Below are 55,403 nucleotides of genomic sequence, written 5' to 3'. Positions count from 1 at the left end.
ACACGTTTTTTAGCCGGACGCGAGACCCTCCGGTATGACGACGTTTCGTCGTGTTTCTGCGTCTGACCGCCGCCGGTATAACGAGATTCTCCGGTATGCCTTCGCTCCGGAGCAGGGCCCACTGCAGGATGACTCGGGCAACCAGACGTGGCCCCCAGAAGTTACCGACCCGTACGGACTCTACGAGAACGACGAACTCCGCAGTACCTGCAAACTCTACGATCTGACAGCATGGCTCCGAACTGGCTACGAACAAATTGGCGGCCTCGGCGCGGTGGCGACACCGCCCGAGGACAGAAATCAGGGATACGTCCGCGCACTCGCTCGGGAAGCGCTCGCAGCATTCGAGGAGCGTGGGGCGGCACTCGTCACCCTATGGCCGTTCAGCACCGAGTTTTACGCGCAGTTCGGCTGGACCGTGGCTGACTACCGCGCTCACTACGAGTGTTCGCCCGACCTGTTGCCCAGAGCCGACACAGCCGGGCAGATGCGGGGGGTTGAGGCTCCGGATTGGGCACAACTCCAGTCTGCAGAGCGCGCTCACAGTGAGGGACTGGCACTGTCACTCCAGCGCTCGCCAGCGTGGTGGCGTGAGCGAACGCTGACGAACTGGGACGGAGGGCCGGAGCCGTACATCTATGGCTACGAGCGCGACGGTGAGATTGACGGATATCTTGTCTACACCGTCGACGAGACGGAGACGCTGTCGGTGAATACCCTCGCGGCCGCTGACGAGCGCGCGTACTCGGCGCTGCTGGACTTCTTGGGCAGCCACGGCGCACAGATTGACACCATCGAGTTCAGCCGGCCGACCGAGGACCTGCTTGACCGCGTCGAGAGGCCCGAAGACGTCGAGTGTACAATCAAACCCGGTGCGATGGTCCGAGCGCCGAGCGTCTTCGCACTCGATGGACTCGGCTGGCCGGACGCAGCCCTCGATTGTACCATTGCAGTCTCGGACCCGCTGGAAGCCGGCGAGCACACAGTCGCCAACCTCAGCGTTGCAGACGGCCGCCTGCACGTCGAGGGGTCCGACCGCGAGCCAGCGGTCGAGACTGACATCGGCACGCTCTCAACGCTCGTTGTGGGCACACAGAACACTGCTCGGGCGCGACGACTGGGTACCCTGACTGTCCGCGACGACGCTGTTCTCGACGAGCTCTCGGCTGCCTTCGAGCCCCAGCGTGTGTCGCTAGGTGAGTTCTTCTAGAACAGCGCTTCGCTTTCGTCGAGAATCTGTGCTGGGCCGCCGACTCGCCAGACACGGGTCTCGACGCCGCAGTCTGCGATTGCCGCCTCGACTTCGTCGACGTGGTCTGCGGTCGTGTTGACGTAGACGCTCGCGCCAGTGTCGACAGAGAAGTAGACCGGAACGCCGTTGTCACGGAGTTCTCGGACCGTGTTGAAAATTTCGATAGTTCGCGGCTGCCAGTAGACCCAGGCCGACGGGCCGGTCATCGTCGTTGCCGCAAGCGACAGGGAATCCTCCTCAGCAATCCCGAACACGCTGTCGAAATCCTCAGCTCGGAGGGCGTCACGCATCGCCTGCATCTGTTTGTGGATGTGTGCCATTCGCGCCTGGAACATGTGGCTCTCGGCAGCCTCCTCGTGGGCTGCTTCGGTCTCCTTGTAGGAGGGAACCATCCCGGCGACGACGCGCAGGTCGTCGGCGAAGTCGTCGGCGACCGGAATGCGCTCGGAGCGACAGTCCTCGTCGTTCATTCCGGCGTAGAGATGCGAGAATCCGCCGGTTACGGCGCGCGCGGCTGACGCCGAGCCACGCCGGGCAATCGTCGAAATCTCTGGCTGGGTCAGGTCGAGTCCGGCTGCCTCGGCGAGTGCTGTCGCTGCGGCCGCGAACCCGGAGGCTGAGGACCCAAAGCCGATGTTCGTCCGGAAGGAGTTCTCCGAGACGAATCGGACAGAGTGGTCGATGCCCGCGAGGTCACGGACGTGGTCGACGACACTCTTGATTCGCTCTGCTCCGCGGCCGTCGACTTCCTTATTATCAATCTGGTAGTGGTCCTCGGCGCGGTCGGGGTCGAACTCGACGGTTGTTTTCGTGTGGCTCGGTGCGGTACAGACGCTGATCGAATCGTGGTACGGGAATCGGAGCTGTTCGTCGCGCATCCCGTGGTACTTCACCAGCCCCTGAATCGGATGAGCCTTGGCTGTCGCTTTCATACCAGCACCGAGCAAGCGCGGGGACTTGGCAGTTTTGAACCGTCGGCGAGCATAGCAGCTAATCATGAGCGGATCGTAGAAACTCTTTCATACCCACTCTCTGGACCAGGATGCAAATACTGGAGGCTGTTCTCTCTTGGACTGCCGTTCGATAACGGATGCTTTGATCGGTCGATACAGGCCGTGTTGTCACCCTGTCCACTGGCTGCCGTACTCGTTGGTGCTTCGCTGTCCTCGGTTATCTGATCAGTGTCGGATATAACAAATATATCACCACTGTGTACAGTACGGATTTCATACTCATTTACTCCCCCCATCATGCGGGTGGTATGCATGTGATGGTACCTGCATTCATCGGCGTCCCCGGCGGCATGGAACTAATGATTATCCTCGCCATCGTAATCCTGCTCTTCGGCGCGAACAAACTCCCGGAACTGGCTCGGTCCTCGGGGCAGGCGATAGGTGAGTTCAGGAAAGGGCAAGAGGAAATCGAGACGGAAATCCGTGGAGCCGAAACGAGCGAACAAGTGAGCGACGAACAGGAAGCAGCCTGAACGGGCTGTTTTCCGCGAGTAAAGACGGAGCATCGCCGGTCACACACTGCGCATCCGGAAATATGGAATCAGAACTGGAAGAACTGAACGTTGGAACAGCGGGAGTCAGTCTTCTGTTGAGAGGGAACTGCTGTCGTCGTTCTGTGACACCAGTGCATCCGGCGGAACGTCCGGTGAGCCGAGCAACAGTCGCCGGTCTCGTACCACGTGATATGCGGAGACAAGGGTAAAGAGACCTGCGACGGCAAGCGCGTAGCCGAAGCCACTGAGAGTGGTAAATGGAGCGATACCGAGTGCTGCGACGATAACGGTCGTCGTCAGCACAGCGCCGAGAGCGAGGTAGAACTGACTCCACGGCAGGTCGTTGTGTGGCACGATATCCAGATAGATGTCGAACTGGCCGATGTGGTCAGTCAGCGATACGATGCCACGATTGCGGTCGTACTCGACGATATCGAGTCGATCCATCTTTGGGAGGTGGGTCTGGTGGAGCGCTGTGTAGAGGCGCTTGCGTTCTTTCGGCGTCACCGTATCGAGTTCTTTGCCCAACTCCCAAGCCGAAAGCTGCTCCGAGAGCTCGCGGATTGGGACTGGACGGTCCTGCAGGCGCAGGTAATGGAGTGTATAGCGTCGACGACGGCTGCCGAGAGTTTGAAACACCGTATCTGTGGACAACTGCGAATCAGTATCCCTACCACTGGAGATCCGACTGCGTGTCCCTCTTCTGGAGTTCATGATTGTTCGACTCCTACTGCGTACCAAGTACGTATGTGTGATAAAGGTTTGCGTACTGACATTCTCTTCTGGAATAGTTGACGAGTAAGTGTGTAACAGAGGGCAGTATCAAAAATGCGAATTACGAGAGATAGAATGCCTATTCTGCAGACATCGAAAATACCGAGTGACTCGAATCTGATGACAGAGCTTACAAAACCGAGCGTAATTATCAAAACAGATACAATGAGTCGGTGTGACTCAGGGGAGAAATTGTCCAAGCAGTTCGGTGACCGAGTGTAGCGACCGGTTGATGCTCCCCGCCAACTGATATACCGTCGAAACTGCGAACAGCGCGAGGGCCGTAGTGGAAAAAACCAGCGGATCGATAGCGGCAAACAGCGGCAGGTTGGCCAGCGAGGCGACGACAGCAAACAGGGCCCCGATACCCAGCGCGCGGTAGTACTCACCCCACGAGACACCGACTGGCGTCACTGTGTCCATATATCGGGCGAGCAACCTGCTCTCGGGATTCGACCGGACGAGCTTTCGGTCGGGATCGTACTCGACGAGGTCGTATGACGCCAGTTTCGGGAGGTGTGTCTGGTGTAACGCGTTATAGACGCTTTCGCGGAGCGGTCGCGGTGCCGGTGTCGTCTCTGACTCGAGACTCGCAATCCGTTCAGAGAGGGCACGCAATGTCAGTTCGTCGTCGAACTCCCAAAGTACGGAGAGCGCTTGGCGGCGGCGTTCGTTGCTGAGCAGGTGGTAGACATCGGCCTCCGGAATAGTGACTCGCTGGAGCACTGGTGATCCTGTGAGACCACGCACACACGGGGCATACGTATAAAGAGTGTACAGGGACGGGGGAACAAGCCACTAGACGGTACGGTCTCCGGACTGAATCGGTAGTGCTGTGGTACACAATCGGTATTGGATCCGTTCATCGTCCCAAAAACCCGGTACGAGGACCGTACAGCCGGCAATTCTCGCGGTACGAAAACCGTACAAACACGGTATGGAAGCGCTACAACGGCTGAATCTGTGCATAAGTAATACCCCCCAAAGCCAGGAGGTGTATATCCCGAACGGCCCGACCCAATGGGTGGCCGAACGGGGGACACAAACCATGAAGAAAAACGACCCAACACTGTACAATCTCTCGCGCCGCAAAATGCTCGCTGGCCTCGGGGCGATCGGCCTCGCGTCCGCTGGCGCAGGACTCGGAACGAGCGCGTACTTCAGCGACCGTGAAGAATTCCAGAACAACAGCCTGACCGCCGGAACGCTCGACATGAGCGTCACCGCGGACGTGGTGGCCGCCAACCAGTACTGGGTGGACCAAGGTGGACTCGACATTTCAGCCGTTGCCGACGCGCAGGACGCGGTGATGGGCCTGCAAATCGACGACGTCAAGCCCGGCGACTGGGGGATCATCTGCTTCGAGATCGAAGTCGGCGACAACCCCGGCTACGTGCAGGTGTGCACGGAGAACTTCGCCGAAGCTGGCGGCGCCAACCCCGAACCTGAACAGGCAGCCGAAGGTGACGCCGACAACGACGCCGACCTGGGTGAGTTCCTCCTGACCACCGTCTGGCAGGAGTTCAACGGCGCCACCGACGGTACCGGCATGAAGTCCGACCTCAATATCCTGGACCCTGTCTTCAACAACAACAGCGACATCATCCCGCTTGCGTACGGCGAGCCCGACCTCGATGGCGTGGTCGACAGCGACCAACACCACACGACCGCACGCGAAGCCAACGACATCCTCGACGTGGCAAACAGCGGCTACATCGTCAAAGACGATGCTGGCGAGCCTATCGTTGTCGGTGGTGAGAATAATGACGACGATGTCTACGAGTTTTGCCTCCTCATCGAGTTGCCCTACGAAGTCGGCAACGTGGTGCAGGGAGACAGCCTCGCCTTCGACCTCGTGTTCAAGACCGAACAGGTCCGGAACAACGAGACGCCCTTCATGAACGACGCGAGCGGGAACGTGACTAACGGGAGCGGCCAGTAATCAACGCACATGGCACCCGACAAACCACGACTACACGACCTCAGCCGGCGGAAAGTGCTGGCTGGGCTCGGTGCTGTGGGCACCGCGTCCGTCGGCGCTGGACTCGGAACCTCAGCGTACTTCAGCGACACTGAGTTGTTCGGGAACAACTTCCTTACCGCTGGGACGCTTGACCTCAAACTCGACTACAAGGCGACGTACTCCGGCGGCGAGGGCCGTCTGAGCGCGATTCAGCAGAACTACCCCGACGCTGAAGACCTCGGCGACGGCGTCTACCTGCTCGACCAGGCACCCACTCCGGCCGATATGCAGGAGTGGGAACAGCTCGTCCAGAGCGAGACGTTCGACTTCTGTTCCCCGGAAGCCGACCAGTACCTCATCAACGGTGACGAGATACCAGTGTTCACGCTTGACGACGTCAAGCCGGGCGACTCCGGTGAGGTCACCATCAGCTTCCACATATGTGACAACCCTGCGTACCTGCAGCTGTCGGGAAGCGTCACGGAGAACGCGGAAAACGGTCAGACTGACCCCGAGATAGCCGCAGAGGGTGTCGACACCGACGAGATTGGCGAACTCGCGGACGAAATCGAAGTCTGTGTCTGGTACGACGAGGACTGTGACAACGTCTACGAACCGACCGGCACCGGACAACAGAACGAACTTGAAGTGGCACTCGTCAGTGACACCTCCGGTTCGATGAGCGACGAAATTGGTGACCTACAGTTCGCCGCGAAGAACTTCGTCGACAACCTCTCCTCGCCGGACGAGGTAGCTGCGATTTCCTTTGCCTCCTCCGCGTCGCTCGATCAAGAGCTGACGACCGACTACCAGGCCGTCAAAGACGCAATCGACAACTACTCCGCAGGCGGGGGGACGAACATGACTGCCGGCATCGGGACCGCCGAGAACGAACTCCTCAACGGCACCAACGCGACGGCCGGTGCCTCGAAGGTGATGATCGTCCTCTCGGACGGCGTCCCGAATAATTCGGGCCCGGCCACCGACGCGGCCACCGCCGCGAAGGACGCTGGAATCCGTATCTTCACCATCGCACTCGGATCCCTTGCAGCAAGCTCGTTCCTCGAGAACAACATCGCAACGTCGCCCGACGACGCCTTCGTCGCGCCCGACCCAGCCGACCTCGACACCGTCTATGCCGAAATCGCACAGATTGTCCTCGATGGCGAGCAGAAGATACTCGAGGGGACGATGACCGAAGTGTTCGACGCCCTCTCCGACGGTGTCCTCCTCGACGGGAACCGTCAAGAGGAGGGGGTCCAGCCCTACCCCGGTGTGACGACCCAGTGCATCGGCTTCGAGTGGGAACTCCCCTTCGAGGTTGGCAATCAAGTGCAGTCCGACTCAGTCGCGTTCGACATCGCCGTCGACGCCGAACAGAGCCGAAACAACGACACACCGTTCGGGACGGTGCTGTAGCGTCATCTCCCGTCTTCGGCAGAACGGTACTCACGCACCATCAGCAAATCACATAAACCAATCATGAAAGACGAAAAGACACAACTCAACAACCTCAACCGGCGGAAAGTGCTGGCCGGACTCGGCGCAGTGGGCGTCGCGTCAGTCGGTGCTGGTTTCGGCACCTCCGCGTTCTTCAGTGACCGCGAAGCCTTCGGTAACAACAGCCTCGTCGCCGGTGAACTCGACCTGCTGGTCGACTGGCAACAGCACTACCGCATGAACGCCGAGACGACGTTCGTCAACGCACACCCCGACCACGACGGCGACGGCGAACAGTCCATCGCCGCCGACAACGACGCTGGCCAGATCAAGTACAGCGACTTCCCGGACGAAGACGACGAGGACAGCAACGGTGCGAACATCCCAGTCCTCGACTGTGACAACATTCCGCCGCTCTCGGAAGCGGAGTTCGGTGTTGACCCGACGACCGGCAACGAGATGGACTCACTCGTCCAGTTGGCCGACGTGAAACCCGGCGACTCGGGCGAAATCACCTTTAGCCTCCACCTCTGTGACAACCCCGGCTACATCTGGATGCAGGCCGGCAACGTCACCGAAGACGGCGGCGCGATGACCGACGCCGAAGCCGCCGTCGATCCCGACAACCTCCCGGATCTGGCGAGTGCAATCAACGCGACGCTGTGGTACGACGAAGACTGTGACAACGTCTACGACCCGGCCGAGCCGACAGACATCATGCTGACGCTCGATTTCTCCGGCTCGATGTTGTACCGCCAGTTCGGCGGTGTGGTCAGCGAGGACGACATCGCGATCAACGGCAACTCCTACGATGTCACGACGAAAATCGACCTCGTCGAACTCGGAACGCGCCAGTTCATCGACTACCTGCAAGCCCAGAACGCGGACGTGCAGGTCGGCGTTGCCTACTTCGATGGCAGTCAGGCCGACGACCCCTCCGGGACCGCTCGGACGGGGGTCCTCCAAGAACTGACCAGCGACCTGTCCGTGGTCGACAGCGCACTATCGGGCCTCCGGCAGAAACTGGCGAACGTCGTCAGTGGCCCGTACACCAATCCGGACAGCAGCACCACCAACCCGGACGACGGCGACGGTGATCCCGACCCCGAAAACGGCAGCGACATCGCCGAGGGGACCTACATCGGCGAAGGTGTCGAGGACGCACAGGACGAACTCGACGCCAACGCCCGGAGCGGTGTCCGCGCGGCTAACATCGTCCTCTCTGATGGGAACTCCTTCAGCGGGCAGTCTGGCACCGCATTCATCTCGCCACAGGACGCAGCCACTGACGCACGCCTGAGCAGCACAGACAACCCGGCAACGAACGTCTACACCATCGCTGTCGGTGACGACACCGACGACGCCACGCTCCTCGCGATGGCCGGAGAGGCGGGGGCCTCGACTGGTGGCGACGCGACGTTCTTCAACGACGTCGAGGATCCAATCGAGATTCCGTCGGTCTTTGGCCACATCGCGGCGCAGTTCGTCGGCGAGAAAGTCATCATGGAAGACACGCTCGACAACGTTCTCGCCGAACTCGCGGGGGGGAACGGCATTCCGCTCGATGGGAATCGTGCGACGATTTACGACGAACTGGTTGACCCCGCAAACGACGAGGACCGTGAGGCGTTCCGCGGCAACGGCACGATGCACTGTGTCGCACTTGAGTGGGAACTGCCCTTCGAGGTCGGCAACGAAGTCCAGGGCGACACCGTCGGGTTCGACCTCGGCTTCTACACCGAACAGGAGCGGAATAACGACGGCAGCGGGCCGAGCGTCGCGGCCTGAAACGGCCGCTTCTTCGGCGAATTCCGTTTATCGGCCTGAAAACGGCCTGTACGGTCATCGTACCAACCACTGCGGGACTGGAAACCGCATCATACCTATGCCGTGGTCTGACGAGGGAGACGTATCGAAATCGACCACACGACAACGGAGATACACTAATGCAAATCACAAGACGGGAACTGCTGGCAGGCATCGGAGCCGGAGCTCTCGGAGTCTGGGGGTTCAGTCTCGTACAGTCCAGCCCGGAGTTTCACTACTACACCTACGCAGCCGACGGTGATGTCGACGACCGCCGAGTCCGCGTCGCTTGGTACGAGCGCTATAACGGCGCCTTCCAAGAGACACACAACGGGACCACGGACCCCGGATTCGACTCGGCACTCGACCCCGATACTGCGCCCACATACATCGAAGAGGCCACGTACGTCACGGATGTCGCTGGCCCGGCCCTCACTATCGGGAACACGCTCCCCGGGGACGAGGGAACACTCGTGGTCGGCCTCGAGGTCGTCGATGACGCCGACTTCATCGCCGAACCGCTCGATATCTGGCTCCAGGCAGAGATTACCGGCGACAGCGAGAACGGTCTCAGCGGACCGGAACTGGACGCCGGCGATTCCACAGCGACCGACGGCGAGCTTGACGATCAAGTTATCGTCGAACTCTGGCACGATGGTGCGCCACTCGGGTCCTGCAACGGTCAGAAGGACTTCATGGAAACGCTCGAAAGCCCCATCGTCGCTCGCTCACCACTGAGCGTTGCGTTCGGTCCGGAAAGCAATATCAGGGATGACGACGGCCGGCGCGTCATCGAGTCGCTCGATCCAGGTCAGACACGGTGCATCGCGCTCTCGTGGTCGTTCCCGGAGAGCACTGCGACCAACGCCGCCCAAGGCGACAGTGTCTCCTTCGACCTAGCCTTTAGCGGCGTCCCCGCTGGAGCGGCTACCCCGTTTACCGGAGGCTCAACATGACGATGACTCGCCGCCGCATCCTCGCGGCGCTCGCGGCGGCCGGCGGCGCGGGCGCGCTCACCGGGAGTACGGCCAGCGCACTGCTCCGGGAGCGCGAACAGGGCAGCCTCGAACTCACGACAGGGTTAGTCGACCTCGTCATCGATTACTGGGAGAACTCCGCGGGGACACTTAACCCCGCGAGCCCAGACGGTACTATCGACGGAACACAGTTGGCCGTCCCGTTGGCGGGCGACAGCAGCCGCACTGTGTTTCGGCTCTCACTCCCTCAATCGGAGAGTCCGAACAACCCAGCGAGTCTCTGGTTGAAAACCGACTGCCCGGAGGGGACAACACTCGCAGAAGCGATGCAGGTGACGCTGTCGTACGCCACAGCCGACGGCACGCCGACGACGCAAATCGCCAGTGGCTCGCTCCGGGCAGTTGCGAACGCGCTTCGGACTGGCACGCGGCTTGACGGCGACCCGACCACACCGGAAATTGATTGTCTGACCGACGAACTCTATCTCACGATTGAATCCGATCTTGGCCCGTACGTCGGGTCGGAGACGGTATCATTGCCACTGTCGCTGGTCGCTACTCAGTGTCGCAATACTGATCCCGAGGAGAATCCGTTTCCCGCTGACGCTATCGACGCCCGTTGCCGTCCCGCTTACAGCTGCGACTGTTGCTGGACTATCGGCAAGGTCGAAGTCGAAAGCGGCCTACACCGCGGTCGTACGTACGGCTTCGACGAGGGATTGGCGGGCTACGCCATCCGCGTGACCGACACTGACGGCGACAGTGGTGTTGCCTTCGAGTTGGTCACGACCGGCAACGACGTGCCTCGACTCCCGCTCTGTGACGTGACAATCAAGGGCGGCCCGCCAGACATTCACTATCCCCGACGGAATGACGCCTTCGGCTTCGATACGAGTACCTTAGACGGTGCCATCGACGGTCTCATCTACGCGCCCGAGAACGCAAATAACGGCGGGCGCTACAGCATCAGCTACATCCTCGTGAGCGTCTGCGCACCGACGCTAGCCGATGGGGGCTGTCCTGACGACGCCGTAAATGGTGCGGCCAACGTTGGTGTCCGACCGGTCAAGCGGGAGAAGAATCGGAAGGAGAGACACGAAAAACCGTTGGGAGGTGTGACGCGATGAGCGTCGATATCCGCAAGCGACTCCCGAACGCGCGCAGCGTTGCGGCCGCGCTGGCCGTCATGATACTCTTCGCCGCGCTCATCCCCTTCCTCGTCTTTGCCGTCCCGCAGGTAGTCGGGGCCGACCACAGCTTTGTCATCCTCTCAGGGAGCATGGAGCCGACGGCTTCTCCCGGTGATGTGGTCATCGTCGATTCCTCGGCAGGCGTCGCAGTCGGTGATGTCATCACGTTCGATGACGGCAACACCGCCCCGACGACCCACCGCGTCGTCGGCATCGAAGATGGCCAGTATGTCACACAGGGCGATGCAAACCAGAATCCAGATACACAGCGCGTCGCACCTGGCGACGTGCTCGGCCGTGTGACGCTGACGATTCCGCTTATCGGCCATGTTATCCTCTGGGTAAACACTCCCACTGGCTACGTGAGTCTCGTCATCGCGCCGCTGGTCTTGCTCGTCGGGAGCGAACTGTTCGTGTGGGCACGCAAGAAAACGGACAGTGGTGACGGCGACGAGGGGGAGGCCAGCGACGACGACAATCCGGTGTTAAAACCGGCTGTCCGCCGTATCGACGACATGCGCGCCGAGTCCGACGACGCTGCGAGCACCGCGAGTACCGACAACACACCAACCGAATCTGAGGATGTCCCCGAGACGGTAACCGTCGCTGTCACGGATCTGAAGTTGACCGCCCTCGCAATGGTTGGGATGGCCGGCTACGCCGCTTGGAACGTCTACCGCGAGGTAACCACTGTCGGCGCGCCTGACCCCGTTTCGGTTGCCGCGCTCACCGCTGGCCTGCTTGGTCTCGGATTCGCTATCTGGGTGACGGTCACCGCATGGCTGGCCGCGGCCAATGCCGAGACTGACCAGCCCGCGCTGCCACCATCGCGTGCTGACGGCGGCACGGAGAGCGAGCAATGACCCGACCTGTCGTGGTCTTCGTCGCCGCAGTCGTCGTCTTCGCAGCGGCGACGGTTGGTTTCGCCCAAGGAGGCGGGTCCGTCAGCCTACTCAGTGATGAGGAACGCCTTGCCATCGAGTTCAGCGCGAACGACGGCACCGACGACTTCGACATCATCGAGCAATCATCGGAACCGACCGTGTTTCGATCTGGCGCAACGGACGACACTGACCCTGTCCCGCCGACGGCCACAGACAACGACACCGCACCGCCGTCCGCGCCGGTTGATGGAGGCGACGGTAACGGCAGTGACGCCGATGACAGTAACATCACCGCCGAATCCACAGACGAGACCGTTACAGACGGTGCTCCCGCTGGAATGAACAGCACTGAGGGTAGCACGACCGGCGAGACTGTCGCCAACGGAACGGAAACCGGTGACAGCAACACTGAACACGGCACCGAAACCGCACAACAGCACAGGGACGACGCGGTCACCAAGAACGCGACGAGTCCTGACAGGGACGAAAATGAACCCACTAAACCGACTTCCGAGGGAACGACCGATGGCGAGGCGACCGATACTGACGGAGCAGAGAGTAACAACGATGCTACCGACGGTGACGCCATGCCCACGGAAACGGACGACGCCTCAAGTGTCGATGATAACGAAGGCGATGACAGTGGCAGCAGCAGCGGCGAAAGCGAATCCGAATCCGATGTCACTCCGGCGGAAAAGTCGGGGGACACTGACCAGTCCGATCAACTACCGGAGGACTCGGAGACCGATGTGACTGATAGCGACGCTACCGGCGAGGCGGCAACCGACGAGGACGGTGTGGCAGACGACGAAACTGCCTCGTCTCCTGACGAAACCGTGACTGTCACCGACAGCGAGGCGACCGACACCAATGGAGCAGAGAGTAACAACGATGCTACCGACGGAGACGCCATGACTACAGAAACGGACGACACCCCAAGTGTCGACGACAACGAAGGAGATGACAGTGACAGCAGCAGCGACGACAGCAAATCAGAATCCGAGTCTGGTGTCGCTCCGCCCGAGAAGTCGGGGGACACCGACCAGTCTGATCAACTACCGGACGACTCGAAAACCGATGTGACTGATAGCGACGCTACCGGCGAGGGGACAACCGACGGGGACGCCGCGGCGGGCGACGAACCCGAGGCTGTCACCGACAGTGTGAGGCTTTGATGTCTCCACAACGGCGGGTCAAGTGGGTTCTCCTGCCGGGGATGTCAAGCGGCGCTACCCGCCGGAACCTCCTCCTCCTGCTTGTCTATCTCTTCGCCGTCTTGTTGGGTGTGGCGCTGGCGCTCGCAACTGTGTGAGTGTCCGGTGACTGTTCTCGTGTAGATGAACGTCACATCAAAAAGACAGGCACAGCGAGATCACTCATATTATTCTGTGACTCTTGGCGGATCTGGCGAAACAGCTCTTGTGTATGTGATATTGGGCAGGAGCGACTGCTGAAGAGAGGGCGTGTAGCCAACAGTGAAGAATTCTGTCCGTTCTGTACTACACAATTTCAGTCTGCCAAATTTGAAGGCAAATTATTTCAGAGCGTGTCACGAACTAGCTTGTATACCCCACGAAGTGAAGACGAAACGACGGTGAATGAGAGCTACTCAGTTACGGTCCCAGCGGTGGTACGGCAGGAAGCTGGCGTTGAAGCCGGTGACAAAATCCGCTGGCACGTCGACGAGGACGGGGATCTCTCAATCAAACTACAAGCAACAGTACGGGGCATTTTCACAGCTCGAACCGGTCGATCTCGGAGAACCAACCAATGCTGCCGAAGATCACGATCTCGTTGCCGGAGACTACTGATGGCAGCGGTTATTGTAGACGCAAATGTTCTCATCGCGGCCCGTCTCTCCCGCGATCAAAATCACGACCGTGGAGAAGCGATCACACAGGCCATAGATCAAGGAACGCACCCGACAGCGTACGTCCTGAGCGACGTTCTTGCGGAAGTCATTAACAACCTCCAAGCGAGGGCCGGACACGATGCCGTAATCGAGATCAGCGGGTTCTCACTCAGGCAGACGACAAAATCTGAGTTCGACACAGGTCGGTCACTGTTCCGACGGTACGAGCCACTCTCGCTAACCGATGCCGTCATTGTTGCAATGATGCACAGAGAAGACATCGAATATCTCTACAGCTTCGACGACGGATTCGACAGTGTGTCACGGATTACTCGTCTCACGACACCTGTCAATCCATTTGAACAATAAGGCCCTGGGTGATTGATCTGATTTACCGACCTTTAGATGCAGCCTTGTGCGAGATATGCGCCCTGTATTCAGCAGCGTTGAAAATTCTATTCGATTTTCTATCATAAATAGGGGAAAATCGCTCAGTTCGCATTTCTGCTGCACGGCTGTTTCGTCGATTTCGGGTTGAAACGAACCATGACGACCGGATACATCTGCTCTCTCTCGCAGTGCTTTCTGAAGCGATACTTCTTCTGAAACCCACAGGACTGTACTGGTGAGAACGGATCTACGACACGCCAAAAACAGCCGCCGGGCTCAGGCCCCAATCATCCGCGCGGCGATTTCGGCGTACTCGATGACGACGCCGAATCCTGGGATGAGCAGAATCGTGGCCAGTGCCGCAACAGCGATAGCGACGTACAGCCCGGTCGGGTACTCTGTGAGTTCGAGGTCCCCAGCCGCGTCCTCGGCCCACAGCGCGCGAACGATGCGGGTGTAGTAAAACAGCGAGACGACGCTGTTGATAACCAGCGCGGCCCCGAGCAGCCCTTGTCCGCCGGTGACCGTGGCAAAGAGCAGGTAGAACTTCGAGAAGAACCCACCGCCGATTGGCAGGCCAGCCAGCGAGAACAGGAACACTGTCATCGCTGCACACGCGAAGGGTGCCTGCTCGCCGAGGCCGTGGTAATCCTCGACAGTTCGGCCGACTTCCCAGTGCTCTGCCAGCGCGATGAACAAGAACGCGCCGGTGTTCATGAACCCGTAGACGAACAGGTGGGCCATCCCTGCGCCGAGAATCGATATCTCGCCGTCGACAGAGCCAGTGAACGCCGCCAGCGCGATGAGCACGTAGCCGGCGTGTGCAACCGAGGAGTACGCCAGAATCCGCTTGACGTTGTTCTGTTTGAGCGCGCTGAAGTTGGCAACGGTCATCGTCACGACGGAGATGATCAGGAAGGCGTCCACCCAGTCAAAGACGCCCGTTGCGCCGCCGAAGACATCGACGAACACCCGGAATCCGAGGACGAATCCGGCAGCCTTCGAGGCTGAGGAGATGAACGCCGAAATCGGGGCCGGCGCGCCCTCGTACGCGTCTGGAGCCCAGAAGTGGAACGGGACGGCGGCTATCTTGAACGCAATGCCGCCGAGAATCATCACCATCCCGACGCCGAGCAGACTCGTGAACGGTGTTCCGTCGGCAATCGCCGTCGTGACCGCGCCGAACTGCAGCGACCCGGTTGCGACGTAGACAAGCGCAATGCCGTACGCGAACACTGCCGACGACAGCGCGCCGACGAGGAAGTACTTCAGTCCAGCCTCGGCGCTGCCTTCGTTGGTTTTCAGCGACGCGACCAGCGCGTAGGAGGGCAGACTGACGAGTTCGATGGCGATGAACGCAGTCACGAAGGAGTTCGCGGCGGTGACGGTCACCATCCCCGTCGCGGCAAGCAGGACTAGCGAGTAGTATTCGGCCTGATACGGGTGGCCACGAAGGTACTCGTGGCTGGCAAACGCCACGAGGACAACGACACTCGTGATAATCACCGTAAAGAACAGTGACATCGCGTCGATGACGAGCGCGGCGCCGAACAGCTCGAGCGCGCCCTGTGGCGGTTCCTGACCCGCCGCTGGCTGGCCTGTGCCGGCAAAGAGATACCAGACTGCCAGCCCCAGCGCGACGAGGCCACCGGTGACCGAGGTGCCGGTCAGGAGCACGCTGCTAGACTCGTCGGGGTCGACCATATCGACGGCCAGCAGTGCAAGCGCTGTTGCGAGCAGGGCTAGCGCCGGCCCGAGTGCGGTCCAGTTCGGAAGCGTCGTTATCTCACTCATCGCAGCTCACCCCCGAACACGTTGTTGAGTTCAAGCACTGGCTCGATTGCGTCCTGAATCGCCTCGTAGACGAGGTCTGGCTGGATACCCAGCAGGATAATCAACCCGAGCAGGACGGCAAGCGGCGCGACGTCGTGGACGGGCGCTGGCTCAATTTCGTAGTCGGTCTCCAACTCGAAGGGACCGAAGATAGCCCGCTGCATCGCCCACAGCAGATAACCAGCGACGATGACGATTCCAAACATCGCGATTGCGGTGAAAATCGGCGCGCCGGCGACGACAGTGGAGTCGAAGGCGCCGATGAAAATCAGCACCTCGGCGACGAACCCACTCATCAGCGGGAGGCCCATGTAGGCGAACGAGCCAGCGACGAAAATCCACGCGGTAAGTGGCATCTTGTCGGCAAGACCGCCCATATCGCCGACCATCCTCGTGTGGGTCGCGTTGTAGAGAACGCCGACGGACATGAACAGGAGTCCCGAAATCAGTCCGTGGCTGACCATCTGGAAGGTTGCCCCGCTCATTCCGTGGGGCGTGAACGCGACCAGTCCCACGATGACGTAACCCATCGAGGAGATGGAGGAGTACGCAACGATTCGCTTGAGGTCACGCTGTGCCAGCGCAAGCATCGCACCGTAGATGACGCTTATCACACCGACGGCGGCGATAATCTCTGCTGCTGGTGAACTCGTCGCCACATCAGCGAGCATCGTGAAGTTGAATCGCAGCAGTGCGTAGGTCCCCATCTTCAGCAGGACGCCAGCCAGAATGACCGACACCGGCGAGGGGGCCTGAACGTGTGCGTCCGGCAGCCACGTGTGGAAGGGAACGACTGGCACCTTCACTGCGAAGCCAAGGAACAGCAGTAGGAACGCGACTGCGCGCAGGTCTTCCCCAGCAAGCCCGAAGACGGTCTGGCTGAGTTCGCCCGCCTGCAGCCCCTGTGCAATCGCGGGCAGGCTGAGATGGGTGAGTGAGTCGCCCAGTCCGAGTACGAGCATGAACAGGCCGACGAACATCACAAGCGAACCCAGGTTCGTGTACAGCAGGAACTTCGCGCCGGCATATTTCCGCCGTGGCCCGCCCCAGACGGCGATGAGGAAGTACATCGGAATCAGCACCGCCTCCCAGAAGATGAACCACAGGAAGAAATCGAGCGAGGTAAAGACACCGAGCAGCGCCATCTCGATGAGCAACATCAGCCCGTAGAACTGGGACTGGCGCTCGTCGATTGGCGTCCACGAGGAGATGATTGCAAGCGTCGTCAGCACTGTCACCAGCACAACCAGCGGGAAACTCACGCCGTCGACGCCGACGTGATACTGCAGGGTGTACTGGCCGAACTGGAACCAGTCAATCTGTGTCTCGAAGGCAATCTCACTGCCAGCCAGCAGCGCGTTGCCGGCGGCGTCGAACTGCGTCCACATATACAGCGACAGTCCCAGCGGAACGAGGCTGAGCCACGCAGCAAGTTTCGGTGCCGTCTCGTCGCTAGCGACGAAGACCCACAGCGCGCTGACGAACGTTGCGGCGAGCAGGAGTTCGATCAACATTCAGACCCACCCCCCTGTGACCGCGAAAACGAGCAGTAAGACGAGCAGTCCCAGCGCTAACAACGCAACGTAGGTGGTGACAACCCCGCTCTGGAGTCGCTGGAACCGGCCGCCGGCGAACAGACTCACGCCGCCGGAGCCGTCGACGATGCCGTCGATCAGCCCCTGGTCGAATTTGTTTGCGAGCGTTGCAACCGGGAGTGTGACCCCGCGTGCCAGCCAGACCTGATACTCGTCTTGATAGTAGTTGTTCATAAGCAACGTGCGAAGACTGCCGAGGTTCGTCATGTGTGGGTCGGGGTCCGCACCGCCGTAGAGCCGCCACGCAACGAGCGCGGGAATGACTGCGAGGACGAGCGCAACCACGCCGCCGACGAGTGCGAGCGTTCCCTCACCAAGCCCGCCATAGCCAGCAGTATAGCCTGCGCCGTACTCACTCGTCAGGACGTGGTGGTAGTGTTCCGCCGTCAGCGCACCCTCAGCGAACTCGCCGCCCACTGTCTCGCCGTTGAGCCAGCGTTCGAGAAACAGCGCGTCGTCTGGGAGGACTGACTTGAGCACGGCCATGTTGAGGACGCCAGCCACGACAGAGAGCACGCCAAGCACGACCAGCGGTACCTTCATGCTCAGACTCACCGAGTGTGGGTCCTCTGCGGTGTCGGTCCGGGGCTCACCGTGGAATGTCAACAGGACCATCCGGAAGGTGTAGAATGCAGTCATGATGACCGCGAGCAGTCCGAGTGCGTAGGCGACAAAGAGTACGGGCGACCCGCCGCCGAGGGCGTGAATCAGCGTCTCGTACAGCACCTCGTCTTTCGACCAGAAGCCAGCGAACGGGAAGATGCCCGCGAGTGCGAGCGAACCCGCAAGGAAGGTGAGATAGGTGGTGCGTAACTCGTCTTTCAGCCCGCCCATCTCCCACATGTTCTCCTCGTGGTGCATGGCGACGATGATTGCGCCAGCCCCGAGGAACAGCAGCGCTTTGAAAATCGCATGGGTCGTCAGGTGGAAGACGGCAGCGAGATAGCCCCCGCCACCGAGCGCGAGCATCATATAGCCGTACTGCGAGATTGTCGAGTACGCGAGCACCTGCTTGAGTTCCTGTTTGACCAGCGCCATCGTTGCCGCGAAGAAGGCGGTGAACCCACCAACGAGCGCAATGACCGACAGCGCCGTCGGCGACAGCGCGTAGAAGCCGTACATCCGCGCGATGAGGTAGACACCTGCCGCGACCATCGTCGCCGCGTGGATGAGCGCCGAAACTGGCGTCGGGCCTTCCATCGCGTCTGGGAGCCACGTGTGCAGCGGGAACTGTGCGGACTTGCCGACTGCGCCGCCGAGCACGAGCAGGCCGATGACCGTGAACCACGACTGCGCGCCGAGTCCGAAGGTGTTGATACCACTGGCGTCGCCCGATTCGAGTGCTGACTCTGCCATCGTGACGAACGACTCGGTCCCCGCGAATTGTGCGGTGCCGAACGTTCCCAGCACGGCGACGACGCCGATGAGGAAGAAGTAGTCACCAAAGCGCGTCACGAGGAAAGCCTTCTTTGCGGCGCTTGCGGGGCCGGGTTTGCGGTACCAGAAGCCAATCAGCAGGTACGAACAGAGGCCAACGAGCTCGAAGAAGACAAAGGACATCAGCAGGTTATCGCTGAGGACGAAAGCCATCATCGAGAAGGTAAACAGCGAGAGTGCGGCGTAGTACCGTGGAAGGTCAATCTCTCCTTCGGCGTTCATATAGCCCAGCGAGAAGACGTGAACGAGCAGCGAAATGAGCCCAACGATGGTGAGCATCAGCGCTGACAGCGGGTCAATAAGAACTCCAAACGTGAGCGTCACACCCTCGCCAGCCCCCGCGACGAGCGTGTACAGGGTCTCGTGTCGCGGCACGGCACCGGTTGCAAGCTGGATGACCGTCGCGACAGCAACGAGAAAGCCCACGCCGGTCGAGACAATCCCGAGATAGGCTCCCTTCAGGGGGAGATACCGCCCGAACGCGAGGATCAACAGGAAGGTAACGAGCGGGAAGAGTGCAGCCACTTCTGCGCCGCCAATACCCGGGACGATGGGAATCGAGACGCCCGTTGAGAGTGCAATACCGACCATTGTTACCACCTCATCGTTACTGCGTCAGTAATGTCGATGCTGTCGAAGTTGCGGTTCACCACGAGGATGATACCGACGCCGACGGCAACCTCTGCGGCTGCCAGCGCAGTCAGGAACAAGACGAACGTCTGGCCGGTGATGTTGCCGTAGACCAGCGAGAAGGCGACGAGGTTGATGTTCGCGGCGTTGATCATTAACTCGATAGACATCAGGAAGATGAGGGCGTTTCGGCGGACGAGCACGCCAAAGAGCCCGATACAGAAGACTGCCGCCGAGAGCAGTAGATACCAGCCGGGTGCAACGGCCATCAGTTCTCACCTCCGTCGTCGCGTTTTGCGAGCATCAACGCCCCGTCCAGCGCGGCGTCGAGCATGATTGCGATCAACACGAGCGCAACGAGGAAGTTCTCCGTCGGGAGTTCGGCCAGTCCGGGTGCTCCGATGAAGGAGTAGCCCATGTCCTCGACGATGCTCAACCCGCCATCAGGGAAGCCAGCAATCGTCGTGCCGGAGAAGTCAGTCGTGAGCACTATCGCGGCAAAAAAGACGAACAGCCCAACCGGGATGAGTCCAAGTGCGACTCGGCGGTCCACGTCGAATAGCTCCGGACGAGTTGTCATGCGCCCACCTCCGTGTCATTGCCCCCGTCCTCTCGTGTGAGCATCACGGCGAAGGTAACCAAGACGAGCACGCCGCCGATGTACACGAGAACCTGAATCACAGCCAGGAACTCGGCGCTGAGCATGACGTAGTGGATGGCAACGCTCGAGAGTGCCAGCCCGAGTAACAGCGCCGCGTGCCACACGTCGCGGACGAGAACGACACCCAGACTGCTCGCGAGTGTCAACAGCGCGAACAGTCCGAATGCGAGTTGCTCCAATACCATTACCTTGAGATGTACACGGCGTGCTTTTGAAAATTCCCCTTTTGCTTTCCAAATTGATGAGACGCCTCCCAGCTGTTACTCGGTCGACACCAACGCACGGTTGCTCTCGGTCTCGAGCGGTCGCCAACCGTGACTGCTTTGCTGGTGGACTCCTATCCTCAGGTATGCACGACTTTGTGGTGGTCGGTGCTGGCCCCGCTGGCTCGCGGTTCGCTCGCCGCGTTGCCGAGGCGGGCCAGAACGTCGTCGCCTTCGAGCAGGGCGAAATCGGCAAACCGCTTGCCTGCTCGGGCCACGTCAGCACGGACATCTGGTCGTTCGTGCCCGACGACGCCAAGTCACGACTGAAGCAGAACGAAATCTGTGGTGCCCGGTTTCACACAGCAGGCCCCGGCAGCGACTCACACCAGTTCTACAAACAGCAGCCAATCTCGAACGTTATCGACCGCGTGGAACTCGACCGCACGCTCGCGGCGGCGGCCCGTGACGCAGGCGCGGATATTCGCGAGGGACACACCGTCGTCGATATCTCTGAGCGCCGCGACCACGTCGAGGTGCGCGTTCGCGGCCCTGACGGGATGGAGACCCACCACGGTCGGATGGTTGTCGGCTGTGACGGCCCAAAATCACGAGTTCGACGCTCCGTCGGTCTTCCCGAACCCGAGGAACTGTTGCACGGCGTGCTCGGGTTTCACGACGAGCCAGACCACGAGGAATTTGTCGACGTACATCTCACTGTTCCGCGGTTTTTCGCGTGGCGCATCCCCCGCGGCGACGCGGGTGTCGAGTACGGACTCGCAACGCCACCGGACGACGACGTAACTGAGCGCTTCGAGGAGTTCGTGTCGGGCTACGACGTCGAAACGCAGCGGCGCTGTTCTGGGTTGATTCCCATCGGCCCGCCAGAGCGAACACACACTGGCCGCGTCTTCTTGCTCGGCGACGCTGCCGGCCAGAACAAGCCATTTACTGGCGGCGGGATTCTCTACGGGATGACCGCCGCCGACATCGCGGCCGATGTCGTCGACCCAACCGACCCCCAGACGCTGTCGACCTACGAGCGGGCCTGGCGCGACGAACTCGAATCTGACATCTCGCTGGGCCATCTCGTCCGCGCGGGCTACTCACTACCCGAGCAGATTCAAGAGGCTGGAATGGCGCTGTTCGAGGGCGAAATCGGCGTCCACATGGACCGGCCGAGCACACTGTTCTCGCGCGACCAGTTGCGCGCGATGCTCTCGCGGTAATCGTCGCTACTTCTGGTACTCGTCTGGCTCTCTGGCTGCCTGCACGACATCGACAGCTGCTCTGTTCGGCGCGACGTCGTGGACCCGCACGATATCGGCACCGCCCTCGGCGGCAACTGCTGTTGCCGCCACCGTCGGGTCGTACCGGTCGCCGGACTCTCGGCCCACGAGCCCGAACATCGACTTGTGTGAGTGACCGACGAGAATCGGACAGCCAAGCCCGCGAAATTCGCCGATTCTTCCCAGCAACTCGAAACTCTCAACTGCGGTTTTGCCGAAGCCAAGGCCGGGGTCGATAATGATTTGCGAGCGGTCGAGGCCAGCCTTCTCGGCCAGCAGGATGCGCTCTGTTAGCGAGTCGATGACATCCTCGACGACATCGTCGTAGTGAATCTCTGCGTCGGGGTCGACCGGCGCGTTAATCGAGTGCATTACGACCACCGGAACGTCGTACTCGGCGGCGACGAGGCGCATCTCGGGGTCTTCCAGCCCTGATACGTCGTTGAGGATATCTGCCCCAGCGTCCAGCGCTGCCCTGGCAACCGCAGCCTTCCGGGTGTCGACGGACACCATCGCGTCGAGGTCATTGATGCGCTCGACCACTGGGAGGACGCGGGCCTTCTCCTCCTCGACTGGGACCGGGTCCGCGCCGGGGCGGGTCGACTCGCCGCCAACATCGATGATGTCTGCCCCGGCAGCTATCATCTCCTCTGCGCGCTCGACGGCGTCTGTCTCTGCTTCGTACTCGCCGCCGTCGTGGAAACTATCCGGGGTGACGTTGAGGATGCCCATCACTGCGGTCCCCTTGGCCCACGGGTACTCGCCGGCCTGCCGTGCGGTACCAATTTCGAGGGTCTCCCGGAGTTCGTCGGCGAAGGGTGCGAGGCCGTACGGCTGGCCGTCGAGTTTCTCGGCGAGTCGCTTGAACTGGGCCATCGTCCCCATCAACACGACGCCGAGATTCTCGCGGTCCTGGTCGTTCAGCCCGGAAACTGAACACTCGCCACCCAGCGAGAGCATCTCTTCTTTGAGATACTGGGCCTGTCGAGGCTGGACGCGCGTCTTGAGAATTCGATGGACGGCCTTGCCGCGCATCCGCCAACTCCCGGCGTCGGTGACGTGAGCGTCCTGAAGCAACTGCTCGGCCGCCGGTATCGAATCTACCTCCTTTGGAACCTTTGCTCGTGCCCATCGCGTACGTGCCTCCGCGACGGTATAGAGCGACCCAGAGACCAGCACACAGTCGTTCTCTCCCGCCGCCGCGAGCACGTCGTTCAGCGCACCGGCGACATCTGCGCGGGTGTCGACAACCGCGTCTGTCTCCTGCTCGAACACGCGGGCAAGTACCTCCGAATCTTCCGCTCGGTCGATATCCGGTTCGCAGGCCGTGACGGTGTCGGGGTCGAACGCTCCTGCAATCCCGCGGTGGTCTTTGTCGGCCATCACACCGACCACGAGATGGAGATTGTCGTACTCGAATTCGTCCAGTGTTTCGGCAACGCACTCACAGCCATTTGGATTGTGTGCGCCGTCAAGAACGACCAGTGGCTGCTGGTCCATCACCTCGAATCGGCCGGGCCAGTGCGCGTTTCGGAGGCCGCGGGCGAGGACAGCATCGGAGAGTCCGTCGCTGCCGTCGTCGAGTTCCGCGGGTGGGTCGAGTTCGCCGACGGCCGCAGCGTCGACGATTTCCTCGGCGAGTGCTGTCGCGACGCCAGCGTTGCGGGCCTGATGCCGACCGATAAGTGGGAGTTTTGTCTCGATGCTGCGTGTTGGGCTCTCGATTGTTACCGCACCTTCCAGTCCCCTCCTGCCCTCGTAGGTAGCGGTAACGGTACTGTTCTCGTCGTCACCGACAACGAGTGTCTCGCCGACAGCGTCTTCGATGGCGGCCAGCGCGTCGCCGGAGGCACCAGTCACGAGTCGCCTGTTCGCGGGCGCAACGCCAGCAAGGTCACGAGCGATTGTCTCGACATCTTCGCCGAGAATATCGGTGTGTTCGAGCGTGACGGTCGTGACTGCGCTGCTGATTGGGTCGATTACACTGGTAGCGTCGTGGGTGCCGCCGATGCCGACTTCGAGAATCGCGACATCGACATCCTGTCGGCCGAATTCCCACAGCGCAAGTGCGGTAATCGTCTCGAAGAAGGTTGGCGCGTCGCCAACGACTGCCCGGTCAGTTACGTGGTCGCCGATACCCTCCGCGAACTCAACGAGTGACTGTTCGGCGATTTTGCGACCGTTGATTCGGACGCGTTCGCGAATATCGTCGAGATGGGGAGAGGTATATAGTCCAACGTCGAGTCCGGCCGAGCGGAGAATCGAGTCGACCATCCGAGCAGTCGAGCCCTTCCCGTTACTGCCGGCAATCTGCACGCAAGCGAGGTCGTCGTGGGGGTTTCCAAGCGCGTCGAGAAGCTCCCGGGTCGCATCTGTCCCTGGCCGGGAGCCGAAACGATGGAGATCCAGCAGATAGTTTGCCGCCTGATGAAACCTCATACCTGTGTTCATCGGTGCTGTGCTCTTGGAACTGACGGTTTCAGAGGCTCCGCTCGTCGACCGCTGGGTCGATTCCCGCGGTGGCCAGATCCTCCTGAACCCGCTCGCGTAGCGGCCCTGGAACAGTGTCTCGACCGACCGGAACGGCCGTCTCGCCCGCTTCCTCCGGGGGAACCTTCCAGTACAGAGTACACTCACTCGGCGCGTAATACTCGATGCTGTATCTATCCGAGCCACCGCTGTAGTGGACACGGGCCGCGGAGCCGTCGACGTGCCAGCCCTCCTGTGCTGCCAGCCCAGCGAGTGGGTCGCTCTCTTCGTCCCCCGTTGCTGGCTGGCCCGGCGCGTTCTCGCCAGCGTCGGTGTCGTCAGTCATATACTCGGCTTGGCGTGCCTGGGTGCTACTCGTTACGGTTTCTGTGCCCCTGACCCCGGCCGCTGGGTCACCTCTGAGAATACTGCAGCCCAGACGAGCGTGCCGGTCCCGGCGAGCGCGACGAACATCACGCCCAACCGGACTGTATTCGAATCTAACACCAGTGCTCTCTCCGGAAACAGGAATGAGAGAAACAGATACCCAACAGCCGAAACGCTGACGAGCAGGGAGAGCACTGACACCCAGAAGCGCAGGACAGCTCTCATATCTGGAGTTCGGTCGTTGGACTGTATCTGTCTTTTTGTTCTGGCTCACCAGGTCTCGATACAGCCGTCTTCGATATCCTCGACACAGCCCTCACAGTCCGGGTGGCCAGCCTCGAAACAGGCGGGTCGTGCCGACGAATCGAGTTCGACCGCGCGCTTTTCGGCGTGACGACGGCAGACAATTCGCACCTTGCCGTCCTCTGTCGGGAGGTCAGCCCGAGCAGCCAGCCGTGCCTCGCTGAAAGCCCGGCGGGCCTGCTCGTACTGCCGGCCGGCGTCCTGAAGCTTCTCGGTGAGAAACTCTGCAACCCGGTCGGAATCGGTCATACCCGCGATTGGGTTGGCGCGTTCAAATATCTGCCCCAGCCCGGCTGTTCATCAGCCTGCGAGCCGTTCGACCCGGTATGTACCGCCCGGGCCACACTGGCGCGGCACTGCTGGCCGTCACGCCGCTCGCTATTGCCGTTGGACTGGTGGGCACAGTGAGACTCTCGGTTCTCGCCTTTCTGGTCGCCGCAGCAGTCGCCTCGCTACCGGATATCGACAATTCGCTGCCCGTCGAACACCGCGGCCCGACACACACCGTCTGGTTTGTCGCTGCGCTGGCCGCCGTGGCTGGGGTTGTCGGCTGGCTTGTTGCGTCTGGGCCGTCAGCGGTCATCGTTGGACTTGTTGTCGGCGTCGCTGTTGGTCTCTCGCTGACCTCACATCTCGTGGCAGATAGCATCACGCCGATGGGCATTCGACCGTTCCTCCCGGTTTCTGACCGAGAGTTCTGTTTCAACATTACGCCGGCAAAGAATCCGCGAGCGAACAGCGTCCTGCTCACAGTGGGGCTGGGTATTGCGTCGTCCTCTCAGATACTGGTCTCTGTCTTGGCTTCCAGCTAGTTCTCCATTACGAGTTCCTCGAAGGTTTCGGGGGCGATGTTGCGGCCCGAAACCGGGATAACCACCGTACTCCCTGCAATCTCGTCGGCCATCTGCTCCATCGCGGCCAGACTCGTCGCACAGGCCCCCTCCATGACGATGCGCTCGTCGTGGAAAAGGTCCCGAACACCCTGCTTGATTGCGTCGTCGCTGACCAGTCGGAACTCAGCAAGCCGCTCGCGGAGGACGCGAGTCGTCATCGCAAATGGTACCTGTGTCGCCACACCCTCGGCGAAGGTGTCCATCCGGTCGTGTGGCTCAAGCGTGTCCTCGGCCCAGGCGCGGTACACGGCGGGTGCGTCCTCAGACTGGGCACCGATGATTTCTGCGTCAGTGACCGCACCGACGCTCAGACAGTAGCCCGCTGCGCTCGACCCGCCGCCGACCGGACAGAACAGGTACTCTAACTCCGGGAGTTCTTCGATAATTTCCAGTCCTGCGGTCCCAACGCCTGCAACGAGACGCGATTCGTTTGCGGAGTGGACGTATCGATACCCCTCCTCGGCGGCGAGTGTTTCGGCGTGCTCGCGGGCCTCGTCGAAGGTGTCGCCGTGGAACAGTACCTCCGCGCCGTATCGTTCCATGGCGTTCGTCTTGGCAGGGTTCCCGTCCTCGGGGACCACGATGGTCACCGGGATGTCGAAGGTGCGGCCGGCGTACGCGACTGACTGGCCGTGGTTGCCGGTGCTGGCGGCAATCAAGCCTTGCTCGCTGAATTCCGCACCAATCGTCGCTCCGAGCGCGATACCCCCACGCACTTTGAACGCGCCCGTTGGCAGCGTATCCTCACGCTTGAGGTAGACGTCAGCGTCGTACCGTGCCGAGAGTGATTCGCTGCGAACCAGCGGTGTCTTCGGGAGATACTGTCTGACCGTCTTCCGCGCCTGATAGATATCAGCCGTCGTGGGGGGCGTAAGGTCGTGGTACGGGAACACTGTTGTCTCGTCGGGAGACTCGACAGGCTGGTAAGACTCGCTCATACGCCCGTACTGGGGAAGCCGATACTAAAAGTGCCGGTCACCTCGATGCATTTCACTTTCACTCCGGTCACGGAACTTTTTATGTCATCGGGAACCAACTGTCGTATGTCTCCCATTGAAAACGACGCGGAGACAGTGAACGAACATGACTGAGAGCGATTTGCAGACCCACGCAACAGAGATACACGAACAGTTTTCAGACCAGCTTGACGTTTCGGTCGAGGAGATTCAGGACCGACTCGAGACGCTGGTCAACGAGTACAAAGTCCCCACGAGCGAGGCCCGACGAAGCGTCGTCAACACGTACCTCGACGAGGCAGGGATGGAACGAGATGACCTCGGCGGTGGTGGCGGGAACGACCGCGTCGATGTCAGTGACATCGACAGCCCCGAAGAGTGGGTCGACCTGACTGCAAAGGTCGTCGAACTCTGGGAGCCCAACAGTGACGCCGTTGCCCAAGTCGGCCTGCTTGGCGACGAAACTGGCACTGTGAAGTTCACCAAGTGGTCGAAATCCGACCTCTCTTCGCTCGAAGAGGGTGAGGTCTACGACCTCCGCAACGTCGTCACCGACGAGTATCAGGGCCGGTTTTCGGTCAAACTCAACCGAACGACGACCATCGAGCACCTTGACGAGGAGATAGACGTTGGCGAGGACGCCGTCGAAATCGAGGGCGCGCTCGTCGATATCCAGTCCGACTCTGGACTCATCAAGCGCTGTCCCGAGGACGATTGTACTCGCGTCCTGCAAAACGGGCGCTGTAACGAACACGGCGAGGTCGAAGGCGAGTTCGACCTGCGCATCAAGGCCGTCATCGACGACGGCAACGATGTCCACGAGGCCATTCTCGACCGCGAGCTGACCGAGGAGTTGACGGAAATCACCCTCGACGAGGCACAGGAGATGGCCATGGACGCGCTGGATACCTCCGTCGTGGCCGACGAGATGCACAAACAGATTCTCGGCCGGTACTACCGAATCACGGGGCCGACCTACGGCCGGTACGTGCTTGCCGACGAGGTGACCCGTGTCGACGGGCCAGCGGACCCGGATGCTGTGTTGATCAAAGCGAGGTCGATCTAAGATGTCGAGTGTTCCAACCCGCGAAGTCGCCCGCCGCGTCTTCGCACGCGAGTTCAACGACGCAACGTACACCTTCAAAGAGAGCGACGACGACCGCGCCCCAGTGTATGCGCTGCTCCCGACGGGCCAGCGAGCCAACCGTATCTTCATCGTTGGCACGCTGACCGAAACGCAGGATGTCGGCGAAGACTCAGAGTACTGGCAGGGCCGAATCGTCGGTCCCAACGGCGGGACCTTCTTCACCTACGCCGGTCAGTATCAGCCAGACGCGGCCTCCATGCTGCGCGAGCTCGAGGCCCCGGCCTACGTCGCCGTCGTCGGCAAACCCCGCACCTACGAAACCGACGAGGGTGAGGTCAACGTCTCTGTCCGACCCGAATCCATCACGGAAGTCGACGAGTCGACCCGCGACCGGTGGGTAATCGAGACGGCAGAGCGAACTATCGACCGCATCCAGCACTACCAGCAGGCTGAGGCCGACGAATACGTCGAAATGGCCAAAGAGGAGTACGACCTCCCGGTCGAGAACTACAAAGCGGCCGCAATCGAGGCGCTGGAGAGTCTCGAAGCCGAACAGTCCGAAGCGACCGCGGACTAACCCCACATCCCCCTCGATTGAGGGGTGTGTGAACGGCATACACATCTGTTGAGTGATACGTGTCTGACAAACGATTAAATACGAAGAGAGTCGATTGTACAGCTAGCTATGGGCAACAAAAACAAGACCATCTCCTTTCGCGTCAGCCAGGAGAAATTCGAGACCCTGCGCGGTATCGCGGAGGAGCGTGATATCTCGCTGTCTGCTGTCTTCCGGGATTACGTGGACCTGCTCGTTGCCCACGACGGCCAGGTCGAGGTCGTTCCCGAACACGAGATCAGCGAATCGACCGAAAGTTCCGACTCGGAGAGTTTCCCGCCGAAAGTCGAGGTGCCGAAAAGTTTCGTCCGCGAACACGAACGCCTCGAACTGGAAGCTGAGCACCTGCGCGAACAACTCGAAGAGCACAAACGCTACGTGACGAAACTCCGTCAGGAACTCGACGAGTACGACCAGGAAGATGTTGTCCACCTCGACGAACTCGACGGCGAGCAATCCGAAGAAGACTCGCCGTACCGTATCGGGAACGACTTCGAGGACTCGCAGTTCTAGGCCCGGTTTTTCATCTGCAGTCGTAAAACACGACGGTCGGCAGTGCCGGGACTCGTCGCTGCACAGAGTGAGTTGGCGCACGCCAAACGCAGATTGATTGACTTCTCGCTGGTAGCAGTACGTGCATAGCCGTTTCCCCCAGCATCCACCCATGACAGACCAAGCCACCGGCACCCAAACAATCCGAGATGAGGCGGATGTCAACCAACTGTTCGAGGCAATCAGAGACCCCGATTCGCGGGCAATCATTCGCGAGACTCGGTCGGAGGCTCTCACTGCCAAAGAACTCTCCGAACGCTGTGATATCGCCACATCTACTGCCTACCGGAAAATCGAGCGACTGGTCGATGTCGGGATTCTCACCGAACACGTTCGATTTACCAGCAAGACGCGACACGCACACGAGTATACCCACGATATCGATAGCATCGAACTCGATGTGACGAACACTGGCGTCTCGGTTGTCATCTCCGAGGACGTAGCCGAGCAGACGGACCTGCGACTGAGCGCCGACTAAGCCGGCGCTCTCGCTGTGGCCGACCAGAGTGGTGGTCAGAAGTTCCGCCGTCGGTGGGCTACCGTAACTCGGCGCTCGTTGCGCTTTCGACCGGCAATCCGACAGCGTTGCCCCACTCGACGAACGACCCATAATAGTAGGAGACGTTCTCGTACCCGAGCAGTTCTGTGAGGACAAACCAGACGAGCGCGGAGCGTTCACCGATACGACAGTAGACAATTGTCTCGTCGGCGTCTCCGACTTGCCCGAAGAGGTCTGCCAGTTTGTCAGTCGGCCGGAACCGTCGGTCTGCCTGGATCGTCAGACGGCAGGGCATATTTTCTGCCCCCGGAATGTGACCACCGCGCTGAACCCCTTCGTTCCAGCCCGGCGGCGCGAGAATGTCGCCGCGGAACTCCGCCGGCGCACGCACATCCAACAGACAGGTTTCGTCTTCGATTGCCTGTTCAACCTCAGTACGACGCGCCCGGACCGACTCGTCCGGTGACGGTGCGTCGTAGTCCTGTTCTGAAAACTCTGGCTGGTCGGTCGTCATCGGGAAATCGTTGTCCAGCCAGTACTTTCGGCCGCCGTCAAGCAGAAGCACGTTCTCGTGGCGGTAATACTTGAGCAGCCAGTAGGCGTGTGCCGCAAACCAGTTGAAGAAATCTCCGTACAGCACAACTGTCGTCTCACGCGTGACACCGTGGCCGCCGAGCAAGTCTCCGAAATCGTCTGGCGACAGCACGTCGAATGTCTCCGTATCACGGAGGTCAGCTTCCCAGTCGATGCGGGTGGCTCCCGGAATGTGTCCGGAAGCGTAGGCGTCTTCCTGAATGTCGACCTCGAACAGGCGATAGTCGGCGTCGTCAGACTCGAAGCGGTCCAGATTCTCGGCCAGCCACTCGGGCGAGACGAGCGGTCCGTCACCAGCGTTACTCATGAACTGCCCTCCTGTCTGGTCAGCGGAAAACTCTGCAGTTCTTCTGCACCCTCGCTCGCAAAGGATTTGGCGAGTTTTGATTCGGCGCTGCGAAGGCGATACGACAGTGTCGAGCGCGGACAGTCCAGTTCGTCCGAGAGTTCCTCAAGCGTAATCTCCCGGGGTCGCTCGTAATAGCCCCGCTTGACGGCCGCAACCAGTGCTTCGCGCTGCTCACTCGGGAGATTCTTCTGGGCGAACAGCGCTGTCCGTCGGCCCGACGCCTGACCGATATGGCCAAACGCGAACCGGATGCCTGGCTGGAGCGAAACTTGCACCGCGTCGTAAAACAACCCCACACCCTCTTCGTCATCCATCATCACAGTCCACGTCTCTCTGTCAGTTTCGCGTTCGACCTCGAACAACACGTCGGTCCCGACGTACTCAGCAGCCAGCGTCGAAATCGACTCGCACCCGCCGACATTTTTTATGTGATAGTAGAGTTCACACTCCGTGTTCGTCTGTTCGAGGAGTTCGACGTGGCTCTCTCCGGTGCAAGATTCTGCTGTGATCTGTTCGGCTGTCAACAGCCAGTCAGACTCCACACCTGCACACTGTTCGAGTCCGTCTACTGGGCCGCGAAACCGCTCGAGACGCCAGAACTCGTCAGTGTCAATGCAGCCCCCGATACTCGTCGAAGATATCTGTCCCGACTCACTCGCCAGTCGCTCCAACGGGGCGGGTGTGTCCTCGTAGACAAGGTCAAAGACAAACTCGCGCATTGCTGTCCGTACCTCTGTACTAGAGCGAGCGCAGATAAGTAATCACTTGTCGCATGCCATCCTCCCATCGAGGAGCCTTCCGTGACATGCTTGCGGTTTTGCGCTTCAGCAATCTGGAGACGGCAACTGACCACGGCGTCCCGCGAGTGTACTGACTTTCGTCTGAGCGAGCAGGAGAACTCCGAACACGGTGACGTCGGCAAGCGAAATACATTGCTGACTACATGCAGCACCTGCTCAACGAATTAGTTTAGTTGTATTGTCATATGTGGGCTGCGCGTACTCTACACCCAGCTAGTCTCCGCTGACGGTTGGTATGTCGTCGCTAAAACGTCTTCCAGACAGGTTGAAATTATCTCTCGTGTACAAAAACATTCATACAGGAAAGTACCGTGCGATTAGGTATGGATTCAGGGATGGTCTCTCGGCGGCAAGCGCTCCGCGCAGCGGGTGTGGGTACGGTCGTTGCACTTGCGGGGTGCTCTGGCGGGGATGACACCGGCAACGGGGACAACGGTGGCGATACTGGGGGAACGACAAGTCAAGCGAGCGAGGACGCCTTCACGATTGGTGTCCTTCAGGATATCACCGGTGCGAACGGACCAGAGTTCGCGCACCAGGGGTTGACCGGGTTATTGAGCGGCTTTGCGTACAAGAACAACCGAGCTAGCCCACAGCCACTGGCAGAGGAAACGCCACAGATAAACTGGACTGACGAGGGCTACGGGACCGACCCGGCAGTCCTCATGGACGACCTCAATGGCGGTGTGATCCGCTACACTGTCGACGATATCGAGGGTGCGGGCTCGGTCGAAATCGAACTGTTGATTCGCGATACAGCAAGTGACGCAGAAACGGCCGCGAGTGTGGCGACCGACCTAGTCGACCAGTGTGACCTGCTCTACGGGACCAGTAGCTCTGACGGGATTGTCCGAGTGAACAATATCGTCCTCAACCAGACAGATATCCCGATGTTCGTCGGGCAGGGGTCGACGAGTCAGCTCACCGCCGATAGCGCGCAGTGTCGGGACCAACTCTTCCGGACCACAGAAAACAATGCGATGGTCTCACGTGCGGGTGCGCTCAGTATTGTCGAGAACCCAGATATCGACAAGGTTGCACTGCTGGGCGTTGACAGCAGTTTCGGCCGGGACGTGATCGGTAATTACCGTCGGATATTCGAGACTGAAGGCAGCATCGAGTACATCGAGGAGTTCGTGCCGGTCGGACTGGTGACCGAAGGCTGGCAGGAACTCCTGCAAAGGCGGTTCGGCCCGGACGGTACCGACCAGGATACTGACGCCATCGTCATCGCTGCGACCGGACAGACGGGCACCTTCTACGCTGGGGCCTTCTTGGAGGGGGAGTACGAGCAAGAGACGTTCAGTCAGGCACCCTCGCGGCTGACATTCCGCGAGATTGGCGCGAGCGCACTCGACTCTGTTGAGGCCCAGACTGGAACCCGAGAACTTTCGCAGTTCGTCGTCGACAATCTCCTCCCCTTTGGCCCGATTGCCTGCCGGTACTTCTGGAACCAGTACGACAACGAGGTCAACGACTGGTTTACCGAGAATCACACGAGCGCCTACGGCGTCGTCCCCGACATGTTCACCGGGTCAGCCTTTGCAACTGCCTCGGCAATCATCCAGGCCTTCGAGGCAGCGGGGACGGCAAACAGCGCAGCCATTCTCGATGAGGTGCCCGGGATGGCGGTCCGAGACACGCCAAAAGGGACTGAAGAGTACGAGTTCCAGGAGTACAACAACCAGGCGCGGTCGCCGATAACAATCGCGAAGTACGCGGCACGGACCGAGCCGAAGTGGTCGGCAGCGTTGCAACCAAGCACGCCGCTCAACCGCATCGACAAGGCGCTGACGACCATTCCAGAAGATGACCCGCGGATGACCTGCGACCTCTCCTGACCGACTGCGCATAGAAAACGCTTTCACCGGCCTGTGGCAATCACACCACAATGAGCCTGGCCGAGTCCGATCACGAACTTATTGTCGATCATCTTGGTCGCGAACCCACGCCCGCGGAGGCGGCACTGTTCGAGAATCTCTGGAGTGAACACTGCGCCTACCGCTCCTCGCGACCACTGTTGAGTGCGTTCGATTCGACGGGTGAACAGGTCGTCATCGGCCCCGGAGACGACGCTGCCGTTGTCTCCCTGCCAGTCGGTGAGGATGGGTCCGAGACCTACATCACGATGGGTATCGAGAGCCACAATCACCCTTCCTACGTCGACCCGTTCGACGGCGCAGCAACGGGCGTCGGGGGCATCGTCCGCGATACGCTCTCGATGGGCGCGTATCCTATTGCGCTGGCGGACTCGCTGTACTTTGGCGACTTCGACGCCGAGCACTCTCGCTATCTTTTCGAGGGGGTCGTCGAGGGTATTAGCCACTACGGCAACTGTATCGGCGTTCCGACGGTCGCCGGCAGCGTTGCCTTCCACGACGATTACGAGGGCAACCCGCTCGTGAATGTTGCCTGCGTCGGGCTGGTTGACGACCCGGACGAACTTGTGACTGCTGAGGCCCAACAGCCCGGCAACAAACTCGTCCTCGTCGGCAACGCCACCGGACGTGACGGACTCGGCGGTGCCTCCTTCGCGAGCGAGGACCTCTCAGAAGACGCCGAAACTGAGGACCGACCTGCGGTGCAGGTTGGTGACCCGTACACGGAGAAACTGCTGATCGAGGCGAGCGAGCGACTGGTTGCGGACAATCTCGTCGAATCTGCGCGGGACCTCGGGGCTGCCGGCCTCGGCGGCGCGTCGAGTGAAATGGTTTCCAAGGGCGGCCTCGGTGCTGATATCGCACTCGAAGCGGTCCACCAGCGCGAGCCGAACATGACCGCACTGGAGATTCTCCTCTCAGAATCACAGGAACGGATGTGCTACGAGGTCACGCCGGAGAACGTCGACGCCGTCAAAGCAATTGCCGAACGCTACGACCTCGGCGCGTCGGTCATCGGTGAGGTCACCGACGGCACCTACCGCTGTACCTTCGAGGGCGAAACGGTCGTCGATGTAGACGCACACTTCCTCGGCGAGGGCGCACCGATGAACGACCTGCCGACCGAACCGCGACCGGAACCGACCACTGACCGCCCGGACGTCTCCGTCGAGGACGCACTGGAGGGCGTGCTCTCCAGTCCGAACACCGCCTCGAAACGCTGGGTCTACCGGCAGTACGACCACGAGGTGCAGGTCCGCAGCGCCGTCCGCCCCGGCGACGACGCGGCCGTCCTCTCGGTCCGGGAGGCAGACATCGGGCTGGCAATCAGTTCCGGTGCCGACCCCAACTGGACCGACACCGACGCCTACGAGGGTGCGCGGGCAACAGCACTCGAAAATGCGACGAACCTCGCTGCCAAGGGAGCACTCCCCCACGCGGCGGTGGACTGTCTCAACGGCGGCAACCCCGAGAAGCCAGACGTTTACGGCGGCTTCTCTGACGTTGTCGACGGACTCGCAGACATGTGCAAGACACTCGACGTGCCGGTTGTCGGTGGGAACGTCTCGCTGTACAACGACTCCCCGACAGGTCCTATCCCGCCGACGCCGACGCTGGCTGTCGTCGGGACGAAAGACGACGCCGAGGCGCCGCCGCTGTCGCTGTCGGGCGACGGCACGATTCTCGCTGTTGGCGACCACGTGCTTGCCGGTGACCGCGACGCTCATCTCGGTGGGTCGGAGTATCTCGCGCAATTCGGTGGCTCCGACGTCTTCCCGTCAGTCCCGAGTGACCCGAGTGACCTCATCGAGACAGTTGCCAGCGTCGCGGACCAAGAGACCACACTGGCAACCCACGACGTGAGCCACGGCGGACTCGCGGTTTCGCTGGCCGAGATGGTCACGACAGACGCTGGCGCGACTATCGATATCGACGCGGGACTGGCTGCGCTGTTCGACGAACAGCCCGGTCGCCTCCTCGTCGAGACAACCGACCCCGAAAGTGTCCGCGCCGCGTTCGACGGGGTCGCGCCGGTGACCGAGGTTGGCACTGCTGATGATTCCGGTACGCTCTCGCTGTCGGTCGCCGGAGAGACGACGGACCTCGACGCGGAGACGATTCGGGAGTACCGCTCGGTTATCGAAGAGACGCTGGAGTAAGAATCGGGGCCGCTCGGCAGCGTGACCCGCGGATTTATATACGCTGGCGGGAACATCCCGAGCATGGAGATACCGGATCGGATCACGCAGGCTGCGGACGGGGAGACGATCCAGTCGGCCGTCAGCCTCGGTGATGAAGACATTATCTGTTTCACTGCGTCGCGCACGTTCGTGTACCGCGCCGAGGGGCTGTTGAGCGACGAGAAAGTCGAGACCTACAGCCACGACATCGAGCGGTTGAACGTCTCGGAAGGGCGGCGCAAGACGACCTTTGCGCTGGAGTACGTCGACGGCGTCCAGAAGTTCAAGGTGGCGAGCAACCGCACTGGCCAGGTACTCTCCCGCCTGCTCGCGGGCGTGCTCGGCGCGGCGGGAGTTATCGACGGCGAGGAGTCTGTCGCCGGCGTCTTCTCGTTCAGTGAACTCACGCTGATCGTGACCGACGCACGACTCGTCAAACATGTCGGCGCGTACGTCTGGGACCCAGACTTCGAGGAGTACGCTTTCGAGGAGGTGACGGGTCTGGATTTCGAGGAGGGAAGTGTCGCAACACAGGTTGTCATCTCCGTCGGTGGCCGTCCACAGCGGATCAAAGCGCCGAGCGACGAGGCCCGTCGACTCCAACAGACACTGGAAAACAGTCTCTTTGCGTACTACGAGGTCGACTCACTGGACGCCCTGAACGAGAAGATTGGACAGGACGACGAGCCACCGTCAGACTCGTCTGGAACTGGTGGGCTCGGTCTCGACGAAAATATCTCGCCGCTAGTGGGTGACGACGACGCACAACCAGACACAGAGCCAACGGCATCGACAGACGACGAGAGTACCGATGACTCGGGGGAAGCGGACTCTGGCGAGAGTGTCACTGCCGTTACCCGAGAGCCAGCAGCGGAGCCAACTGAGGACACTGCTCCCTCCACAACTGCCAGCGGCGAAGAACTCGAACAGCTTCGTGAGCAGATGGTAATGCTCACCGAGGCTGTCGAGACACAACAGGAGCAACTCGAACAGCAAAGCGAGCAGATCAAGACCCAGCGCGAAACCATCCAGCAGTTGATCGAGGAGCTCCGCCGCCAGACCTGACTCACTCCCGGCCGGTGACCTTCCTGATACACGACGAGCCAAATGGGCCGTGTTCCCCAGCCTTGAAATTGATAAAGTAGCCCGTCGAGATGCTCGACCCACAGCGTTTGCACTCGAACTCGCCCTCGCGTTCGATTACGTCGGCCTCGAAGCGGAGAAACGACCCTGAATTCGTCTGAATCACGCCATCTTCACGGTCGATGACGCCGCGCATCTCTGCAGTATCGAGAATTTCTCTGGTGATGGCCGGGTCGCTGGTGACCGTTTCGATGCGATCGATTGCCTCCGCCAGCGGAAGCTGTTTGTCTTCCGTGTATTCGAGCAGTTCGACGCCGAGTTCGACTGTCTCTCGGACTGGGTCCGACGGTGGGTCCCGCGTCACGGTCAGACAGACGGCCCGGGACCACAAAGTGTTTGATGCCGTAGGACCGCCTTCCGATGATGCGCGCTGCGACCAGACGCCAACTTGTCGGCATGGCTGGCTTGCTCAGCCTCGCCGGCCTCGCGGCGGTGCTGTTCTCTCCGGCCGCGGTGCTGGCGGGCCTGGAGCGACTCGCTGCTCGGCCGGCCGTCTTCGCGCTGGCGCTGGTTGCGCTGTACCTGATTCGCCCGTTTTTGCTGTGGCCGGTCACCTCTGTTGCCGTCTTGCTTGGCTATCTCTACGGCCCGGCGGTCGGCTTTGTGCTTGCAATTCTCGGGGCTGCGTTGACAGCGTTGCCGCCGTACTTGCTCGGGCGGTACGCGAGCGACGACATCGGCCTGTTCGGCTACGTCAGCGATACGGGCGAACAGTTCTTCGAGACGACGGGCGACGTTCGTGGGGTGGTCGCCGCCCGCTTCTCGCCGGTCCCCGGGGACCCAATCTCCTACGCTGCGGGGCTATGTCACGTCTCGCCAGTGCCGTTTCTCACAGGGACGATGATTGGAGAAGTGCCGTGGGCTGTTGTCGCCGTCTTTGCCGGTGCTTCGATGCGCACGCTACGTCTCTCGTCGTTCACTGTTGGCCCGATGTTGATTGTCGCGTTAGCGGGTCTGGCCACACTCTTACTCGCTGGACCGACCTATCGCCGACTACGCTCGCACGGGTCGGCTGACAGTCAGTAGGACGCCTCCGAACGGTCTTTCAGTAAAAGGTATCCGAGCAGTCGTAGACAACTCCGTGCTGCGGGCAGACGTATTTGCAGTGACGGCGGTACATCGGCTCACCGCAACTCGGACACGGTCGGCCGCCGTCGTTGCTCATTATTTGGCTCCGTAGTGTCCTCAACGGGAACGGCCTGCTGTCAGTTCAGCACTCGGACCAGCCACAGGACTCGCAGGTCTTGCAGCCTTCAGAGTAGTACAGCGAGAGCGCGCCACAGTCTGGGCACTCGGGACTCTCGCCGGCGTCGATGATCGATTGCTGGTCCGTCTCGGCGTCCGTCTGGCCTTCAGCCGCGACGGCACCGCCGTCAGTTTCCGGTTCGGTCTCGATGGTCGCGGGTTCAGACCCGGCAGCCTCGCCGTCGGCTTCCTCCGCAGTTTCTTCGAGCGTCTGCTGCTGCGGGTACGCGCGCTCGACGTCGCCGTCGAGATAGCGCTGCATCGCCGTGCCAATCGCGTCAGGGATGGACTGAATCTGTTCGCCCTTGTCCCAGGCGACTTTCGGCGAGCGAATCCCCTGCAGTTCGTCGGCAATCTCGCGGGGGTCGACGCCAGACCGCAGCGCCGTCGAGATCGTCTTCGCGAGCGACTCCGTGAATGACGCAGTGAACCCGCCAGAGTTGCCGATGTTCGCGAACAGCTCGAACGGTCGGTCCGCTTTGGGGTCTTCGTTGATGTTCACGTACAGTTTGCCGTAGCCGGTGTCGATGCGCTGGGTAATCCCGTGCAGCACGTCCGGTCGGCTCTGCTTCTCGGCGTAGGCCTGCTCGTTGTCAGCTGCCGCGAGCATCTCTTCGACCTGCTGGTCCAGTGCAGCCTGCACCTCTTCGTGCTCGAGGAAGCCGTCGATACCACCGAAGACCTCTTCGATCTGCTCGATGAGTTCGCCCTCGTCCATGTCGGCGAACTCGGTGTTCTGGGCGCGGGTCGTCAGCACCTGTTTCGAGCGGGTGCCGTCACGGTAGTAGGTGACACCTTTCCCGCCGTGGTCGTAGATATACTGGAAGACTTCCTTGGCGTCCTCGAGCGTGGAGTCGTTGGGCGCGTTGACCGTCTTCGAGATAGCAGAGTCGACACCCTGCTGGCAGGCGGTCTGGACGCCAGCGTGCTCTTTGGCGGAGAGGTCACCGGTCGTGACGAACAGCTCACCGATAGCGTCAGGAACTGTCGTCAGGCCGTCGACGCCGTCGAACTCGTTGTTGGCCATCTGGTCCTGCGCTTCCTGCTTGACGGCCTCGACGTCGATGTCGTTGTCCTCTAGCGTTCGGAGGAAGTAGTCGTCGAACTCGACGAGCATCTCGTCGCCCTGCACGTCGTCAGAGACGTTCTTGTAGTAGGCGACGTTGTAGATTGGCTCACAGCCACCGGTGGTGTTGCCGACCATCGAGGTCGTTCCGGTTGGCGCGATGGTCGTCGTGTTGTGGTTACGGATCGGGAAGCCATCCTCGTACTCGTCAGCGTCGAGTCCGGTGTGGTGCTCGAACCACTCGCGGTACTCGGTCGGGTTGGCGTACTTCGATTTGTCCCACTCGCCGAAGGTCCCACGTTCCGTCGCGAGTTCGTGGCTTGCGCGTTTGGACTCGTGGTTGATGTGGGTCATCAGCTGGCGCGCCGTCTCGTTGGCGGCGTCGCTGCCGTACTCCATGCCGAGCTGGACGTACAGCTGTGCAAGTCCCATGATGCCCAGGCCAATCTTGCGCATCTCGCGGACTGTCTCCTCGATCTCGTCGACCGGGAAGTCCGACATCGTGACGACGTTCTCGAGGAAGCGTGTGCCGAGCGCAATTCGGTCGTCGAAGCTCTCCCAGTCGATTGACTCTTCGAGGAAGGCTGAAAGCGCTTCCTCCTCGGTGGCGTACTCGTCTGCGTGTTCGTCCGCCCAGACGCGCCAGTCGGGCGCGTCCTGTGCGGCCAGCGTCGAGAGGTTGATGTGGCCGAGGTTACAGGCTTCGTACTCCTCCAACGGTTGCTCTCCGCAGGGATTTGTCGCCAGAATCTCGTGGTCTGGGTGCTCCTCCACGTCGAAGGAGTGTTTCTTGTTGATCCGTTCGAGGTAGACAACGCCAGGTTCGCCGTTCTCGTGGGCACCCTGAACGATGTCGTCCCAGATTTCGCGGGCGGGAACCGAGAGCACTTCGCCGGCTTCGACGTACTCGCCGAGACCGAACATATCGTACAGCTCCTTGGTCTCCGCAGTGGCGATGTGTGGTTCGTCAGTCCGCGGGTTGGTGAACGTGAACTCCTCGTCGTTTTTGACGGCATCCATGAAGTCGTCGGTGATGCCGACCGAGATGTTGAAATTCGAGAGGTGACCCTCGACTGCGTTCCGCAGGTGCTCTGGAACACGACCATCGTCGTCGATGAGTTCGCGGGCCTCGTCCAGCGCGTCTGCGAAGGAGGTGTGCGTGAAGTCGTCGGGGTCGTTCAGTCGCAGCGTGTTCGCCAGTGAGACGTCCTTGTTCTTGGCGTGGATGAACTGAATGGCGTCTGGGTGTGAAACGCGCATGACGCCCATCTGGGCACCACGCCGGGCTCCGCCCTGTGCGATGGTTTCACACATCTGGTCGTACGTGCGCATAAACGTGATTGGTCCGGAGGCGATGCCGCCAGTCGAACCGACTGGGTCGCCGTATGGCCGGAGTTTCCAGAAGGCATAGCCCATGCCGCCACCGCTCTGGAAGACCTGCGCGGCCTCCTTTGCCGTCTGGTGAATGTCGTCGATGTCGTCGCCGGGCGAGTCGACGAAACAGGCGCTGAGCTGCTGGAGTTCGTCGCCAGCGTTCATCAGCGTCGGCGAATTCGGCATGAAGCCGAGCCGTTCCATCTGCTCTTGAAACTCTGCTGCGGTCTCCTCGACGTGCTCGCGCACACCGTCGGGGAGTTCCGGAACGATAGTGTCGTAGGCGAATTTGTTGACGTTGTATTCGTTCAGGACGGTTTCAACGTCGTCGTCGGCAGTCGTTCCCTTGCCGAAGACTTCCTCGGCGAGTTCGTCTCGTCGTGGGTGCTCTGGTTTGAGCTGGTCGGGCGTGACCGTGATGTCGACATCTTGGTTGTCGGCCTCGTAGACTGCTTCGGCCAGCGCGATGTTTTTCCCCACGCGCTCGAACAGGTCTTCCTGCTGTTCGGCAACCTCCCCCTCTGCGTCTTTCTTGAGGTAGCGTGCCGGCAGAATGTTGTGGTATGCGTTCGCCGTCAGGCGGTCTTCGAGCGTGTCTCCTTCGACTCGTTTGATCGGTAGCGTAAGATCGTCAGCCGCGAGTTCCTTACTCATTGGCTCCCACCTCGTACCCCTGTTTTTGCTGCGATGCGCCGTCGTGAACTGGCTCCCATTACTATCATTTCTGACGGAACTTTTGTTCGGCTTGGACCCAAATATAGGTTTGGTCTCTGGGTTCCTTTAGGTTGTTTTATGTGTCATAATCTGGGTAGAAACGCCACAAACGCGCCGCTACCCAGTCAACGCGACTCATTTCTACGAAGTGGGTGTGCCCTCTTAATGGTGTGCAGACCGCGGTGAAAGTAAAACTGCTGCGAGCTATCTGATAGACAGCGCGCTGACCAGAGCGGAAACAATGGGGGGTTTTCGGGTGGAGATTTCAGCCGCTCACCCGACAGTGAGAATCTCGTAGTCCTGGGCTGCCAGTTGCGCGATAGCCGGTGCGTGTTCGTCAGCGTCGCTCAGCAGTTCGATACCGCTCGCCTCGCAGGCGTCCGCCACGTCGAAGGCGTTCGCGCAGTAGCCACACGCGCCGGCGAGCAACCCTCGTTCTTCGATGCGCTTCCACTCATGATTGAACGGTCGGTCGGGGTTTTCACCGAACTCTGCGGGCCACTTTGTCCCCTCGCCGTCGAGAAACAGCTGCACCTCGTACCCTGCCGTGTCGAGTTCGAGCGCGTAGTTGAATCCGTTGCCGGCAGTCGGGGTATCTGAGGGCCCCGCGTTCAACAGGACAGCATACCTGTTCTCTGTCGACGATGCTGTGGGTGCTGTCGCGTCCGAGTTCGTCTCAAGTACTGAACTAAGCAGTCCATACCCAACGTTCACGAGTTGGTCTGATAACACCGGTGTGGCTGTGTACGACTGTCCACCACGCCCGCAGCATTTAACATTAGGATTGCTGTGTCCGGTAGGCGTCGAGATACTGCTCGATAACAGCGTCGTGGTCGTAGGAATCCCACTCGTCGTTTCGTGTCTGATGCTCGAACTCACCGGCGTCGACGATAGCGTCGGCGAGTTCCTGTGGGTCGGTCACACGGTAGCTGCGGTCGTAATTTTCGATTAGTTCGTGGGCGCTTGACTCAGCCTGGTATTCGACGATGCCGATACAGCCACAGGCCAGTGCCCACAGCAGTTCTGTCGCGAAGTGCTCGCGGTATGCAGTCTGGACAAAGGCGTGCGCACCGCGGTAGATTTCGAGTCGTCGATCACGGTCACAGGCCCCGGCGAAGGTGACGCGGTCTTCAATTCGCAGGTCAGACACTTCCTGTTCGTACTCCTCCCGTTTCGGCCCATCACCGATAACTGTCGCCGACCAGCCCTGCTCGCGCAGTTCGGCCAGTCCCAGCAGAAAGTCCTCGATATTGGCACTCTCGTCCAGTGGGTGTGCGTAGACCACGTCGATTTCTTCGGCGGGCTCGACCGACTCAATCCGGTCGATATCGATACTTTCCGGAATAACGAGCGTCTGGTCGCCATTCGCGCCGGCTTCACGAACCTGCGTGCGAACCAGTTGGGAAGGGGTGACGATACGGGTCGGCTTGCTGGCTGCCCACCGACGCTGTCGGCCCGCAAGCGGTTCGTCACCGAACCACTCCACGAACAGCGGCGCGCGTGCGAGTCGACTGCCAGCCCGGGCTGCAAGCACCTGCTCGGCGGGGGCAGGGCGCGCGTGCACAACATCCGGCTGGTACGCTGCCAGCAGCGCCGGCAGTCGCGTGCAGAACGACGACAGCGCTGTCCCAAGCGTCACGCCGCGGTAGGTCAGCCCATCGACTGTCCACTCGTCGTCGTAGCTATCCCACCACTGTCCACAGAAAATCGTCACCTCGTGGCCGCGCTCGGAGAGCAGGCGGGCAGTTCGCTCGAACCGGCGTGACCCGGGGCTGTCTGCCCGCTGGGTTGTCTCCATCGCAACGAAGGCGACACGCATACTGAGGCTGGAGGGTGCGGGTAGACAAAAATCCCTCCCATCCCGCCGTGGGCACTCAGTCTGCGGCCGCCGTCAGGCTGGACCCCTCGGCGTTGAGTGTGAGTTCGACGCCACCCTTGAGGTCGATTTCTAGGTCCGACACTGCCAGGTGGTACTCGCTGGTGTGTGCGCCCGCGGAGTCGAGCCGAATCGACTCTTCGAGCAGGCCAGCCTCGGTGAGCTGGTCAACTTTTCGGTAGCCTGTCGAGGACGACAGGTCACAGAGTTCACAGAGTTCGCCGGCCGACAGTGCCTGGTCGCTGGTCGCTTCGAGTATCGCACGACAGTCGGCGTCCTCGAGGGCGCCAAGCAGTGTCGAAATCTCTTGGTCGCTGTCGATACTCTGTTCGGTGGTACGCTGGGGAGCGTGTCTGGTGGTTCGCCCGTGCCGTGAGCTCATATCTACTCGTAGATGATGCGCTCACCCCAATGTACACCACAGATATACTGGCCGTTTTAAGTACGACCCGAGTATCGCGGCCGTCGGCGCGGGCCGCTTAGCCGACGGTGACGACCTGGCAATCGAGGCGGGTTCGGAGGAACGACTCAATTTCTGGGTCGTCGGTGAGTCGACGGATTACCTGCCGGAGTCGGCCGACCTGCTTTTTGCCGATGACGACGATGTCCGCCTCCTCTGCGGCGATTTCCTCCAGAATTGCCTGCTCGACAAACAGTCCCTTTCGGACCGAGTACCGGACGTTCCCAATCTTCCCGAACTCTGCCTCGACGGCAGATTTGAGTTGACTTCTGGTGATCTGTCTACCGGTCTGATAGAGATTAATGTGGAGAATAGTCAGCGATGCGTCTTCTTCCTCGGCGATCTGAATCGCCTCAGCGAGCGTGGCCCGCGAATGCTCGCTCAATGGATACCGGACCGGGACGACGACCTGCGTCATTCATCTGCCCGTAACAACTCAGGACTCCTGAGCGTGTCGACTCGAACTCCCCAGCGTCTTTGTGCCTCGCCCGCGACAGTTGCGGTATGGAACGTATCACCGGCCCCGATTCGAGTACGTTGTTTGTCGACCGGACTACGGGTAAGCGCGGGCAAAAAGGCCCGTTTTTTGTCGTATACACTGACGGCGACGCAGAAACGCGCTGGGGATTTTACTGTGGGAACTGTGAGACCACCGACAGCGCCGTCGACTCGATGGGCCGTGTCCAGTGCAACCAGTGCAGTAACCGAACGAAAGCCGAAGAGTGGGATTCTGCTCACGAGTAAGCAGCCTGTTGGCCTGTTGAACAGTAGATACGCTTAAGATGGTTGGGAATATCTAGCATAGCAGATGAGTGCCGCAAGCACCTCACTACAGAAGGAAGCGGAATCAATTTTCAGCAACCTCGGCTACGAGGTGACGCCAGAAGGACGCGAAATGCAGGCACAGCGGAAATGGCGCGTCGTCACGGTCACACCGATGGCTGAACCGCGAGACCCGCCACAGTCAGGGGAACTTCGCTGCTTCGTCACCCATGCCGAGACGGTTACCCGCGTTGAGCAACGGCTCGAACGAGCAGACCCGGCCTACGAGTGGGCGATTATTGGCGTCGAAGACGACGGCTACGTTGTGAGTCGGTCGTAGCGTTTTTCGTGGTTCCTGAATAGCAGCGCTCGCTCAGTCAGCGACGGGCTGTGGGTCGCGCTCAGCCTCTGGGTCGAGTCGCCGGCGTAAGACGGGCACAACCGTCGAGTCGAGTGAAAAGCGACCGCTGCCGGTGATCATCAGCGCGGAGGAAAGTCCGAACAGTGTGACGTGAGCGAGCACGGGGTCGTCGGGTAGCCCAAACAGGGTGGTTGTCAAGACGACGAACCCGGCCGCTGCTGCCCCGCGAGTGAACGTGCCCGAAATGAACGCCAGACCTACTGCTGCCTCGACGAGTCCAGCGCCGAACACCCACAGTTCCGGCGAGACTGGCACGATGGAGACGAGGTCGTACTTCTCGACAACCGCGAGTGCTGACTCGGGCTGGAGCCACTTCTGTGCGACTCCGAGATAGAGGAAGTTGAGACCGAGAAACACACGCAAGGCAACCGGGGCGACCGCACGAGTAATGCCGACGCGGGCGAGTATCTCACCGGGCGTGTCGACGCCACGAAACCGGCTGAGCAGTGTGCCGTCGGTCACGACGATACGTCGGAGCAGCATATCGGCGCTTGGCTGGCCCGGGCCGATAACCAGGATTGCGAGAAAGCCAGCGACGTATTCGCTTGCCAGTACCAGTGAGAGTCCTGTGGAGATGAGGGCCCCGGCGTAGGCAAGCAGGCCACCGACAGCGACGAGCCGAGTCCCGAGTCCGAACAGCAACAGAAACCCGATTCCGACCTGCAGGAGACGGGCCTCTGCGGCCACCACGGGTGTAAAGAGATATCCCGAGAAGCCCGCTCCGACCAGCGGTAAGCCGACCGAGAGCCGAAGCATCCACGGCAGATACGGCTGGTAGGACCGGAGTGTCTGGCGGGCAACCTCGATATCACTCAGTGAGTTCGCAAAACGGAGGTAGCCAACCGTGAGACCGAACACCCCTACCCCACCCGCAACGAGCAAAAATACACTGAGCGGGTCGGTGAACACCGCGACGAACAGGTCGCGCGTCGAGCCAATTGACCCATCCTCGGTTACGTAATCCACGTGTGCAGCAGCGGGGCCGGTGAGTGCAGCCAGAACAATACCACCGAATGTGGACGTTAGCACCGCTCGCAGTCCATCTCGCATTAACCTTCATAATTGTTGTATGCAAATAAGCCTGTTCCGACCGAACAGAAACTCTCGCACTGGTATTGGGCCAAAAATCTCTGTAGTTGGTAATGTAACTCCTACGAGCGCCAATCGTTCAAAAAGCTACGCTTATTCACCCCGACCACCAACCGACGAGCATGGTCGGGTCGATTCTGCTCACAACGATTGCGGGCATTCTGTTTGGGCTCGCGCTGGCAGCCCCACCCGGACCGATGAACGCAATTATCGCCGAAGAGAGCGTTCGCCGGGGCTGGACCGCCGGATTCCGCGCTGGTCTCGGCGCGATGACTGCAGATTTCGTCTTCTTTTTGCTCTCGCTCGCCGGGCTGGTCACTATCGTCGAGGCTGCGCCACGCCTCCGCGCCGGAATGATCGCGATTGGCGGCCTCTTGATGCTGTATTTCGGCTACGACGCACTCACAAACGTAGACGAGACGCTCACTGCTGAGGAGACGGACGAACTGAACCGCGGCTTTCTGAAGGCGTTTGTCCTTGCGATTACGAACCCGTACCAGATTCTGTTCTGGCTGACTGTCGGTGTTGGACTGCTCTCGCCGGGAAAACTCGACGTGCTGGGTGCCCTGCCGACGGTTGGCGACGCGCTTGCTGGCACCGTTGTCGTCGAGACTGGCAGCCCGCTGCTGGTCGGGGGGCTCTTTGGGGGAATTATTCTCTGGATTGTCGGCTTTCCAGCAGCACTGGTGACTGGCCGGAACAAGACAGACCGATTCGCACCGCTGGTTGCGGGCGTGAGCGGACTCGTCCTCGTCGGCGCTGGAGTTGCCTTCCTGTTCGACGGTGTATCGACGCTGGTCTAAGGCCGGCTTACTCCTCGGGGTCGATGTCAGCAATTTCGTCTTCGAGCCACTCCTTGAACCAGCGCACGCGCTTGAGTCGACGATGCGCCATATCGGTCGCCGTCTGACTCCGAACGCGCTTTTTCGCCTCCTCGCCGCGTTCGAGCACGCGGCCGACCATCTCGGCGCTGTCCATGTGCGTCCGGGACTCGTACCCCATCCGCAACAGCATCAGCGCGGCACCGTTTGCCCCCACCTTGTCGAGGATATCTGCCTCGATAAGCGAGCGTGTCTCGAGCGTCAGGTCGTCGATATCCCCTTGATAGGAGTGGTCCTCGATTGCTGAGCAGACCTGGTCGACGAACGACGCTGGGTAATCTGTCTGGATTTCCAGATACTCGCGGGCGATGCGCGCCCCCTCCTCAGCGTGGATGTCCTGGTCGACCTCCAGTTTGGCGATGTCGTGAAACAGCGCCGCAACACGGGTTATGTCGGTGTTCGCGCCCTCTGCCCGTGCAATTTCCTCGGCGAGTTCGACCACGTTTCGGATGTGATTGAACCGGTACTCCGCGGAATGCCACGGATACCAGCGCATTCGTCCACCTTCGTCTTCGGCCTGCACGCTCGCGGCCAGGTAATCGTGGACGAACTGTTCCATCTCCGCATATTCTGCGTCCGAAACGGGTGACTCGCGAATCTCAACACCCACAGCACCACCTCCCCGAACCGTGACGTACGTTATTCATCTTATCAGATATAAAGTGAGATTAGCTCTTTAGCGTTACGACACCTGATTTCCTCGCATTTGCGGACCAACGCCCCTCCCGAACTACCCGCAAGCCGGTGTGTTCGGGGCTGGCATACCTGTTCAGGCCGTGGTAATACGTGACTACCGAGCGGGGTGACTGATTTCGACGCGGGGAGCGCTCAGAGTTCGAGCGCGAAGTGCTCGGCAACAGATCGTTCTGGCAGTTCACAGTCAAAGTGCTGGGCGAGCAAACCTGTTGCGACCTCGTCGACCAGCTCCGTGTTCGCGCCGGAAATCGTCCTGAACGCTGACTCGATGGCGAACTCTTGGCTGGCGACGGCGCTGCGAATTTCCTCTGCGGTCGGGTCCGAGAGCGCGTCAGCCACTGCTGTGACGGCTAGCCCGAACTCGATGCCCGCAGCAAGGTATTCGATAGCCCGTTCCTGTGGGTTTTCGACATCCGGAATTGTCGAGAGGTAACTGACTGCAGCACTGTCCTCGATGGCAATATTATCGGCAACCCAGTCTCGTAACTCCCCCGCAGACGTTTCGTCGTCGAACTCGGCCTGCGCCTGCGCAAACAGGTCTGCTTCCGCTGTGGCGACTCGGTGGAACACGTCGCCAACCACCACTGCGTCCGCACCCGCATCCAGCACCTGTTCGGCGTTCTCGCGGTTGTCGAGTCCCCCGCCGTACCAGATTTGTGACCACGAGACGCCGTCGTCGATGGCGTCGAGAATCTCGGCGGCTTCGTCGCCGCCGTAGGTGCCGGAATATTCGAGATAGATGACCTCGCTATCGAGGTGGTGTTGCGCAGCCAGCGCGCGCTCTTTGGCTTGCTGTGGCGTCAGAAGGTCGTCCTCAGTGACGTTCCCCTCCCGTGCGGCCGCACTGTCGGTGTTCATGATGATGTAGGCCTCGAAGACGGCTTCTTTCATCATCATCCCCGCGATGAAGTCGGTGGCGCGGTCACCGAACAGGCCGTCGAGCGGGAGGCCGAGTTTTCGTTCGAGCAGTTCTGGACCGAGGTCTTCGCGGACGTAGTTCAGTCCCTCACCAAGCGTCCCGACCAGTGACTCGCTGTCGCCGTTGAGCACCTCAGGAACAGCGAGAAAGGCCGAGTGCTCTCGGGTCTGTTCGGTGACGTGTGTTGCCGCACTCGGCTCGTGAAAGGCCGTTGCGCCGCTGTCGCTGAGCAACGCAAACGTCTCTTCGGTGTTCTCGTCAGTCACGTCTCGTGACCCACCGACAGAGACGGCACTCGTGTGCGACAGATAGTTCGGGAACAACAGCGGGAGGTGTTTCCCGCCTTCCGGGTCGACCTTGGTGATGTGGTTCCAGTCGCTGGGAACCGAGTTGGTATCTAGTCCCAGCATCATCCGGCTCGCGATAGACACTGTCGCGGCAGCGGACTCGAACCGTTTGGCTAACTGTGTCAGCGACATCTCTTGGTTGACTGTCCCTCGCTAGTCGACAAAAGCGTGTCCACTTGGCTACGACTCTGGGAGTTGGCGGGGCAACACGCCCGGTGTGCCGTCTCGGTGGATGTACTCGGTTGCGATTCCCGTCAGCGTCGAGTCGGCAACGGTGGCCTGTTCGCGGGCGCGGTCGAGGTAGGACTCACTGATCTCCACAACAGCAGACCTGGCTTCGGACCCCGAGTCTGCGAGGAGGTACTCCGCAGTCACGGGCGTGAGCTGTCCCTCTGCGAAGTCAACCTCGTAGTCATCGAGGTCATCCAGCCAGATCTGTGCGCCGATAATCGCCAGTACAATCGAGCGCTTGAACGCAGTTTCAATCTCGAAGCCAGCCGCCCGGTACATCTCGATCATCCCGTCGTAGATGACACCGACGCGGTCGTACTGCGTTTTCAGGTACGGGAGTTCGAGGTCCGTCGCGTCGAAGACGTCGGGGTTCTCGTCGAACTGCCCAAATTTATAGCGGTCGCGAATTGCCTCGCCTGCAATCTTGTCGCCCGCATTTGCGCGCTGCATCAGCGCACGGAACTCCTCGTCCTCGTCCTGGTGGGCTTCGGAAATCCCGACGGCCCAGTCGTAGATTTCCCTGAGTTCGTCGTCGTAGGCCTCGAACTGCTCGTCGACACGGCGCTGGAGGACCGACTGGGCTAGTTCGGCAATCCGTCGCCGGTCCTCGGCGTCGGTGGGGAAGTCCACCTCGAAATCCTCGTACTCGTAGTCATTCAACGCGTCGCGCATGTCGCCGTCAATTAGCGCCTCGACTGCGAGGCGGGTCATCTGTTCGGCCTCGCGGTAGTCATCGAGGCGGCGATAGAGATAGCCGAGGGTGAGCTTCGCCGGCAGGACGAGTTTCGTGTCGTAGCTGAAGGCGACGTACTCGTGGCCGTACTCCTCGGCGATTTCGGCCTCGACGACCGAGAATGCCTCGCGGACCATTCCGTCGACGCGGCTGTCGACCCGGCGTTTCAGTGCCAGACTGTGTGCGTCGAAGACACCACTTTCGGCGTAGTAACCGAACACGGCGCGCACTGCCGTCGGCACCCGCTCGACGCCTGCAAGCCGACCAGCCGCTGGCCTGAGCATTATTGTTCCTCTCTACCGTGTCTGCCCTTCATCCTGTCGGTCCAGCCCGCTCCCTGAATCCGCCCGATACCGGGGGTCACAATGACGACTGAATATATTGGGGTTTTTTATGAAACAGGCTACAAGACGGTCAGTAATGACAACCGAAACCCGAGATATCGTCGTCGTCGGCGGCGGCACGGCCGGCTGTTTCGCCGCGGCGTCGGCCGCTCAGGACGGCCTCGATGTTGTCCTCCTCGAACGGAAAACTGAGGAGGAAGCCGGACACATCGCCTGTGGGGACGCGATCAAGGGAACGAGTACGTTCCCCGACGTGATCGACTGCGAGTATCTCCGAGAAGAGTCGTTCACGAACCAGAACATCCAGCGCGCGCACTTCATCAACCCCAAAGGGGCCAACTACGACATCCCATTCGAGGGTGAATCTGGCTCTGTTATCGACCGCAAACGCTACGGTGAGGTGTTGCTCGAAGAGGCTGACCGTGCCGGGGCCGACCTCCAGTACAACACTGTCGTGCAGGATGTCAGGCAGAACGGCCGCGTCACCGGTGTCACCGCGACACGAAAAGGCAATCATATCGATTACGAAGCGGATGTCGTCATCGACGCTGCCGGCGCGCTGTCGCTGCTACAGGATAAAGTCGACTTCGATGGGACTCGGTACGATACCAACGTCGATTACTCGCAGTTCTGCTCTGCCTATCGAGAGGTCATCGAGACCGAACAGCCCGTCGACTACGACGACGCAATTGTTTTCAAACCGACCGAAGAACTCGGGTATCTCTGGTACTTCCCGCGGACGGACCGGGAGATCAACGCTGGGCTTGGCTTCCAGATGGACCAGCCACCGCTTCCGCTGGTCGATGTGCTGAAAAACGACCTCGAAAACCAGCCCGAGTTCAGGAACGCAGAAGTCAAGGACAAACTCGGCGCGGCGCTGCCGACGCGGCGGCCCTACGACTCGGCTGTTGCTCCCGGATTCATGTCCGTCGGCGACGCTGCTGCCCACGTCAACCCAACGACCGGCGGCGGAATTCCCGGTGCTGCGAAGGCTGGCCACTGGGCCGCCGAAATCGCCGGCGAGGCCATCGCCGACGGCGACCTCAGCGAATCAGCGCTGTGGGAGTACAACCAGCGCATCCAGACCGATTTCGGCAAGCGCTTCGCCGCGATGGATCTGTACAATATCTTTGGCACAGCCCACGAAGTCGACGAACTCACGGACGTCGTGACGGCACTGCCCGGCGAGATGCTCATCGACCTGATGGGTAAAAAGGGCGAAACCACCCTCGGAATGGTCGACAAACTCAAGACCGGGCTCAGGACCGCAATTGAGACGCGTGGTCACTGGAAGACCCTCTACGAGGGCTATCAGGTGAGCAATCTCGCTTCAGAACTCAAATCGATTTACAACGAGTATCCGTCGACGCCGTCGGAGTTCGAGGCCTGGCAGGCCAAGCGCGACGAACTGATGGACGAAGTCTACGAGTTGACGGGCGCAGAGCCGAAATACTAAGATTTGCTGACGCGGGCGGTCCTCACGCTACGAGTATTCAATATTTTGATTTTTCCACGGCTATTTACTCCGTCGGCTACCCGCTATCGTATGGTCAATTCCGAAACAACGTTCGCCCGTCGGGTCAGCAGATGGGTGTTGTGGCTTGGAATTGCATACATCATCACCGGTTTTGGGCTGCTGGTCAGCATCCTGACAGGCTCGCTCGACCTGATCGTGGCTGCCCTCGGAAGCATTCTTTTGCTGGTTGTCTTCTCACTCGGGACTGTCGTGTACCGAGAGGGGCTTGTCACACCAGAAAACAAAGTTATCGCGGTCTGTGTCCTCGCTGCGATGGGCCTGTTGTTCGGCCTCACTACCTACACCAGGTTGCCCGATGAGCTAATCTTTGGAGCAGTCTTTGTCGTTGGCGTTATCGTACCACATCTGGCGGCTAACCGACTTGGCTACGGGACCCAGCCGTGAGTCTGTCAGGCCAGTGCCACAGGTCTCGGGTTCCCAAACGCCTATTTTGCTGACGCTCGGAAGACTGGATATGTCAGTACCAACCGCGAACGGAATGCCGATGCTCGGACTCGGCACGTGGCAAAACGACGACCACGACGAGTGTGCAGACAGCGTCGAAACCGCCCTGAACATGGGTTATCGACACATCGACACCGCACAGGCCTACCGCAACGAAGACGCCGTCGGCGAGGGAATTGCCGCCGCCGACGTGGACCGTGATGATATCTTCCTCGCGACCAAAATCTGGATCAGCAACCTCTCACACGACGACGTACTGGAAACTGCCCAGCAGAGTCTGGACCGACTCGGGACGGACTACCTCGACTTGCTGTACATTCACTGGCCAGCCCGAGAGTACAATCCTGAGGAGACACTCGCCGCGTTCGACCAGCTCTACGACGAGGGCAAAATCGACCGCGTCGGTGTCTCGAATTTCGAGCCAGAACACATCGACGAGGCAGCGGAGCTTCTCGACGCACCGATTTTCGCCAATCAGGTCGAGATTCATCCGTTCCTGCCACAGACCGAACTACGCTCCTACGCCGCCGAGAACGACGTTGAACTGGTCGCGTACTCGCCGCTGGCCCGAACCGAGATTTTTTCTGACCCGACACTGGGTGCAATCGCCGACGACCACGGCGTCAGTGAGGCACAGGTTGCGCTGACGTGGCTACGCGAACATGGTATCACCGCCATCCCGAAGGCCACCGGCGAAGCCCACATTCAGGACAACTGGGAGAGCCGAACGCTGGAGTTGAGCGACGAGGAAATCGAGCGAATCGATACTATCGAGCGCCGCGAACGACAGGTCCATCCCGACTTCGCGCCGGCGTCGTGGTAGGAATCGAGTACGAAAACATATACCGGGGGCAATCAAACGGGTGGATATGGCAGCCGCGAATCGCGGTATCGCTGACGCGATCAAATACGACCTGACGCTTATGCACGAAACGTGGATGGAGCTGTTCTATCCACGCCAGCGCAAAGCTGAAAACACGGTTCTCGGAAAGTACGAGCCCGAGACTACCGGCAAGCGATTTCTGTACCGACTCGTCTCTGTGCTGGGGCTGTTGATCGTCGCCGTTTCCTATCCGCTCCTGTTGACCGGCTACTTTGTGCGGTTTCAGGCCCGCAAACTGAACGTCACTGCGGCCCGGCTTGGGTTATTCGGCGTGATTGCGGTCTTTGTCGCACTCTGGGGCGGATTAGTCGCGCTGATCTGGTTTCAGTTCCAGGGGACGTTCAGCACCGTCGAGATTTTCGCTATCGGCGCGGCCGGCATCGTCGCCGTCGTCTCGTCAGCCCTGTCCTACGCCTTCTGGCGCCTCGGCGGCCGTGGGACGACGATTAGCCTCGCCTATCCGTTCGCGATGACTGCACTCTTCCTCCCGCCAGTGGTCGCTGCGCTCTTTCACCCGGTGCTCGAAGACCTCATCATCGCCCGGAGTGACGAACTCGCACAGGACCTGTTCCAGGCCAGTCCCGCCATCGTCCAGGACCAACTCGGCCAGATCGACCGACAAGAAGGCCATCACGTCATCATCTGGTTCGTCTTCTCGTTCCCGATTGGCTGGGTGCTGGGACTGCTCGTCTCGCTTGCAGACCTGATCCGGCCAACCGGCGAATAACCCGACTTTCGGCGGACCTTTGATATCGGTCCGCGTACTTACTCCGCATATGTCCGGTAATATCCGGGTTCTCCACGTCGACGACGACCCAAACCTTGCCGACGTGGCGTCGACGGTCCTCGAGCGTGAGAGTGAGGAACTCACGGTCGAAACTGCGACCCACCCCGACGAGGGACTCGACCAACTCGGCTCGAAACCGTTCGACTGCGTCGTCTCTGATTACGATATGCCAGATACGAACGGGATCCAGTTTCTCGAAGCCGTCCGCGAGAACCACCCTGACCTCCCGTTTATCCTGTTTACGGGCAAGGGGAGCGAAGAGATCGCGAGCGAAGCCATCTCTGCTGGTGTCACTGATTATCTTCAAAAAGAGTCGGGGATTGACCAGTATGCCGTCCTCGCCAACCGAATCCAGAATGCAGCCGACGCCCGCGAGTCAGAGCAAATGCTCGAGGAGCGCACCCGCCGCCTCGAAACGCTGATTAGCACGCTCCCGGGCATCGTTTATCGGAGCAAGAATCAACCCGACTGGCCGATGGAGGCTGTCGAGGGAGAAGTCGAGGAACTCACCGGCTACACCGCCGAGGAACTCGAATCCGGGAGCGTCGTCTGGGGCGAGGATGTCTTGCACCCCGAGGAGCGCGAGCGGATGTGGGCTGCCGTCCAGGAGGGGCTGGCACGCGACGGCACCTTCGAGGTCACCTACCAGATACAGACCCGTGACGGAGCGGTCCGGTGGATGTGGGAGCGAGGGCGGGGCATCTACGACAACGGTGACCTCGAAGCGCTTGAGGGGTTCATCACCGATATCACCGAGCGCAAGCGCTGGGCTGAACGGCTGGACGCCTACATCGACAACACCTCTGACATACTGGGCATCGTCAGCGAGGACGGTACGTTCGCGGACCTCTCACCGTCTTCTGAACACGTGCTAGGGTACACGCCCGAGGAACTTGTCGGCGATTCTGTCTTCGAGTACGTCCACCCCGCCGACCGAGAATGGGTTGGCTCGGAATTTGCCGACCTCGTGGAGACCGGCACGCGAAAGCGCATCGAGTATCGGTTCCAGGACGCCGACGGCTCGTACCTCTGGCTGGAGTCTGTCGCGAGCGACCGGACAGAGTCGGCGTTATCGGGCTACGTCGTCACGACACGCGACATCACCGACCGCAAGGAGCGCGAACACAAGCTACTCACCCAGAACGAGAAACTCGACGCGTTCACCGGCTTCGTCTCACACGACCTGCGCAACGCGCTCAATGTCGCGACACTGCGCCTGGACTTGGCGACACAGGACGTCGAGAGTCCACACCTCGACAACGTTGCAGACTCGCTCGACCGGATGGAGCAGTTGATCGACGACCTGCTCGTGTTCGCCGACCAGGGGACAGCTGTCGGCGATACTGAGGCGGTCGACCTCGCCGAACTGGCGCCAGAGCCGTGGGCGAATCTCGACACGGCGGGGGCGACGCTTGAATTGGCGTTCGACGACTCGCCGACGATTCAGGCGGACCCGAGTCGAGTGAAGAGTCTGCTCGAGAACCTGTATCACAACGCCGTGGAGCACGGCGACACGGACACGACAGTGACCGTCGGGACGCTCGACCCGGACGGATTTTACGTCGAGGACGACGGCGTCGGGCTGGCTGTCGAGGAGCGCGACCGCGTCTTCGAGGCGGGCTACACCACGAAAGACGACGGAACCGGCCTCGGGCTGGCGATCGTCGAACAGGTCGCCACCGAACACGGCTGGGATATCGACGTGACCGAGAGCGAGGCGGGTGGCGCGCGCTTCGAGATTACCGGCGTCGGACTGCTCGATTGACTGCCGTCTGGGTCGTTCGCTTCGGTGCAGCTATCCCGACGACTCCTGTGGACTCGGCCCTGTATCTGAAGGCTTTTTATGATGAGAACCTACAAAGAGATATGGAACTTAACCTCCCCGTCTCGGCTGGTGTAATCCTCGCAATTATCGCTGCCGGCAGTGCCGGGCTCATCTTCTCGCCGATTCCGATGACGGCAACGACGACACTGATGATGGTCACGCCGTCGATGCTCGTCTTCGCAGCAATTGTCTTCGTAATCGGCGTCAAGCACGGCGAGTATCGCGCAGGCGCTGTGTAAGGTCGGCCACACCCACCGTCTTCTCCGTCCCCGTTTCGGTCACGACCAGCGCTCCGTCCGTCTCGCTCGCTCCCTCGCGCAGTTCCAGCGTCGCTTCTGCAGCGAGGGTAGCGAGCACCGTCACGACCGCACCGACCTC

General features: G+C 60.7%; 58 protein-coding genes and 1 pseudogene (1 of these 59 only partly in view). 30 read left to right on the top strand and 29 right to left on the bottom strand.

The window, feature by feature from the left end; translation table 11 throughout:
• Window positions 1-34 precede the first annotated feature (34 nt).
• Window positions 35-1,210 (top strand): GNAT family N-acetyltransferase, encoded by a 1,176-nt coding sequence (locus tag ACMGFM_RS05115; protein WP_436901364.1) that lies wholly within the window; start codon window positions 35-37, stop codon window positions 1,208-1,210.
• Here the strand turns inward: ACMGFM_RS05115 and mvaD are convergent.
• Window positions 1,207-2,184, bottom strand: coding sequence for a phosphomevalonate decarboxylase MvaD (gene mvaD, locus ACMGFM_RS05110; protein ID WP_436901363.1), 978 nt, complete (start codon window positions 2,182-2,184; stop codon window positions 1,207-1,209). The genes ACMGFM_RS05115 and mvaD overlap by 4 nt on opposite strands.
• Before the next feature lie 329 nt (window positions 2,185-2,513).
• Here mvaD and ACMGFM_RS05105 point away from each other — a divergent pair, with 329 nt between their 5' ends.
• Window positions 2,514-2,738 (top strand): Sec-independent protein translocase subunit TatA/TatB, encoded by a 225-nt coding sequence (locus ACMGFM_RS05105; protein WP_436901362.1) that lies wholly within the window; start codon window positions 2,514-2,516, stop codon window positions 2,736-2,738.
• Between the two features lie 105 nt (window positions 2,739-2,843).
• On the opposite strand, the gene ACMGFM_RS05100 is transcribed toward ACMGFM_RS05105, so the two are convergent.
• Entirely contained in the window at window positions 2,844-3,398 is a 555-nt protein-coding gene (locus ACMGFM_RS05100; protein WP_436901361.1) for a DUF7344 domain-containing protein, read from the bottom strand.
• Window positions 3,399-3,713: 315 nt separating this feature from the next.
• Window positions 3,714-4,283 (bottom strand): DUF7344 domain-containing protein, encoded by a 570-nt coding sequence (locus tag ACMGFM_RS05095; protein WP_436901360.1) that lies wholly within the window; start codon window positions 4,281-4,283, stop codon window positions 3,714-3,716.
• Between the two features lie 298 nt (window positions 4,284-4,581).
• On the opposite strand from ACMGFM_RS05095, the gene ACMGFM_RS05090 reads away from it, so the two are divergent.
• The 7 genes from ACMGFM_RS05090 to ACMGFM_RS05060 all read left to right on the top strand — a co-directional run bounded on the left by ACMGFM_RS05090 (window position 4,582) and on the right by ACMGFM_RS05060 (window position 12,968).
• Window positions 4,582-5,475 (top strand): SipW-dependent-type signal peptide-containing protein, encoded by an 894-nt coding sequence (locus tag ACMGFM_RS05090; RefSeq protein ID WP_436901359.1) that lies wholly within the window; start codon window positions 4,582-4,584, stop codon window positions 5,473-5,475.
• 9 nt (window positions 5,476-5,484) lie between these two features.
• Entirely contained in the window at window positions 5,485-6,915 is a 1,431-nt protein-coding gene (locus ACMGFM_RS05085) for a vWA domain-containing protein (protein ID WP_436901358.1), read from the top strand.
• A gap of 63 nt (window positions 6,916-6,978) precedes the next feature.
• Entirely contained in the window at window positions 6,979-8,724 is a 1,746-nt protein-coding gene (locus tag ACMGFM_RS05080) for a vWA domain-containing protein (protein WP_436901357.1), read from the top strand.
• 158 nt (window positions 8,725-8,882) lie between these two features.
• The gene (locus ACMGFM_RS05075) at window positions 8,883-9,698 is read left to right on the top strand and encodes a hypothetical protein (protein WP_436901356.1); all 816 of its coding nucleotides are present in this window, start codon (window positions 8,883-8,885) and stop codon (window positions 9,696-9,698) included.
• Complete coding sequence (locus tag ACMGFM_RS05070; protein ID WP_436901355.1) at window positions 9,695-10,846, top strand: hypothetical protein; 1,152 nt, start codon at window positions 9,695-9,697, stop codon at window positions 10,844-10,846. The genes ACMGFM_RS05075 and ACMGFM_RS05070 overlap by 4 nt, the downstream gene beginning before the upstream one ends.
• Window positions 10,843-11,772 carry a signal peptidase I gene (locus ACMGFM_RS05065; protein ID WP_436901354.1) on the top strand — a complete coding sequence of 310 codons (930 nt, stop codon included), beginning with the start codon at window positions 10,843-10,845 and terminating at the stop codon, window positions 11,770-11,772. Before ACMGFM_RS05070 ends, ACMGFM_RS05065 begins: the two co-directional genes overlap by 4 nt.
• Window positions 11,769-12,968, top strand: coding sequence for a hypothetical protein (locus tag ACMGFM_RS05060; protein WP_436901353.1), 1,200 nt, complete (start codon window positions 11,769-11,771; stop codon window positions 12,966-12,968). The genes ACMGFM_RS05065 and ACMGFM_RS05060 overlap by 4 nt, the downstream gene beginning before the upstream one ends.
• A gap of 44 nt (window positions 12,969-13,012) precedes the next feature.
• Here the strand turns inward: ACMGFM_RS05060 and ACMGFM_RS05055 are convergent, their stop codons facing one another.
• On the bottom strand, window positions 13,013-13,141 hold the full coding sequence (locus ACMGFM_RS05055; RefSeq protein WP_436901746.1) for a hypothetical protein: 129 nt from the start codon (window positions 13,139-13,141) through the stop codon (window positions 13,013-13,015).
• Here ACMGFM_RS05055 and ACMGFM_RS05050 point away from each other — a divergent pair.
• Window positions 13,106-13,441, top strand: a pseudogene (locus ACMGFM_RS05050) (hypothetical protein); the annotation flags it as partial. The gene ACMGFM_RS05055 and the pseudogene ACMGFM_RS05050 sit on opposite strands and share 36 nt — an antisense overlap.
• 162 nt (window positions 13,442-13,603) lie before the next feature.
• Window positions 13,604-14,014: a type II toxin-antitoxin system VapC family toxin gene (locus tag ACMGFM_RS05045; protein ID WP_436901737.1), complete on the top strand. Its 411-nt coding sequence runs from the start codon at window positions 13,604-13,606 to the stop codon at window positions 14,012-14,014.
• 297 nt (window positions 14,015-14,311) lie between these two features.
• Here the strand turns inward: ACMGFM_RS05045 and ACMGFM_RS05040 are convergent, their stop codons facing one another.
• From ACMGFM_RS05040 to ACMGFM_RS05015, 6 genes are read right to left on the bottom strand one after another with little or no spacing between them, the layout of a single operon-like run.
• A complete protein-coding gene (locus ACMGFM_RS05040; protein WP_436901352.1) occupies window positions 14,312-15,829 on the bottom strand; it encodes an NADH-quinone oxidoreductase subunit N in 1,518 nt (505 codons plus the stop codon).
• Window positions 15,826-17,382, bottom strand: a complete 1,557-nt coding sequence (locus tag ACMGFM_RS05035) for a complex I subunit 4 family protein (RefSeq protein ID WP_436901351.1) — start codon at window positions 17,380-17,382, stop codon at window positions 15,826-15,828. Before ACMGFM_RS05035 ends, ACMGFM_RS05040 begins: the two co-directional genes overlap by 4 nt.
• Window positions 17,383-19,491, bottom strand: a complete 2,109-nt coding sequence (gene nuoL, locus ACMGFM_RS05030) for an NADH-quinone oxidoreductase subunit L (RefSeq protein ID WP_436901350.1) — start codon at window positions 19,489-19,491, stop codon at window positions 17,383-17,385.
• Between the two features lie 2 nt (window positions 19,492-19,493).
• Entirely contained in the window at window positions 19,494-19,799 is a 306-nt protein-coding gene (gene nuoK, locus ACMGFM_RS05025; protein ID WP_436901349.1) for an NADH-quinone oxidoreductase subunit NuoK, read from the bottom strand.
• Window positions 19,799-20,110 (bottom strand): hypothetical protein, encoded by a 312-nt coding sequence (locus ACMGFM_RS05020; protein ID WP_436901348.1) that lies wholly within the window; start codon window positions 20,108-20,110, stop codon window positions 19,799-19,801. Before ACMGFM_RS05020 ends, nuoK begins: the two co-directional genes overlap by 1 nt.
• Entirely contained in the window at window positions 20,107-20,376 is a 270-nt protein-coding gene (locus ACMGFM_RS05015) for an NADH-quinone oxidoreductase subunit J (protein WP_436901347.1), read from the bottom strand. The genes ACMGFM_RS05020 and ACMGFM_RS05015 overlap by 4 nt, the downstream gene beginning before the upstream one ends.
• A gap of 164 nt (window positions 20,377-20,540) precedes the next feature.
• Between ACMGFM_RS05015 and ACMGFM_RS05010 the strand changes: the two genes are divergently transcribed.
• Entirely contained in the window at window positions 20,541-21,623 is a 1,083-nt protein-coding gene (locus ACMGFM_RS05010; RefSeq protein WP_436901346.1) for a geranylgeranyl reductase family protein, read from the top strand.
• Window positions 21,624-21,629: 6 nt separating this feature from the next.
• Here the strand turns inward: ACMGFM_RS05010 and folP are convergent, their stop codons facing one another.
• The 4 genes from folP to ACMGFM_RS04990 are packed head-to-tail and all read right to left on the bottom strand — an operon-like array spanning window position 21,630 to window position 25,091.
• On the bottom strand, window positions 21,630-24,122 hold the full coding sequence (gene folP / locus ACMGFM_RS05005) for a dihydropteroate synthase (RefSeq protein WP_436901345.1): 2,493 nt from the start codon (window positions 24,120-24,122) through the stop codon (window positions 21,630-21,632).
• A 40-nt stretch (window positions 24,123-24,162) separates the two neighbouring features.
• The gene (locus tag ACMGFM_RS05000) at window positions 24,163-24,498 is read right to left on the bottom strand and encodes a DUF7538 family protein (RefSeq protein WP_436901344.1); all 336 of its coding nucleotides are present in this window, start codon (window positions 24,496-24,498) and stop codon (window positions 24,163-24,165) included.
• Window positions 24,499-24,530: 32 nt separating this feature from the next.
• Window positions 24,531-24,764, bottom strand: coding sequence for a hypothetical protein (locus tag ACMGFM_RS04995; protein WP_436901343.1), 234 nt, complete (start codon window positions 24,762-24,764; stop codon window positions 24,531-24,533).
• A 45-nt stretch (window positions 24,765-24,809) separates the two neighbouring features.
• Window positions 24,810-25,091: a DUF7091 family protein gene (locus ACMGFM_RS04990; protein ID WP_436901342.1), complete on the bottom strand. Its 282-nt coding sequence runs from the start codon at window positions 25,089-25,091 to the stop codon at window positions 24,810-24,812.
• Between the two features lie 77 nt (window positions 25,092-25,168).
• On the opposite strand from ACMGFM_RS04990, the gene ACMGFM_RS04985 reads away from it, so the two are divergent.
• Window positions 25,169-25,654: a metal-dependent hydrolase gene (locus ACMGFM_RS04985; protein ID WP_436901341.1), complete on the top strand. Its 486-nt coding sequence runs from the start codon at window positions 25,169-25,171 to the stop codon at window positions 25,652-25,654.
• On the opposite strand, the gene ACMGFM_RS04980 is transcribed toward ACMGFM_RS04985, so the two are convergent.
• Window positions 25,651-26,673: a threonine ammonia-lyase gene (locus ACMGFM_RS04980; RefSeq protein ID WP_436901340.1), complete on the bottom strand. Its 1,023-nt coding sequence runs from the start codon at window positions 26,671-26,673 to the stop codon at window positions 25,651-25,653. The genes ACMGFM_RS04985 and ACMGFM_RS04980 overlap by 4 nt on opposite strands.
• 145 nt (window positions 26,674-26,818) lie before the next feature.
• Between ACMGFM_RS04980 and ACMGFM_RS04975 the strand changes: the two genes are divergently transcribed.
• The 4 genes from ACMGFM_RS04975 to ACMGFM_RS04960 all read left to right on the top strand — a co-directional run bounded on the left by ACMGFM_RS04975 (window position 26,819) and on the right by ACMGFM_RS04960 (window position 29,424).
• Window positions 26,819-27,757, top strand: coding sequence for a replication factor A (locus ACMGFM_RS04975; protein ID WP_436901339.1), 939 nt, complete (start codon window positions 26,819-26,821; stop codon window positions 27,755-27,757).
• A gap of 1 nt (window position 27,758) precedes the next feature.
• On the top strand, window positions 27,759-28,355 hold the full coding sequence (locus tag ACMGFM_RS04970) for an RPA family protein (protein ID WP_436901338.1): 597 nt from the start codon (window positions 27,759-27,761) through the stop codon (window positions 28,353-28,355).
• Window positions 28,356-28,463: 108 nt separating this feature from the next.
• Window positions 28,464-28,907, top strand: a complete 444-nt coding sequence (locus ACMGFM_RS04965) for a DUF8146 domain-containing protein (protein WP_436901337.1) — start codon at window positions 28,464-28,466, stop codon at window positions 28,905-28,907.
• 151 nt (window positions 28,908-29,058) lie between these two features.
• The gene (locus ACMGFM_RS04960; RefSeq protein ID WP_436901336.1) at window positions 29,059-29,424 is read left to right on the top strand and encodes a helix-turn-helix domain-containing protein; all 366 of its coding nucleotides are present in this window, start codon (window positions 29,059-29,061) and stop codon (window positions 29,422-29,424) included.
• A gap of 58 nt (window positions 29,425-29,482) precedes the next feature.
• Here ACMGFM_RS04960 and ACMGFM_RS04955 read toward each other — a convergent pair whose 3' ends face one another.
• Together ACMGFM_RS04955 and ACMGFM_RS04950 are read right to left on the bottom strand one after the other, a co-directional pair.
• The gene (locus ACMGFM_RS04955) at window positions 29,483-30,346 is read right to left on the bottom strand and encodes a sulfurtransferase (protein ID WP_436901335.1); all 864 of its coding nucleotides are present in this window, start codon (window positions 30,344-30,346) and stop codon (window positions 29,483-29,485) included.
• On the bottom strand, window positions 30,343-31,107 hold the full coding sequence (locus ACMGFM_RS04950) for a helix-turn-helix domain-containing protein (RefSeq protein ID WP_436901334.1): 765 nt from the start codon (window positions 31,105-31,107) through the stop codon (window positions 30,343-30,345). The genes ACMGFM_RS04955 and ACMGFM_RS04950 overlap by 4 nt, the downstream gene beginning before the upstream one ends.
• Window positions 31,108-31,511: 404 nt before the next feature.
• On the opposite strand from ACMGFM_RS04950, the gene ACMGFM_RS04945 reads away from it, so the two are divergent.
• The 3 genes from ACMGFM_RS04945 (at window position 31,512) to ACMGFM_RS04935 (ending at window position 36,313) form a co-directional block, all read left to right on the top strand.
• The gene (locus ACMGFM_RS04945) at window positions 31,512-33,029 is read left to right on the top strand and encodes an ABC transporter substrate-binding protein (RefSeq protein ID WP_436901333.1); all 1,518 of its coding nucleotides are present in this window, start codon (window positions 31,512-31,514) and stop codon (window positions 33,027-33,029) included.
• A 50-nt stretch (window positions 33,030-33,079) separates the two neighbouring features.
• Window positions 33,080-35,227 carry a phosphoribosylformylglycinamidine synthase subunit PurL gene (purL, locus tag ACMGFM_RS04940; RefSeq protein ID WP_436901332.1) on the top strand — a complete coding sequence of 716 codons (2,148 nt, stop codon included), beginning with the start codon at window positions 33,080-33,082 and terminating at the stop codon, window positions 35,225-35,227.
• A 63-nt stretch (window positions 35,228-35,290) separates the two neighbouring features.
• Window positions 35,291-36,313: a DUF7115 domain-containing protein gene (locus tag ACMGFM_RS04935; RefSeq protein ID WP_436901331.1), complete on the top strand. Its 1,023-nt coding sequence runs from the start codon at window positions 35,291-35,293 to the stop codon at window positions 36,311-36,313.
• Window position 36,314: 1 nt separating this feature from the next.
• Here ACMGFM_RS04935 and ACMGFM_RS04930 read toward each other — a convergent pair whose 3' ends face one another.
• Complete coding sequence (locus ACMGFM_RS04930) at window positions 36,315-36,695, bottom strand: DUF5830 family protein (RefSeq protein ID WP_436901330.1); 381 nt, start codon at window positions 36,693-36,695, stop codon at window positions 36,315-36,317.
• A gap of 59 nt (window positions 36,696-36,754) precedes the next feature.
• On the opposite strand from ACMGFM_RS04930, the gene ACMGFM_RS04925 reads away from it, so the two are divergent.
• Window positions 36,755-37,417: a TVP38/TMEM64 family protein gene (locus ACMGFM_RS04925; protein WP_436901329.1), complete on the top strand. Its 663-nt coding sequence runs from the start codon at window positions 36,755-36,757 to the stop codon at window positions 37,415-37,417.
• 19 nt (window positions 37,418-37,436) lie between these two features.
• On the opposite strand, the gene ACMGFM_RS04920 is transcribed toward ACMGFM_RS04925, so the two are convergent.
• The 6 genes from ACMGFM_RS04920 to ACMGFM_RS04895 form a co-directional block, all read right to left on the bottom strand.
• Window positions 37,437-37,556, bottom strand: coding sequence for an HVO_2523 family zinc finger protein (locus ACMGFM_RS04920; protein WP_436901328.1), 120 nt, complete (start codon window positions 37,554-37,556; stop codon window positions 37,437-37,439).
• Between the two features lie 45 nt (window positions 37,557-37,601).
• On the bottom strand, window positions 37,602-40,730 hold the full coding sequence (locus tag ACMGFM_RS04915; protein WP_436901327.1) for an adenosylcobalamin-dependent ribonucleoside-diphosphate reductase: 3,129 nt from the start codon (window positions 40,728-40,730) through the stop codon (window positions 37,602-37,604).
• A 333-nt stretch (window positions 40,731-41,063) separates the two neighbouring features.
• A complete protein-coding gene (locus tag ACMGFM_RS04910) occupies window positions 41,064-41,504 on the bottom strand; it encodes a DsrE family protein (RefSeq protein WP_436901326.1) in 441 nt (146 codons plus the stop codon).
• A 64-nt stretch (window positions 41,505-41,568) separates the two neighbouring features.
• Window positions 41,569-42,609: a glycosyltransferase family 4 protein gene (locus tag ACMGFM_RS04905; protein ID WP_436901325.1), complete on the bottom strand. Its 1,041-nt coding sequence runs from the start codon at window positions 42,607-42,609 to the stop codon at window positions 41,569-41,571.
• Window positions 42,610-42,664: 55 nt separating this feature from the next.
• Window positions 42,665-43,048, bottom strand: coding sequence for a helix-turn-helix domain-containing protein (locus tag ACMGFM_RS04900; protein ID WP_436901324.1), 384 nt, complete (start codon window positions 43,046-43,048; stop codon window positions 42,665-42,667).
• 97 nt (window positions 43,049-43,145) lie between these two features.
• Window positions 43,146-43,544, bottom strand: a complete 399-nt coding sequence (locus tag ACMGFM_RS04895; protein WP_436901323.1) for a universal stress protein — start codon at window positions 43,542-43,544, stop codon at window positions 43,146-43,148.
• An 86-nt stretch (window positions 43,545-43,630) separates the two neighbouring features.
• Here ACMGFM_RS04895 and ACMGFM_RS04890 point away from each other — a divergent pair, with 86 nt between their 5' ends.
• Window positions 43,631-43,870: a DUF5816 domain-containing protein gene (locus ACMGFM_RS04890; protein ID WP_436901322.1), complete on the top strand. Its 240-nt coding sequence runs from the start codon at window positions 43,631-43,633 to the stop codon at window positions 43,868-43,870.
• Window positions 43,871-43,934: 64 nt separating this feature from the next.
• Window positions 43,935-44,228 (top strand): DUF7116 family protein, encoded by a 294-nt coding sequence (locus ACMGFM_RS04885; protein ID WP_436901321.1) that lies wholly within the window; start codon window positions 43,935-43,937, stop codon window positions 44,226-44,228.
• A 33-nt stretch (window positions 44,229-44,261) separates the two neighbouring features.
• Here ACMGFM_RS04885 and ACMGFM_RS04880 read toward each other — a convergent pair whose 3' ends face one another.
• Window positions 44,262-45,359 carry a DoxX family protein gene (locus ACMGFM_RS04880; RefSeq protein WP_436901320.1) on the bottom strand — a complete coding sequence of 366 codons (1,098 nt, stop codon included), beginning with the start codon at window positions 45,357-45,359 and terminating at the stop codon, window positions 44,262-44,264.
• Between the two features lie 161 nt (window positions 45,360-45,520).
• On the opposite strand from ACMGFM_RS04880, the gene ACMGFM_RS04875 reads away from it, so the two are divergent.
• Window positions 45,521-46,201 (top strand): LysE family translocator, encoded by a 681-nt coding sequence (locus ACMGFM_RS04875; RefSeq protein WP_436901319.1) that lies wholly within the window; start codon window positions 45,521-45,523, stop codon window positions 46,199-46,201.
• 7 nt (window positions 46,202-46,208) lie between these two features.
• Here the strand turns inward: ACMGFM_RS04875 and ACMGFM_RS04870 are convergent, their stop codons facing one another.
• From ACMGFM_RS04870 to ACMGFM_RS04860, 3 genes are all read right to left on the bottom strand, one after another.
• Window positions 46,209-46,889: an HD domain-containing protein gene (locus tag ACMGFM_RS04870; protein ID WP_436901318.1), complete on the bottom strand. Its 681-nt coding sequence runs from the start codon at window positions 46,887-46,889 to the stop codon at window positions 46,209-46,211.
• 218 nt (window positions 46,890-47,107) lie between these two features.
• Window positions 47,108-48,373, bottom strand: coding sequence for a geranylgeranylglyceryl/heptaprenylglyceryl phosphate synthase (locus ACMGFM_RS04865; protein WP_436901317.1), 1,266 nt, complete (start codon window positions 48,371-48,373; stop codon window positions 47,108-47,110).
• 48 nt (window positions 48,374-48,421) lie between these two features.
• Window positions 48,422-49,489 carry a hypothetical protein gene (locus tag ACMGFM_RS04860; RefSeq protein ID WP_436901316.1) on the bottom strand — a complete coding sequence of 356 codons (1,068 nt, stop codon included), beginning with the start codon at window positions 49,487-49,489 and terminating at the stop codon, window positions 48,422-48,424.
• A 136-nt stretch (window positions 49,490-49,625) separates the two neighbouring features.
• Here ACMGFM_RS04860 and ACMGFM_RS04855 point away from each other — a divergent pair, with 136 nt between their 5' ends.
• The 6 genes from ACMGFM_RS04855 (at window position 49,626) to ACMGFM_RS04830 (ending at window position 55,264) form a co-directional block, all read left to right on the top strand.
• Complete coding sequence (locus tag ACMGFM_RS04855; protein WP_436901315.1) at window positions 49,626-51,005, top strand: geranylgeranyl reductase family protein; 1,380 nt, start codon at window positions 49,626-49,628, stop codon at window positions 51,003-51,005.
• A 90-nt stretch (window positions 51,006-51,095) separates the two neighbouring features.
• A complete protein-coding gene (locus ACMGFM_RS04850; protein WP_436901314.1) occupies window positions 51,096-51,470 on the top strand; it encodes a DUF7987 family protein in 375 nt (124 codons plus the stop codon).
• 70 nt (window positions 51,471-51,540) lie between these two features.
• Window positions 51,541-52,353, top strand: coding sequence for an aldo/keto reductase (locus tag ACMGFM_RS04845; RefSeq protein ID WP_436901313.1), 813 nt, complete (start codon window positions 51,541-51,543; stop codon window positions 52,351-52,353).
• A gap of 46 nt (window positions 52,354-52,399) precedes the next feature.
• Window positions 52,400-53,140 carry a hypothetical protein gene (locus ACMGFM_RS04840; protein WP_436901312.1) on the top strand — a complete coding sequence of 247 codons (741 nt, stop codon included), beginning with the start codon at window positions 52,400-52,402 and terminating at the stop codon, window positions 53,138-53,140.
• A 49-nt stretch (window positions 53,141-53,189) separates the two neighbouring features.
• Complete coding sequence (locus ACMGFM_RS04835) at window positions 53,190-54,965, top strand: PAS domain-containing protein (protein ID WP_436901311.1); 1,776 nt, start codon at window positions 53,190-53,192, stop codon at window positions 54,963-54,965.
• 101 nt (window positions 54,966-55,066) lie between these two features.
• Window positions 55,067-55,264 (top strand): DUF7333 family protein, encoded by a 198-nt coding sequence (locus tag ACMGFM_RS04830; protein WP_436901310.1) that lies wholly within the window; start codon window positions 55,067-55,069, stop codon window positions 55,262-55,264.
• Here ACMGFM_RS04830 and ACMGFM_RS04825 read toward each other — a convergent pair.
• Window positions 55,230-55,403 carry the end of a hypothetical protein gene (locus tag ACMGFM_RS04825; RefSeq protein ID WP_436901309.1) on the bottom strand. The gene runs 597 nt beyond the window's last position, so only the last 174 of its 771 coding nucleotides appear in the window; its start codon lies off the right edge, out of view — the gene reads right to left on this strand; the stop codon is at window positions 55,230-55,232. The two genes, ACMGFM_RS04830 and ACMGFM_RS04825, sit on opposite strands and share 35 nt — an antisense overlap.

Source organism: Halovenus halobia, assembly GCF_051414135.1.
Taxonomy (GTDB): Archaea; Halobacteriota; Halobacteria; order Halobacteriales; family Haloarculaceae; genus Halovenus; species Halovenus halobia.
Note: the sequence above shows the minus strand (reverse complement) of the source record. Positions and strands in the feature narration are given on the sequence as shown.

Bases quoted from the DNA above. Each gene is read 5' to 3' on its own strand.
- ACMGFM_RS04935 (WP_436901331.1), top strand. From the start codon at position 35,291: ATGGAGATACCGGATCGGATCACGCAGGCTGCGGACGGGGAGACGATC.
- purL (WP_436901332.1), top strand. From the start codon at position 33,080: ATGAGCCTGGCCGAGTCCGATCACGAACTTATTGTCGATCATCTTGGT.
- mvaD (WP_436901363.1), bottom strand. From the start codon at position 2,184: ATGAAAGCGACAGCCAAGGCTCATCCGATTCAGGGGCTGGTGAAGTAC.
- ACMGFM_RS04885 (WP_436901321.1), top strand. From the start codon at position 43,935: ATGAGTGCCGCAAGCACCTCACTACAGAAGGAAGCGGAATCAATTTTC.
- ACMGFM_RS04980 (WP_436901340.1), bottom strand. From the start codon at position 26,673: ATGAGCGAGTCTTACCAGCCTGTCGAGTCTCCCGACGAGACAACAGTG.
- ACMGFM_RS04920 (WP_436901328.1), bottom strand. From the start codon at position 37,556: ATGAGCAACGACGGCGGCCGACCGTGTCCGAGTTGCGGTGAGCCGATG.
- ACMGFM_RS05105 (WP_436901362.1), top strand. From the start codon at position 2,514: ATGCATGTGATGGTACCTGCATTCATCGGCGTCCCCGGCGGCATGGAA.
- ACMGFM_RS04925 (WP_436901329.1), top strand. From the start codon at position 36,755: ATGCGCGCTGCGACCAGACGCCAACTTGTCGGCATGGCTGGCTTGCTC.
- ACMGFM_RS04965 (WP_436901337.1), top strand. From the start codon at position 28,464: ATGGGCAACAAAAACAAGACCATCTCCTTTCGCGTCAGCCAGGAGAAA.
- ACMGFM_RS05010 (WP_436901346.1), top strand. From the start codon at position 20,541: ATGCACGACTTTGTGGTGGTCGGTGCTGGCCCCGCTGGCTCGCGGTTC.
- ACMGFM_RS04900 (WP_436901324.1), bottom strand. From the start codon at position 43,048: ATGAGCTCACGGCACGGGCGAACCACCAGACACGCTCCCCAGCGTACC.
- ACMGFM_RS05020 (WP_436901348.1), bottom strand. From the start codon at position 20,110: ATGACAACTCGTCCGGAGCTATTCGACGTGGACCGCCGAGTCGCACTT.
- ACMGFM_RS05060 (WP_436901353.1), top strand. From the start codon at position 11,769: ATGACCCGACCTGTCGTGGTCTTCGTCGCCGCAGTCGTCGTCTTCGCA.
- ACMGFM_RS05035 (WP_436901351.1), bottom strand. From the start codon at position 17,382: ATGTTGATCGAACTCCTGCTCGCCGCAACGTTCGTCAGCGCGCTGTGG.
- folP (WP_436901345.1), bottom strand. From the start codon at position 24,122: ATGAGGTTTCATCAGGCGGCAAACTATCTGCTGGATCTCCATCGTTTC.
- ACMGFM_RS04835 (WP_436901311.1), top strand. From the start codon at position 53,190: ATGTCCGGTAATATCCGGGTTCTCCACGTCGACGACGACCCAAACCTT.
- ACMGFM_RS05040 (WP_436901352.1), bottom strand. From the start codon at position 15,829: ATGAGTGAGATAACGACGCTTCCGAACTGGACCGCACTCGGGCCGGCG.
- ACMGFM_RS04945 (WP_436901333.1), top strand. From the start codon at position 31,512: ATGGATTCAGGGATGGTCTCTCGGCGGCAAGCGCTCCGCGCAGCGGGT.
- ACMGFM_RS04850 (WP_436901314.1), top strand. From the start codon at position 51,096: ATGGTCAATTCCGAAACAACGTTCGCCCGTCGGGTCAGCAGATGGGTG.
- nuoK (WP_436901349.1), bottom strand. From the start codon at position 19,799: ATGGCCGTTGCACCCGGCTGGTATCTACTGCTCTCGGCGGCAGTCTTC.
- ACMGFM_RS04990 (WP_436901342.1), bottom strand. From the start codon at position 25,091: ATGACCGATTCCGACCGGGTTGCAGAGTTTCTCACCGAGAAGCTTCAG.
- ACMGFM_RS04995 (WP_436901343.1), bottom strand. From the start codon at position 24,764: ATGAGAGCTGTCCTGCGCTTCTGGGTGTCAGTGCTCTCCCTGCTCGTC.
- ACMGFM_RS04915 (WP_436901327.1), bottom strand. From the start codon at position 40,730: ATGAGTAAGGAACTCGCGGCTGACGATCTTACGCTACCGATCAAACGA.
- ACMGFM_RS04895 (WP_436901323.1), bottom strand. From the start codon at position 43,544: ATGACGCAGGTCGTCGTCCCGGTCCGGTATCCATTGAGCGAGCATTCG.
- ACMGFM_RS05065 (WP_436901354.1), top strand. From the start codon at position 10,843: ATGAGCGTCGATATCCGCAAGCGACTCCCGAACGCGCGCAGCGTTGCG.
- ACMGFM_RS05045 (WP_436901737.1), top strand. From the start codon at position 13,604: ATGGCAGCGGTTATTGTAGACGCAAATGTTCTCATCGCGGCCCGTCTC.
- ACMGFM_RS05075 (WP_436901356.1), top strand. From the start codon at position 8,883: ATGCAAATCACAAGACGGGAACTGCTGGCAGGCATCGGAGCCGGAGCT.
- ACMGFM_RS04845 (WP_436901313.1), top strand. From the start codon at position 51,541: ATGTCAGTACCAACCGCGAACGGAATGCCGATGCTCGGACTCGGCACG.
- ACMGFM_RS04975 (WP_436901339.1), top strand. From the start codon at position 26,819: ATGACTGAGAGCGATTTGCAGACCCACGCAACAGAGATACACGAACAG.
- ACMGFM_RS05000 (WP_436901344.1), bottom strand. From the start codon at position 24,498: ATGACTGACGACACCGACGCTGGCGAGAACGCGCCGGGCCAGCCAGCA.
- ACMGFM_RS04855 (WP_436901315.1), top strand. From the start codon at position 49,626: ATGACAACCGAAACCCGAGATATCGTCGTCGTCGGCGGCGGCACGGCC.
- ACMGFM_RS04880 (WP_436901320.1), bottom strand. From the start codon at position 45,359: ATGCGAGATGGACTGCGAGCGGTGCTAACGTCCACATTCGGTGGTATT.
- ACMGFM_RS04955 (WP_436901335.1), bottom strand. From the start codon at position 30,346: ATGAGTAACGCTGGTGACGGACCGCTCGTCTCGCCCGAGTGGCTGGCC.
- ACMGFM_RS04890 (WP_436901322.1), top strand. From the start codon at position 43,631: ATGGAACGTATCACCGGCCCCGATTCGAGTACGTTGTTTGTCGACCGG.
- ACMGFM_RS04960 (WP_436901336.1), top strand. From the start codon at position 29,059: ATGACAGACCAAGCCACCGGCACCCAAACAATCCGAGATGAGGCGGAT.
- ACMGFM_RS05015 (WP_436901347.1), bottom strand. From the start codon at position 20,376: ATGGTATTGGAGCAACTCGCATTCGGACTGTTCGCGCTGTTGACACTC.
- ACMGFM_RS04840 (WP_436901312.1), top strand. From the start codon at position 52,400: ATGGCAGCCGCGAATCGCGGTATCGCTGACGCGATCAAATACGACCTG.
- ACMGFM_RS05070 (WP_436901355.1), top strand. From the start codon at position 9,695: ATGACGATGACTCGCCGCCGCATCCTCGCGGCGCTCGCGGCGGCCGGC.
- ACMGFM_RS04865 (WP_436901317.1), bottom strand. From the start codon at position 48,373: ATGTCGCTGACACAGTTAGCCAAACGGTTCGAGTCCGCTGCCGCGACA.
- ACMGFM_RS04970 (WP_436901338.1), top strand. From the start codon at position 27,759: ATGTCGAGTGTTCCAACCCGCGAAGTCGCCCGCCGCGTCTTCGCACGC.
- ACMGFM_RS04860 (WP_436901316.1), bottom strand. From the start codon at position 49,489: ATGCTCAGGCCAGCGGCTGGTCGGCTTGCAGGCGTCGAGCGGGTGCCG.
- ACMGFM_RS04950 (WP_436901334.1), bottom strand. From the start codon at position 31,107: ATGCGCGAGTTTGTCTTTGACCTTGTCTACGAGGACACACCCGCCCCG.
- ACMGFM_RS05115 (WP_436901364.1), top strand. From the start codon at position 35: ATGACGACGTTTCGTCGTGTTTCTGCGTCTGACCGCCGCCGGTATAAC.
- ACMGFM_RS04985 (WP_436901341.1), top strand. From the start codon at position 25,169: ATGTACCGCCCGGGCCACACTGGCGCGGCACTGCTGGCCGTCACGCCG.
- ACMGFM_RS05080 (WP_436901357.1), top strand. From the start codon at position 6,979: ATGAAAGACGAAAAGACACAACTCAACAACCTCAACCGGCGGAAAGTG.
- ACMGFM_RS04875 (WP_436901319.1), top strand. From the start codon at position 45,521: ATGGTCGGGTCGATTCTGCTCACAACGATTGCGGGCATTCTGTTTGGG.
- ACMGFM_RS04830 (WP_436901310.1), top strand. From the start codon at position 55,067: ATGGAACTTAACCTCCCCGTCTCGGCTGGTGTAATCCTCGCAATTATC.
- ACMGFM_RS05085 (WP_436901358.1), top strand. From the start codon at position 5,485: ATGGCACCCGACAAACCACGACTACACGACCTCAGCCGGCGGAAAGTG.
- ACMGFM_RS05090 (WP_436901359.1), top strand. From the start codon at position 4,582: ATGAAGAAAAACGACCCAACACTGTACAATCTCTCGCGCCGCAAAATG.
- ACMGFM_RS04905 (WP_436901325.1), bottom strand. From the start codon at position 42,609: ATGCGTGTCGCCTTCGTTGCGATGGAGACAACCCAGCGGGCAGACAGC.
- nuoL (WP_436901350.1), bottom strand. From the start codon at position 19,491: ATGGTCGGTATTGCACTCTCAACGGGCGTCTCGATTCCCATCGTCCCG.